This window comes from Tabrizicola sp. (genome assembly GCF_016792905.1).
Classification (GTDB): Bacteria; Pseudomonadota; Alphaproteobacteria; order Rhodobacterales; family Rhodobacteraceae; genus Tabrizicola.
Window position 1 is genome coordinate 1 of record NZ_JAEULP010000056.1, and the last position, 57671, is coordinate 57671.

The following is a 57671-nucleotide window of genomic DNA, read 5'->3' on the forward strand; positions in this document are numbered from 1 at the left end:
CCACATCGCCAAACTCATGAACGACCGCCCCCGCAAAACCCTCGGATGGAAAACCCCCACCCAAGCCCTCGCCGAAGAAATCGCTCTCGCCGCCAAAAGTGTTGCAGTTGGAACTTGAGTTAACCCTTTCTGAACGTCCGCAAGCAACATATTGAAATCGTTGACTCGAATTTTCTGTCCACCGTGGACACCCCTCAGTGCCGCCCCCCGCAAACCTCGCAGTCCACCCGTTTCTTCACCCCGATCACCCGGGTTTCCATGTAGAGCCCGTCGTGGATCAGGAGCCGCCCCGCGAGCGTCTCCCCCGCCCCGGTGATCCACTTCACCGCCTCCATCGCCATGATCCCGCCGATCACCCCCGGCAGCGGTGCCGCCACCCCCGCCTCGGCGCAGGTCGGCACCAGACCGGGGGCGGGTCTCACCGGAAAGACGCAGGCATAGCAGGGGCCACCCTTCGCCGGATCGAACAGCGACACCTGCCCCTCCCACTGCGTGATCGCCCCGCTGATCAAGGGCACCCCCGCCGCCACGCAGGCTCGGTTCACCAGATAGCGGGTGTCGAAATTGTCCGTCCCGTCCAGAACCAGATCGAACTCGCCGACCAGGTCCAGGGCGATCTCCCCGGTCAGCTTGCGATGATAGGGCCGCACCTCGATGAACGGATTCAGCGCCTTCATCGCGACCTCGGCCGAGAAGACCTTCGGCATCCCGATCCGCCCGTCGGTGTGGATCACCTGCCGCTGCAGGTTCGAGCCCTCCACCACGTCGTCGTCGATCACCCCGATCACCCCCACCCCGGCCGCCGCGAGGTACAGAAGGACCGGAGACCCCAGCCCGCCAGCCCCCACGACCAGCACCTTCGCACCCTTCAGCCGCTTCTGCCCCGGCCCCCCGATCTCGCGCAGGATGATGTGGCGGGCATAGCGGTCCAGTTCGGCCGCGCGGAACGCGCCGGGTTGGGCGACCTCGGCGGGCACCGCCAAACGTCTCCGCTTCAGCCTCCGGACCCCCTCGCCATACAGGATGGCCAGCACCCCGATCAGCCCGACAGCAATCCAGAACCGCACCCAGCCTTCCGCTGCCTCCCCGTCCCGCCGCAGCCATGAGGAAGCGAGACACCCCGCCCATACCGCCGCCAGCCACGCATAGGTCTTCACCCTCGGCCAGTCGCGGGTCCAGCCGATGACGGCGACCACCGCGAGACCGATGAGCCCGAATTGACTGAGCAGGACAAAGAGCCCGGTCGTCACGACCGCCCCGTCCCGAACCCGGTCGAGCCGAACCCGCCCGTCCCGCGCTCCGTGTCGTCCAGCGCCTCGACAACCACGAACCCTGCCTGCACAACCGGGGCGACCACCGCCTGCGCCACCCGGTCGCCATGGCGGATCGTGTAGGGCTCGGGCCCGAGGTTGATCAGCGACACGCCCAGTGGCCCGCGGTAATCGCTGTCGATGGTCCCCGGCGTGTTCGGCAGGGTGATCCCATGCTTGGACGCGAGCCCCGACCGGGGCCGCACCTGCATCTCGTAGCCCGCCGGGATTGCCACCCGGATGCCAGTGGGGCAGATCGCCCGGCTCATCGGCGCCAGCACCAGTCCGGCCTCCCGCGCCTCGGGCGGGAAGTTCGCGCAGAGGTCCGCCCCTGCGGCCCCTGCCGTCTGGTAGGCGGGCAAGGGCAGGCTCCGGTCGGCCCAGTCTTCCCAAAGCACCTGCACCACCGGCCCCATTCGCTGCCCTTTCATACTGGTCCAAATATCCCCGCCGGAGGCACTTCTCTCAGCGCAACGCCTCGGCGATCCGCGCCGCGAGCTTCCGCGCGACCTCGTCCTTGCCCATCCGGGGCCAGACCTCCGCTCCGGTCTCCGAGATCAGCGTCACGGCATTCTCCGCCCCGCCCATGATCCCCGTCGCGGGCGAGACGTCATTCGCCACGATCCAGTCGCAGCCCTTGCGCGCCCGCTTGGCCGTGGCATGGGCGACCACGTCCGTTGTCTCGGCCGCGAACCCCACCACCAGCCGGGGCCGCTTCTGCCCCTTCGACACGGTCGCCAGGATGTCCGGGTTCTCGGCGAACTCCAGCGCCGGGGCGCGGCCCGACCCGTCCTTCTTCAGCTTCTGGCCGGAGGCATTGGCGACCCGCCAGTCCGCCACCGCCGCCGCCATCACCGCCGCATCGGCGGGCAGCGCCGCCTCCACCGCCGAAGCCATCTCGCGCGCGGTTTCCACCGCCACCACCGCCACCCCGGCGGGCGGCGGCACGGTCGCCGGGCCGGTCACGAAAGTCACCCTTGCCCCCAGATCGCGCAGTGCGGCTGCCAGCGCAGACCCTTGCGCGCCCGAGGAGCGGTTGGCGATATAGCGCACCGGGTCAATGGGTTCATGCGTGGGGCCGGACGTCACAAGGACATGCCGCCCCGCCAAAGGCCCACCCCCCAGCGCCACGCCGATCGCCTCGACGATCTCCATCGGTTCGGCCATCCGCCCCTCGCCTGACTCGCCGCTTTCTGCCATCTCGCCGCTGTTGGGACCAATGAACCGCACCCCGTCGGCCAGAAGCTGCGCATGGTTGCGCCGGGTTGCCGGGTGCCCCCACATCCGGGGGTTCATCGCCGGGGCCATCAGCACCGGCTTGTCGGTGGCAAGCAGCACCGCGCTGGCCAGATCGCCGGCCAGCCCTTGCGCCAGCTTCGCCATCAGGTCCGCAGTGGCCGGGGCGACGACAATCAGGTCGGCCTCACGCGAAAGGCGGATATGGCCGACGTCCTGCTCGTCCTGCCGGTCGAAAAGATCGGTGAAGACATGATCCGCCGTCAGGGCGCCGACCGACAGGGGCGTGACAAACTGCTGCGCCGCGCCGGTCATCACCGCTCGGACCGAGGCCCCGCGCTCACGCAGGCGCCGGATCAGGTCCAGCGTCTTGTATGCCGCGATCCCGCCGCCGATGATCAGAAGAATGCGCTTGTCCGCCAACATCGGCAGGTCCCCCCTCGCGGCCCGCCTCAAGGTGTAGGGGGCCGGGCCGCCAAACTCAAGGCAGAGGTCTGGGGGCGATCCGGTCGATTTCCTTTGCCACCAGCGCCTGCAGGCGCCAGAGCCCCGCATCCCGGATGCCGCGCGCGTCAAGTTGCGTGACCGTGTTCAGCAGGTATTCCGCCCCGGTTCCCCAGTGGCCGCAGGCGCGGGCCAGAGTGTGGGCGACCTCCTCGTCCGACAGGCGTCCGGCATAGTAGGGCGAGGCGCGGTTCATCACGAAGCCCAGCGCCTTCTGCGGGCCGTCTGCGGTCTCGACCGTCAGCCAGCGGGGCATGGAGTTGATCGGCTTCACGGTGAATTCGCGCCGGAACAGCCTGTCAAGCTGCGTGGCCGGATCTTCGGGCGGCAGTTCGTGGATCACGCCCCGGCACTGGCCGCCGCGGTCCAGCGCCATCATCAGCCCCGGCTGGTCGAGCGTGCCGCGAAAGCGGTGCATCCGCAGGCAGAAGGCCCGGTGCCAACCCTTCGCCACGGCGGGCTGTTCGGCCAGGTGATCGAACTCCGGTTTCCAGATCAGCGACCCGTAGGCGAAAAGCCGGAGTGGCCGGTCCGGGGCAGGATGATCGCGCAGGATGCGGCCAACCCATTCGGAATAGTCGGCATCGGTCTGTTGCTGCACACCGGCCGCCGGCCCGGAATCCGCGATGTCGCGATGCACACGGGCGATATGGCCGGGTGTCAGGCGTGGCGGCTCTGTGACCTTCATCGTCACCCCATGGTTGCGGCGAGAATTTCACCGGGCAACCGCTTCCGTCAAGGCGTGGCGCCGCGACGCTGCCGGGCCTGCCTAGGCCAGGAAGTGCCAGACTTCCGGAGACTGGCTTTCCAGGCTGCGCCGCATCTTGGCGAAGGCGGTGGCCTCAAGCTGGCGGACCCGCTCCTTCGACAGGCCCAGTTCCACGCCGAGACTCTCCAGCGTCCGGCCCTCGTCCCGCAGCTTGCGCTCGGCCACGATGTAGCGCTCGCGCGCGCTCAGGTCCTGCAGGGCGCGCCAGAGCCAGCCGCGCAGCAATTCGCCATCATGCGCGCCTTCCACCGCCTCGGCGGCCTGTACGCCGTTATCCTCCAGCGCCTCGATCCACTCGCGACCGTCCTCATCGGACTTCTGCATCGCGTTCAGCGAAAAGTCCGAGCCGGACAACCGCCCTTCCATCATCTCGACATCCGCCAACGGCACACCCAGGGCCTCGGCGACGCGCCGACGCAGCGTGACCTGGTCCAGCCCTTCGGCCCGATCGGCGGCCTCGCGCTCCAATTTCGCCTGCACCCGCCGAAGGTTGAAGAACAGCGCCTTCTGGCTTGAGGTCGAGCCGGTGCGCACCATCGACCAGTTGCGCATGACATAGTCCTGGATCGAGGCCTTGATCCACCACACCGCATAGGTGGAAAAGCGCACGCCGCGATCCGGGTCGAACTTGTCGGCGGCCTTCATCAGGCCAAGGCTCCCCTCCTGGATCAGGTCGTTCATCGGCGCGCCGTAGCGGCGGAATCGCGCGGCCATGCTGATCGCCAGCCGCATGTAGGCGGTGATCAGCCGGTGCAGCGCCACCTCGTCCCGCCGGTCGCGCCAGGCGCGGGCCAGGTGCTGTTCGGTCTCGGCATCCAGAAGCTCGGCCTTCATCGCTTGGCGCGACACGTTCTGGTCGGTATATCCGTCAAGTGCCATCCTCACCTCCGGATCTTGTCGCGGCGCTGGGTCCGTCATTCTTCAATACGAGGCATCCGCGTGACCGGATCATTCCCACCTTTCACTTTGCCGCGACTGAGCCTGGTCATCGGCGGCGCGCGGTCGGGCAAATCCGCCTTCGCCGAGAGGCTGGTCGTAGGGTCGGGCCGCCCGCGCCGCTACATCGCGACCGCGGAGGCCTGGGATGACGAGATGCGGGCGCGGATCGCCCGGCATCAGGAGGACCGCGACGGCGAATGGATCACGGTCGAGGCGCCGCTAGACCTGCCCGACGCACTGGACCGGGCGCAGGCGGAAGAGGCAGTCCTTGTCGATTGTGCGACGCTCTGGCTCACCAACCATCTCCTGGCCGATCATGACCTTTCCGTCGAAACCCGGCGCCTGCTCGATGCCCTGGCAGGCTGCGCTGCGCCGGTCGTCATCGTCTCCAACGAGACAGGCTGGGGAATCGTTCCCGAAAATGCGCTGGCTCGCCGCTTCCGGGATGAGCAGGGTCGGCTGAACCAGCGCCTCGCTGCGACCTCGACGCTGGTCGTGACCGTGATCGCCGGATTGCCCATGGTGCTGAAGGGCGCCCTGCCATGACCCGGCTCTGGTGGGTGCGGCATGGCCCGACGCATCAGCGCGCCTTCTGCGGCTGGCGCGACGTTCCGGCCGACCTGTCCGACCACGCGGCGCTGGACCGGCTGTCCGCGTTCCTGCCGCCCGGCGCTCTCGTCACCTCCTCCGACCTGATCCGCGCCACCGCCACCGCCGATGCCATCGCCGGGCTCCGTGCCCGCCTCGCGCCCGATCCCGCCCTGCGCGAGTTTCATTTCGGCGACTGGGACGGGTTGACGTTCGACCAGATCTCCGCCCGCGACCCGGACCTGTCGCGCGCCTATTGGGAGACGCCCGGCGACATCGCCCCCCCCAATGGCGAAAGCTGGAATGCCGCCGCCGACCGCGTGAACCGGGCCGTCGATGCGCTTCTGGCCGCGCATCCGGGCCGCGATCTGGTGATCGTTGCACATCTGGCGGTGATCCTCACGCAGTATGCCCGCGCCCGCAGCCTGTCGCCCGTTCAGGCCATCGGCCAGCAGATCGACAATCTGTCGCTGACGCGGATCGACCTGTCCCCCGCGGGCTGGCAGGTCCATTGCGTCAATTGCGTTCCGTGATCAACGCCCGCACAAATCATCGTTTCCCTCACCTGCATCCGCACGGTTCAATGCCCGCGAAAGGACAACGGACATGACCTATGACCTCGTGATCGGCGACCGCGCCTATTCCAGCTGGTCCTTGCGCGGCTGGCTTCTTTTCGATGCCTGCGGCATTCCGGTGAAGACCCGTTCCGCCCGGCTCTACACCGACGAGTTGCCGAACCTGCTCAAGGACTACTTCCCCGCCCGCACCGCCCCCACCATGCGCACGCCCGAAGGCGCGATCGTCCCCGAAACCATCGCCATCGCCGAGGAACTGGCGACCCGCCACCCCGAGGCCGGGCTCTGGCCGTCGGACCCGCAGGCCCGCGCCACCGCCCGCGTCCTTGCCGCCGAAATGCATGCGGGCTTCACCGCGCTCCGCTCCTACTGCCCAATGAACCTCCGCGTCAGCTACACCGACTGCCAGCCCCCGGCCGAGGTTCTGGCCGATCTGCAACGCCTTGAAACCCTCTGGTCCTGGGCGCGCGAGACGACCGGATCGACCATCCCATGGCTCTGCGGCGCCTATTCCGCAGCCGACGCCTTCTTCGCCCCCGTCGCCACCCGCATCGCCACCTACAACCTGCCGGTCGGGCCGGAGGCGATGCTCTATGTCAACGCCCATCTGGCGCATCCGAGCTTCCGCCGCTGGCGCGCCATGGGCCTTGTCGACGGCGCCGACCAGGAGTTCTACCGCCGCGACTATCCCCGCCGCGACTGGCCCGGCCCCGTGCCACTCCCCGCCACGTCAGCGGACTGCGCCGACACCGTGAACCAGGCCTGTCCCTATTCCGGCAAGCCCGTCACCCATGCCTTGGAGCTTTACGGCCGCCGCTTCGGCTTCTGCAACGCCTTCTGCCGCGACAAGACCCTTGCCGATGCCGAGGCCTGGCCAAAGTTCATGGCGCTTTACCACTCGTAAACCAATTCGCCCTACCCGTTAACCAAGGTGAATCGGGTGGGGCGCATGGGACGGTCCGGAACAAGACGCGACATTCTTCGTCGACAAATATCCCCGCCGGAGGCTCTTGACCCGAGCCGGTTGCGCGCCCTTCGCGCGCAGAGGCGAGACAGAAGGCTTGCGCGGAACGCGCTCAATCTCATAGGCCTTCCGACCCAAGAGTCATCGGCATGACCGCCCGCGCCTATACCGTCGCCTTCGAAGGCGTCGAGGCGCGCCTCGTCGAGGTGCAATGCGCCGTCTCGCCCGGCTCGCCCTCCTTCACCCTGGTCGGCCTGCCCGACAAGGCGGTCACGGAAGCCAAGGAACGCGTCCGCGCAGCCCTTCAGGCGCTGTCCATCGCGCTGCCCGCCAAACGGATCACCGTCAACCTCTCGCCCGCCGACCTGCCGAAGGAGGGCTCGCATTTCGACCTGCCCATCGCCGTCGCCCTGCTTGCGGCCCTGGAAATCATCCCGCGCGAGGATGTCGAGGGAACCGTCGCCCTGGGCGAGCTGTCGCTCGACGGCCGCCTCGTCCCGGTCGTGGGTGCGCTCCCCGCCGCCATGGCCGCAGCCGTCGAAGACCGCGCCCTCCTCTGCCCCAAGGCCTGCGGGGCCGAAGCCGCCTGGGTCGGCGCCACCCAGGTCCTCGCCGCCGCTTCGCTCGACGAGGTGCTGCACCACTACACCGGCCGCAACCCGCTGGTCCCGGCAGAAGCTGGTGAAGTATTGCGCGAGACCTCGCCCCGCGACTTCCGCGAGGTGAAGGGCCAGGAACGGGCCAAGCGCGCGCTGGAAATCGCCGCCGCCGGGCGGCACCACCTGTTCATGGTCGGCACCCCCGGCTCGGGCAAATCCATGCTCGCCGCCCGGCTCCCCGGCATCCTGCCGCCGCTTTCGGCGCCCGAGGCGCTGGAAACCTCGATGATCCACTCGCTCGCGGGCCTTCTCAGCGAAGGCGGCATCTCCCGCGACCGCCCGTTCCGCGAGCCGCATCACACTGCATCCATGGCCGCCATCGTCGGCGGGGGCCGGGGCGCCAAGCCGGGCGAGATCAGCCTCGCCCACAACGGCGTCCTCTTCCTCGACGAATTCCCGGAATTTCCCCGCACCGTCCTCGACACATTGCGCCAGCCGATCGAGACCGGCACGGTCATGGTCGCCCGGGCGAACGCCCATATCCGCTACCCCTGCCGGTTCCTGCTCATCGCAGCCGCCAACCCCTGCAAATGCGGCTACCTCTCGGACCCGAACCGCGCCTGCGGTCGCGCGCCGATTTGCGGCGAGGAATATCTCGGCCGCATTTCCGGGCCGCTGATGGACCGCTTCGACCTCCGCGTCGAAGTCCCGCCCGTCGCCTTCGCCGACCTCGACCTGCCTGCCTCGGGTGAAAGTTCCGCCACCATCGCCGCCCGTGTCGCCGCTGCCCGCGACCGGCAGTCTGCGCGCTTCACTGACGCCCCCGACCTGCGGGTCAACGCCGACCTCGAAGGCGCTGCCTTGGAGGAACACGCGGCTCCCGATGCCGAAGGCAAGGACCTCATCTCCCGCGTTGCCGAGCGCATGGGCCTTTCCGCCCGCGGCTACCACCGCGTGTTGCGCGTGGCGCGCACCATCGCCGACCTTGACCAAAGCCAAAGCGTCCGCAAGCCGCATATCGCCGAGGCTATCAGCTTCCGGCTTTCGTCGGCCATCGGCGGGCTTTAGGCGATCAGCATCTCGATCCCGCGCGCCCGGAAGGCATTGGCGTCGGCTTCGGAAATCCCGGCATCGGTGACGAAGGCGTGGATCATCTCCAGCGAGCCCAGACGGGTGAAGCTCGACTTGTTGATCTTGGTCGAATCCGCAACCAGATACACGCGCGAGGCCGCCTTGATCATCGCTTCCTTCAGCTGAAGGTCGGCAAAGGAGGGGTAGGTCAGCCCGGCATCGAGCGCGACTCCGGCCGTGGCCAGGAACAGTTTCCCGGCAAAAATGTTGCGGAAATATTCCACCGACTTGTCGCCCGACAGGCTCAGCGTCGGCGCCTTGAACTGGCCGCCCGGCATGTGGACGGCATTGCCCGGCACGGCCCCCAGGATGATCGCGATGTTCAGCGCGTTGGTGATCACCGTCAGGTTCCTGCGCGACACCAGCCGCAACGCGATTTCCGTCGTGGTGGTGCCGGCATCGAGGATGATCGTCTCGCCATCCTTCACCAGATCGGCGGCCATCGCCCCGATGCGCCGCTTCTGCTCCATGTTCTCCTGATGATGCAGCGTCATGGTGCCCACCTGCGTCGGCACCGTGTTCAGGAACGCCCCGCCATGTTCGCGGGTGATCTGGCCTTCCTGTTCCAGCCGCTCCAGATCCTGCCGGATCGTGGCCTCGGAAACCTGGAACGCCACCGCAAGCTCGCGGACCCGGGCGCTGCCTTCCTCTTGAATCCAGTCCAGAATCCGGCGGCGGCGGGGTTCGGACAGCAGGCCGGTGATCGGCTCGGCGCGGGAGGTGTCGGGTTTCGGTTTCAACTCTGCCTCGCCGCAAGTGAAAGTGTTCGCACCTGTCTGTGATAGATCGGAACCGCCCTTCCCGCAACCCGAACCGCTTTGGTGCGATCCTCAGCGGCTGGCCGCAGCCTCCTGCGCCAGGGCGACCCGCGCCTGCAACCGGCTTTGCGCCTGGTCGATGACCACGGCCAGCACGATCACCACGCCCTTGATCACCGTCTGCCAGAAGCTTGACACGCCCATCATGATCAGCCCGTCGCCCAGGATGCCGATGACGAAGGCGCCGATGATCGTGCCGAAGATGCGCCCCCGCCCGCCCGACATCGAGGTTCCACCCAGCACGGCGGCGGCGATGGCGTTCAGTTCGAAGGTCTCGCCCGTTGCCGGGTGGGCCGCCTGCAACTGGCTGGCGATGATGATCCCGACCAGCCCGGCGCAGAAGCCCGAGAACATGTAGACGAAAAGCTTCACCCGGTCGACCTTGACCCCCGAGAGCGCCGCGCCACGCTCATTGCCGCCGACGGCATAGATGTGCCGCCCGAGCGGTGTCCGGCGCGAGACGTAATGCGCGCCAAGCGCCACGCCGACCAGCAGCCAGATCATCACCGGCAGGCCCAGAACGCTGCCCGATCCGATGAAGGGAAAGCTTGCGGTGCCGAATTCCTCGGTGCCGCCCAGGTTCGGGAAGGTCCGCCCGTCCGACGACAGAAGCGCCGCCCCCCGCGCGATGTAGAGCGTGCCGAGCGTGGCAATGAACGGTGCCACGTTCAATCGGGTGATCAGGAGGCCGTTGATGAAGCCGACCGCAATCCCGACCAGCAGGGTGATCCCCACGATCTCCCAGGTGTTGAACCAGACCGTCCAGCCCAGCCCGGTATCCACCCCATTCAGCACCAGCCACCCCGCGACCATCGCGCAAAGCCCGACGATCGAGCCGACCGACAGGTCGATCCCGCCGGTGATGATGACGAAGGTCATCCCGATGGCCAGGAAGGCATTCAGCGCGACGTGCTTCGACACGATCACCGCGTTTGCCGCCGTCAGGAAGTTCGGCGCCATAACGCTGAAATAGGCCAGCACCAGGATCAGCGCGACGAAAGTCCGCAGGCGCAGGACCAGAAGCAGCCAGCTCTGCGAGGGATGGGTGGTGGCAATGGCGGTCGTCATGCGGCTTGGTCCTTCCGGATATGCGGGGTCGCGGCGGCGATCACGGTCGCGGCGTCGGTCCCCGACGGGTATTCGCCGCTGATCCGGCCGTTCGCCATGACAAGGATGCGGTCCGACAGCGCCATGACCTCGTCAAGGTCGGAGGTCACGAAGAGGATGCCCAGCCCCTGCGCCGCAAGCTCGCGCATGGTGCGGAACACTTCGGCCTTGGCACCGATGTCGATCCCGCGCGAGGGTTCGTCCATGAGCAGGATCTTCGGCGAGGTCATCAGCGCCTTGCCGATCACCACCTTCTGCTGGTTCCCGCCTGACAGGCTGGAAACCGGGTTCTCCGGGCTGGCGATCTTGATGGTCAGCCGCTTGACGAACTCCATCGCCTTGGCCGCCTCGGCCTTCAGGTCCAGGTGCATCGCCCGGGTGAACAGCCCCAGCGAGGACAGGGTCAGGTTCTCGCGGATCGCCATGATCTGCACGAGGCCGTCGCGCTTCCTGTCCTCCGGGATCAGCGCGATGCCCCTTGCGATGCGGCCCGCCACGTCGCGCTCGGTCAGCGGGGTGCCGTCCACGACCATCCGCCCGCCCGACCCGGGATGCTGCGCCATCACGCATTCCAGGAACTCGGTCCGGCCCGCGCCCATCAGGCCGTAAAGCCCGACGATCTCGCCTTTGCGGACCGACAGGCTGACATGATCAACGGCATAGCCGCCGCCCGCGCGCGGCAAAGTCACATCCTCGGCCCGGAATACCTCGTCGCCGAAGGCCGCAGCCTGGGTGCGGGGAAATTCCTTGGTCTTGCCGCCGATCATCGCCCGCACGATCCAGGGAATGTCCACGCCCGCCATCGGCCGCGAGCCGGTGATCTCGCCATCGCGCAGGACGGTGATGTAGTCGCCGACGCGGATCAGCTCCTCCAGCCGGTGACTGATGTAGACGATCCCCACGCCCTGCGACTTCAGTTCCGCGATGACGCGGAACAGCACCTCGACCTCGGCCGCCGACAGGGCGCTCGTCGGTTCGTCCAGGATCAGGATGCGGGCGTCCTGGCTCAGCGCCTTGGCGATCTCGACGATCTGCTGCTGCCCGACGCGCAGGTGGTCCAGAGGCGTTTCGGGCGCGATGTCCTGCTCCAGCCGCGCCATCAGCGCCGCCGTTGCGCGGGCCTGCGCCGTCTGGTCGATGTCCACTCCGCCGCGCACGGGTTCATGCCCGATGAAGATGTTCTCGGCCACCGTCAGGTTCGGGAACAGGTTCAACTCCTGGAAGACGATGCCGATCCCCGCCTTGACCGCGTCGGCCTTGGACCGGAAATGGACCTCGCGGCCCGCCATCTCGATGCGACCTTCGGTCAGGCTTTCGACCCCGGCGATGACCTTCATCAGCGTCGACTTGCCCGCCCCGTTCTCGCCCACCAGCACGTTGACCGCGCCCATGCGCAGGTCGAAATCCACGCCCTTCAGCGCGCGGGTGCCGGGATAGACCTTGACGCCCCCCCGGATCGACAACCCGATCGGATGGCCCCCCGCTTCGGCCGTCATGGCGCGACTGCCAGGGTGACGACGGTCACAAGCCACGGGTCGCCCGCCGCCTTGAGGTCCACCGTCCCCGAAAAGCTGACGGTCTTGCCCGCAAGGTCGCCCTCGGGCACCGCCAGCCCGGCCGAGGCGCGGTCGTTCAGCGCGCGGGCAAGCTTGGCGAACTCGATCTGGTCGCGGAAATCGCCGAACTTGTAGAACGGCGCCACGTCGCGCAGGCTGCTGCCCTTGATCACCGGGCCAAGCTGCAAGGTCAGGTCGGCCTTGCCATCGCCGTCGGTGTCCAGCATCGCCTTCCGCGCGCGACTGGTCAGGTTGGCCTCGACCACCTTCCCCTCGCCCTTCACCGCGAAATTCCAGGCCGCGCCTTCGCCCGACCCCTTGTTGCCATGCGCCGCCCCCGCAGTGTCCAGCCCGGCGGCAATGGCGACGCGCAGATCGGCCAAATGCAGCGCTGTGCCGGCGATCAGCGGCAGAAGCTCGGCGTCATAGGTCTTGTCCAGAAGTGCCTTGATGCGCGCATCGTCCCCGGCCTCACCGGCCTCGGCAGCGGCGGTTTCGCTTCCGGCCACGGTCTTGACGATCTTGCAGCCCGGCAGGGCCAGCGCGGCCAGAAGGCACAGCGCGATGGAGACGGATTTCATGGCGGTCTTCCAAAGGAAACCCCGGCGCGACAGGGAGCGCGCGCCGGGTCGTCGGCCAGTCGGGATCAGGCGCTCAGCGCGAAGGTTTCCAGCTTCGCCGCGTTGTCGGCATTGACCAGCACGCAGTCCATCAGCTGCTTCTCTTCCACGCCGGTGGACCCGGAAGCGATGAACTTGTCGGCCTGCTCCACCGCCATCTGCGCCTGGGCATAGGCCGGTTGCAGCACCGTCGCCTTGATCCCGCCCTTCAGGATGGAATCGCGCACGTCGTTCGACCCGTCGAAGCCCACCACGATCACATCGGTCCGCCCCGCAGCCTCTAGTGCGGCATAGGCGCCCATCGCCATCGTGTCATTGCCCGAGATCACGCCCTTGATGCCCGGATTCGCCTGAAGCATCGATTCCATCACCGAATAGGCCTCGGTCTGCGACCAGTTGGCGGTCTGCGACGCCACCATCTTCAGGTCCGGATACTGGTCGATCACGTCGTGATAGCCCTTCGACCGGATGCCCGCGTTGGTGTCGGATTCCTTGCCGATCAGTTCGGCATAGTCGCCCGCTTCGCCCATCAGCTTGACGAACTCTTCGGCCCCCAATTGCGCGCCCTGGTAGTTGTTCGACACGATCTGGCTGACGGCAACGCCGGTCGCGGTGATCTCGCGGTCGATCAGGAAGGAGGGAATCCCCGCGTCCTTGGCTTTCTGGACGGCGGCCACGCTGGCATCGGCGCCCGCGTTGTCCAGGATGATCGCCTTCACGCCCGCAGCAATGGCGCTGTCGAACAGCTCGTTCTGCTTGTTGGCGTCGTCGTCATGGACCAGCACCATCACTTCATAGCCAAGCTCGGTCGCTTTCGCGGCTGCCCCGTCGGCCTCGGCCTTGAAGAACGGGTTGTCGTGGCTGGGGGTGATGATGGCAATGGTGCCCTTGCCTTGCGCGAAGCTCAGCGTCGGCAGGATGCCCGCGACAGCAGCAGTCAGGCTGCCTACGAAGAGGCGGCGGTTCAGAATCATGATGTCCTCCCTTTCAGACGATGTCGATACGATTCGACTCGTTGCGTAATATGCATCCTTCCCCTGCATGTTATTGTCAAATTCTTTCTATTGGTTTCGAATTTTGCGCTTGCAGCATGGCGTCCCTTACCGGAACATCTGCGAAGTAGCGGCTCTGGCACCACGGATCGCCATTGCCCCTTGCGTCATCACACGACTCGCGATAAAACGCTATCAATCGAAAGTATTCGAAACCAACCCGCGAGTCCTCAGATCGGCGCGCAGGCAGGGGAGGAACCCATGAGCACCATCTTCCGGCGCAAGATCAGCCTGGGCGTCGTCATCGGCAGCCGGGCCTTCTTCAGCCCCGCCCCCTGCAAGGCCGCGCGGGACGACGTGCTGGCGCAACTTGCGAAGCTCAACATCGACGCCGTGATCCTGCCCTTCGAGGCGACCGCCAACGGCGCGGTCCAATCCATAGCCGACGCCGACCTCTATGCCGCGCACTTCCGCGCCAACGCCGACCGGATCGACGGCATGGTGATCTGCCTGCCGAACTTCGGCGACGAGATCGCGGTCGCCGAACTGGTGAACCGCGCAAGGCTGAACGTCCCGATCCTGCTGCAAGCCTCGAACGACGAGGTCGCGAAGGTCAGCGTCAAGGACCGCCGCGACGCCTTCTGCGGCAAGATCAGCGTCACCAACAACTTCTGGCAATACGGCGTCCCCTTCACCGAAACCACCAGCCACACCAGCGACACCTGGGGCGAGGAATTCGGGGCCGACCTCGACCGCTTCGCCCGCATTTGCCGCACGGTGAAGGGATTGCGCAACGCCCGCCTCGGCTCCATCGGCGCCCGCACCGGGGCCTTCCAGACCATGCGCTATTCGGAAAAGCTCCTTCAGGCCGCGGGCGTGACCGTCATCACCGTCGACCTCTCCGAGATGATGGGTGCGGCCTCGGCCATCCAGCCCGACGACCCTGCCCTGCAAGCCACCCTCGCCAAGGTCAAGGGCTACGGCACCATCCCCGCCCATATCCAGCCCGCCCAGATCGAGAAGCAGGCCCGCTGGACCCTCGCCGTCAACCGCTGGATCGAGGAGAACGGCTGCGACGCCTCCGCCATCCAGTGCTGGCGGAGCCTCCAGGACAACTTCGGCTGTGCCACCTGCCTGACGATGAGCATGATGGGTGAGGAGCTGATGCCCTCAGCCTGCGAGGTCGACATCATGGGCGCGCTTTCGATGTACGCCCTGGCCCTCGCCTCCGGTGCCCCGCCCGCGATCCTCGACTGGAACAACAACTACGCCTACGAGGAAGACCTCTGCGTCTGCACCCATTGTGGCAACTACCCCAAGAGTTTCATCGGCGACACGCCCGAAGTGGGCGAGCTTGACGTGCTGGGCGAAACCATCGGCCGGTCGAAATGCTTCGGCGCGGTCAAGGGCAAGGTCAAACCCGGCCCGATGACCTTTTTCCGCCTCTCCACCGACGACCGCCGCGGCACCGTGAAATGCTACCTTGGGCAGGGTGAGTTCACCGACCACCCCTTTGCCATGGACGGAGGCATTGCCACCACCCGCGTCAGGGACCTGCGAAAGCTTCTCCGCTTCGTGACCCAGAACGGGTTCGAGCATCACGTCGCCATGGTCCGCGGCCATCACGCCGATGTGGTGAACGAGGCGATGACCCGCTACCTCGGCTGGCCGATGTATCACCACGGGGCCGAACCCGAGCCGCAACTGATCTTCCCGAACAGGTTCTGAGACCATGCTGACGAACGACAAGCTTCCGCTGATCCGGGACAAGGCGCTGTGGATGCGCCGCACCGCCTTCACCATGGTCCACCGCGCGCAACTCGGCCACCCCGGCGGCGACTTCTCCGCCATGGACATCCTCGCGACGCTCTATTTCGGCGTCCTGAACTACGACCCGAAACGCCCTGACTGGGCCGACCGTGACCGCTTCGTCATGTCCAAGGGCCACGCCACCGGCGCACTCTATTCCGCCCTCTGCGCCGCCGGTTACTTCCCGGAAGACTGGCTTCCGACCTACATGCAGCCGAAATCGCTGCTGAACGGCCACCCGAACCGCAACTACCTCCCGGGCATCGAGACCAACACCGGTCCCCTTGGCCATGGCTTCCCGGTCGCCACCGGCATTGCCATCGCCGGCCAGATCACCGGCGCGCCCTACCGCACCTATGTCCTCACCGGCGACGGCGAGCAGCAGGAAGGCTCGAACTGGGAAGCCGCCATGGTCTGCGGCCACCGCAAGCTTGCAAACCTGACCCTGATCATCGACCGCAACCGCCTGCAACAGGGCGCGGGCACCGAAGAGACCTCCGGCCTCGACCCGCTGGACGACAAATACCGCGCTTTCGGGTTTGAGGTGCATGAGGTGAACGGCCACGATCACGCTGCCCTTCTCGCCACCCTTTCTGCCCCTCCCGGCGACAAACCTCGCTGCGTCATCGCCAACACCACCAAGGGCAAGGGCGTCTCCTTCATGGAAAATGTAGCCTCCTGGCACCACGGCGTCCCGAACGACGCGCAATTCGAACAAGCGATGAAGGAACTGGTCTGATGGCCCACGCCGCCCCCTCCGCCGCAGGCTTCCAGGATTGCCGCAACATCTGGGTGTCCACGCTGGAGCAGCTTGCCGAATCCGACCTCCGCATCGTCGCCGTGGTCAACGATTCCATCGGTTCCTCCAAGCTGAACAGCTTCCAGAAGAAATTCCCCGACCGCATCATCAACGTCGGTATCGCCGAGCAGGTGCTGGTCGGCGTCGGCGCGGGCCTCGCGAACGGCGGACGCATCCCCTTCGTCTCCGCCGCCTCCTGCTTCCTCACCGGCCGGGCGCTGGAGCAGGTCAAGGCCGACATCGCCTATGCCGGTTTCAACGTGAAGCTCGTCGGCCAGTCCTCCGGCATCGCCTATGGAGAGCTTGGCGCCACCCACCATTCCATCGAGGATTTCGCCTGGCTTCGGCCCCTGACGAACCTCACCGTGATCGTCCCCGCCGACGCCTGGGAAACAGCGGAAGCGGTGAAATGGGCGGCGGGCCACGATGGCCCGGTCTATCTGCGCCTGTCGCGGATGCCCGTCCCCGACCTGATCATCCCGAACCGCCAGTTCCGCCCCGGTCACGCTGAAACCGTGCGGCAGGGCGATGACCTGACGATCATCGCCTGCGGCACCACCGTCCACCTTGCCGCTGCCGCTGCCGACGCGCTCGCCGCCGACGGCATCGCCGCCCGCGTCCTCAACTTCTCCACCATCAACCCGCTGGACGAGACGGCCCTGCACGAAGCCGCTGCGACCGGCGCCATCGTCACGGTCGAGGAAGCCAGCATCCGCGGCGGCCTTGGCGGCGCCGTCGCCGAGTTCACCGCAGCGCACAAGCCGGTCCCGGTGGAGCGGGTCGGCTTCCCCGGCTTCCTGCCGACCGGCTCGGTCGAGTGGCTGTTCCGCGAATACGGGCTGACCCCGGAAGGCATCGAGGCCGCCGCCCGTCGCGCGCTGGCGCGCAAGGCCTGACCGCTGATGCGCGTCCTTGCCATCGACCAGGGCACGACCAACACCAAGGCCGTGGTCTTCGATGACCGGGGCAGCGTCCTCGCCCGAGCCTCGGCGCCCCTGACCACCGACTACCCGCATCCGGGCTGGGCTGAGCAGTCGGCCAAGGCCATCTGGGGCTCGGTCCAGGCGGTGATCGTCGATGTCGTGGCTCAGGTGGGTGTGCCGGACGCCATCGGCATTGCCAACCAGCGCGAAACGCTGGTGGCCTGGGACAGCAAGACCAGCCAGCCGATCTGCCCCGCCCCGATCTGGCAGTGTCGCCGCACTGCCGACGCCTCGGCCCGCCTGATCGCGGAAGGCCATGATCCCTTCGTCATCGCCCGCACCGGGCTTGGCATCAACCCGCTTTTCCCGGCAGGCAAGGCCGCCTGGGTGCTGGAGCATATTCCCGCAGCGCGCGATCTACTGGCGCAGGGCCGCCTGCGGATGGGGACGGTCGACAGCTGGCTTCTGTGGAACCTGACCGGCGGTGCGGTCTTCGCCACCGACCATTCCAACGCCTCGCGCACCCAGCTGTTCGACACCGAACGACTGGTCTTCACCACGGACCTCGCGCGCCTCTTCGGCGCCGAGATTGCCTGCCTGCCGACCCCCCTCCCGTCAGACAGCTTGTTCGGCACCACGGCGGCAGGGAGCACCGCCCTTCCCGCAGGTATCCCGATCCATGCCATTATGGGCGACAGCCATGCCGCGCTCTACGGCCACGGTATCCGAACCCCCGGCGCCGTGAAGGCGACCTATGGCACCGGCTCCTCGCTGATGACCCTGACACCCGCCCGGACCGCCTCGCAGCACGGACTTTCCGGCACCATCGCCTGGACCGACCGGCACGGCACCGCCCATGCGCTGGAGGGCAACATCACCGTCTCGGCCCAGGCGGCCGCCTTCATGGCCGGGCTTCTGGGGCTGCCGAATGCCGCCGCGTTGTCTGATCTTGCCCAGAGCGTGCCCGACAGCGGCGGCGTGACCTTTGTTCCCGCTTTGGCCGGCCTTGGTGCCCCGCACTGGAACGACGCCGCCCGTGGCACCGTCGCGGGCATGACCCATGCCACGACACCCGCGCATCTTGCCCGCGCCACCTTCGAGGCCATCGCCCATCAGATCGCGGACGTTCTGGAGGCGATGGAGGCCGACATCGGCCAGCCCCTCGTGGCGCTCAGCGCCGATGGCGGGGCGTCCGGCAATGGGTTCCTGATGCAGTTGCAGGCCGACCTGACCGGCCGCGCGGTTCTGGCGTCCAGCGTCGAGGAAATCGGCGCCCTCGGCGTGGCGGGCATGGCAATGGCGGCCCTGGGGCGCGCGCTTCCCCCCGGGCCTGACGCCCGTCGCTTCACCCCGCGGCTTGAACCCGACGCCCGGGCACAAGCCCGCGCGCGCTGGTCCGCGGCCGTCGCCAAGGCAAAGGCCTAGGGGTCTTCGCGCCCGCCCCTCGGGGCCGGGATGGGATGCGGCATTCGGCGATCTGCGGCGCCGTGCCGGGGCATGGCGAACCGGCGCCGTGGGGGCCAGATCGCAGACCTTTCCAAATTCCTAACGACCACGACCAAGCTATTGATATGAATTGCGTTACCAGATTTGTCCACCGTGGACACCTGCGCGGATTCCGCCCAGGGAGGGACAGAATCGGTTGACTCGGCGGGGCAGGTCGAACCTTGTGGCGGCGGATGGAAAGAGGCCCCGGGTCGGACGACAGCGGCGCGCTCGCGGGAGGAATGAACCGCAGATGACCCTGGGAGTGATCGGCGTCGGCACCATCGCGGCAGCCCTGGTCGAAGGCCTTGGCGGCGGCGACATCCTGTTGTCGCCACGCGGAGCCACGACCGCCGCAAGGCTCGCCCGGCGCCTGCCGGGGGTGCGTGTCGCCGCCAGCAATCAGGCAGTCGTCGACGGCTCAGGCACCATCATCCTTGCCGTTCGTCCGCAAGTGGTGGAGGCGGTGGTCCGCGACCTGCGGTTCCGCCCCGACCAGAAGGTGATCAGCCTGGTCGCCGCCACCGGCATCGACACCCTGCGCGGCTGGATCGGCCTGGACCTGCCGGTCGTCCGTGCCGTCCCCCTGCCCTTTGTCGCCGGTCGGAGCGGCGTCACTCCGGTCTTCCCGCCTGACCCCGAAGCCGAAACGCTGTTCAACCGGCTGGGCACGGCCATCCCCTGCCAGAGCCAGCAGGAGTTCGATCTCATCGCCGTCGCCTCGGCCTTGATGGGCAGCTATTTCGGGATACTTGAAACGGCGCAGGCCTGGCTTGCCACGCAGGGCCTGCCCGAGGTCTCGGCGCGCACCTACCTGGCGGGGCTGTTCGCGAACCTGGGGCGGGTGGCGACGGACAGCCAGCAGGACTTTGCGGTGCTGCGCGGGGAATACTCGACGCGGGGCGGGCTGAACGAGCAGCTTTTCCGGGACTTCTTGGCAGGAGGCGGCGTTGCAGCGCTGACTCTGGGCCTGGATGGCCTCCTGGCGCGGGTGCGGGGACAGTAGATGGGTTTCTTCGCCGAACAAGGGCTGCCGCATGGCCGGGACCTGCTGGCGGAAGGACGGGCGCTGGCGCGAGACTGGCGGCTTGGCCCCTCGGCCTTCCTGCGCCACGTCGCTGCGACCAGCGAACATGAGTTCAAGCTGGCGCGAATGGCCGACCGCCGGGTCATGCAGCATGCCCAGATCGGCTACCGTGACGTCGCCAAAAGCACGCGCGCCTACGCCGAGATATGGGAGGCCTGCGCAGCAAAAGGCGTGACGGTGGATCGCTACGGCCTCTGCCTCGACTGGTCGATGGCGGTGCCGCGGGCGCGACGCAAGGGGGCGCAGCAGGGCACCGGGATGATCCTGCCGGGGGTCGAGGATTTCGTCCGTCTTGCCAATGCCGCCCCGGTAGCCGCCCATTTCGGCGACTTCGTGCTGGGCTTCCCGGCCGCGGTCGAGAACACGCAGGCCGCCCTTGCGGCAGGCAGCACCGCGATCGGCAACCTCGGCCAGTATTTCACCTTCCGCATTCCCGGCCATGACGACGACATCGCCGCCACGACGCAGACCGTGCGCGCGCTTGGCCTGATTGCCGCGCAGCCGGTCAAGGTCATGGTGCAGTCGAACCTGGATGACGGCTTTGCGGCGCAGTTCACCGATCTTGCCTCTTGCCTTGGCATGGTGCTGGTCGAGCGGCACATCGTGACTGGCATGATCGGGGCCGAGATAGGGCATTGCTATGGCCACCACTTCTCGGATCCGCTCGCTCGGCTTGCCTTCCAGCGCGCGCTGGCACAGCTGGATGCAGCGCCCGGAACGATGATCTATGGCAATACCACGGCCTACCGCGGCAGTCCGCCAGCCAACTTCGCGAGTCTTGCCAACTACCTTCTCGTCGATGCCGCCGGGCAGGCGAGCCAGCCCACCGGCCATGCGATCAACGCCGTGCCCGTAACCGAGAACGAGCGCATCCCCGAGATCGAGGAGGTCATCGAGGCCCAGCTTTTCGCCGGGCGGATGGCCGAACTTGCGCCGGGCTGGCTGGCGATGATCGACCCCGGGCCGGTCGACGCGCTGGCAGCGCGGATCGTCGACGGGGGACGCGCGTTTGCCGCCGCCACCCTGCGCGGGCTGGAGGAGGCCGGGGTGGACATGACCTGCGCCTTCCAGATGCTGCTTGCCCTGCGCAGGATGGGCGCACGGCGGCTGGAGGCGGCCTTCGGGGCCGGTGTGACCGACCCGGCCGCGCCGGGCGGGCGGCGGCCCGTGGCGCCAGCAACGATCCTGTCGGAGCTGGCGGAAATGGCGGACCATGCCCTGAGAGGTGCACCGGCCGATCTGTCGGGCCTTCGGGTGATGGTTGCGACAAGCGATGTGCATGAACACGGCAAGATGCTGGTCGAGGAAATCCTGCGTCGGCTGGGCGTGACGGTTCTGGACGGCGGGGTTTCGACCGATCCGGCCATTCTGGCGCTCCGCGTGCAGGAGGCGAAGCCCGATGCCGTGGCGATAAGCACCTACAACGGCATCGCGCTGGACTATTTCAAGGCGCTTCGCAGGCATGGCGTTGCGGTGCCGATCCTGATCGGGGGGCGGTTGAACCAGATCCCCGACGGATCGAATAGCAGCCTGCCGGTCGATGTCGGCACGCGCCTGGCCGAGGCGGGTGCGCTGGTCTGCCGCGAGGCGGCTGATCTTGCGCCGACGCTAGCGGCGCTGCGCGGGGCCCGGCGCAAGGGGTAGCCCTCTTCCCGCAGGACCGACGACCCGACGTCCTACCTGCCCTCAAATTCCCACGCATAGTCGCGCTTGGCGCCCTCGGGCGGTGGCGGGAAGGGGGCGGAGCGGCGGATATGCTCGAGCGCCATCTTGTCGAGCCGCGCATTGCCTGACCCCTGCAACACCTGGACCCCGGTCAAGCTGCCATCCTTGCCGATCGAGAAGCCCACGACGACAAGGCCCTTTCCAGCGCCCGACTTCCGCTTGGTCGAGCGGACCTTCTTCATCACTGCCTTGGCATAGGCGGCCGGAGACATGCCGCCACCGCTCTTGGCCTTCGTCCCGGCTTTTGGCGCGCTTGCGACTGCATCTTCAGCCGCCTTTGCCTTTTTGGCGGCCTTGGGCTGATCCTCGGCAGGCTCGGTCTTCTTGGCGGCTTTTTCCTTTGCCCTGGGTTTGTCTTCCGTCTTCGCGGGTTTCTTTTTCGGCTTCGGTTCGGGTTTCTTGTCGGGTTCCGGTTCAGCCGTCGCGATCTTCTTGTCGTCAGGCTTTTCCACCGGCTTCTCGGGCGGTGGCGGCAAGGCCAGGTCGGCTGTGACCGGCACTTCCGCCTTGGGTATGCTTACTGCGGAGGCAGTTGCGAGGTCGGGCGCGACGTCAGGGTGAGGCAGGTCCGGGGCGGGTTCGGCGGCTGCGGGATCCTCGGGGGCGGGCGGGGCCTTGTCCACGACCTGCGGTACGGCTTCGGCCACGGCGGCGACCGCGGGGGCGGAGGGGGGCAATTCGGCAAGGTCGAGGACCAGGACCGGCGCCTGCCGCTCGGACGCAAGGGCAATGGCCGCCGCACTCCAGAGGAGGGATCCCGCGACCGTGGCCGACAGGGCCCAGCCCCCGAGCCGCGACCTGGGCTCCCGCGCGGTCATGGCGCCGCCTCCAGCCCCACCAGCGCCACCTTCAGATAACCGGCACTGCGCAGCGCATCGAGCACCTGCATCAGGGCGCCGTAGTCGATGGTCCGGTCGGCGCGCAGGAAGACCGGCGTCTCGCGCTTGCCGCCGGTTTGCGCATCAAGCGCTGCTGCGAGCGCATCGCGCGCGACGGGGCTGTCATCGAGGAGAAGGCTCTGTTCGGCGGTCAGCGTCAGCCAGAGCGGCTCTTCCGGCCGGTCGCTGGCGGGGGCGGACGAGCCCGGCAGGTTCACCGGCACATCGACGGTCGACAAGGGGGCCGCCACCATGAACACGATCAGCAGGACAAGGATGACGTCGATGAAGGGCGTGACGTTGATCTCGCTCAGTTCCGCGTCGCCCTCGTCCAGCCGCAGCGCCATGGCTCAGCCCCCCAGCCCGGCGGTGGCCAGCATGCGGCGGTCAAGCTCGCGGCTGAACCGTGCCATGAGTTCGGCGCGCCCGTCGGCCAGCCCATGCCGGAAGGCCGCGACCCGGCGCATGATGGCATTGTAGAGAAGGACGGCCGGAATGGCCGCCACCAGGCCGATCCCGGTCGCGAGGAGCGCCTCGGCGATGCCGGGGGCGACGACGGCAAGGTTCGTGGTCTTCGTCGCCGCGATGGCGAGGAAGCTGTTCATGATGCCGAAAACCGTGCCGAACAGGCCGACGAAGGGCCCGACCGCCCCGATCGAGGCGAGAAGCCCCGTGCCCGACCGGAGCTGCATCACCGCGCGCGCCTCGATCCGGTCGAGCGCGAGGTCAAGCCGCTCGCGGGCCGAAGCGCGCAGGTCGGAGGTCAGATGGCCGGGCAGCGCCGCGACCTCGGCCTCGGCGGCCTTGGTGCCTTCGGCGAGGGGGCAGGCGCCCGGCAGGCTTGCCAGCCCTTCCGCGCGGGCGAGATCGGCGTGTGCCCGCCGCAGACGCGCGAAGGCCAGGGTGAATTCCACCGCCTTGAACAGGAACACCGTCAGCACGGCGGCGACTGCGAGCGCCAGCAGACCCATCACCGCCTGCACCACCGGATGCGCCTTGCGGACGAGGGTGACGAGGTCTGTGTCGACCTTTGCCTCCGGGGCAGGCAGAACGGCATCGGCGGCACCAGGCAACGTCGGCAAGGCCTCGGTCGCCGCCGCGCCTCCAGGCAGGACCGGTGTCTCATCCATGACGACAGGAGGGCTTGCGCCCTCCTGTGCCATGGCCATCCCGGCCAAGAGGAAAATGAAAGCCGTGACAGCGCATCTTACCATGTGAAGTTCTTGCCGATGGACAGTTTCGCGTTCATCCCCTGCGCCCGGTCGAGCGACAGGTTGTTCTTGTAGTCCGCGTCGAAGACGTTCTCCACGGTCAGCGTGACATCCATTCCGGCCAGAGCACCGTCCTCGGGCTTCCAGGTCACGAAGAGATCATGCGTGGCGTAGGCGGGGGTATAGGTCGGCGTGATGACGCCGGTGGAGGTCGATACCGAATTGGTCGTGATCGCATCGTAGTAGTAGGCCGTCCAGCCCACGACGACGCCCCGATCCGGGAACTTCGCCCCGACGGTCAGCGAGACGTTTTCGCCGGGGGTGTCGGCCAAGGTCAGGCCGTCTGCCGAGGGCTGGCCCGCGAAGACCGGCATCCTGCGATAGGCGGAATTGGTGTTGCTGTAGCCAAGCGATGCAAACCAGCGTTCGGCATCGTAGGCCGCATCCAGCTCGGTTCCCCAGATTTCGGAAGACCGCACGTTCAGATAGCGTGGCACCGCCCCGGTCGCGCTGTTGGTGACGATCAGGTTCGACAGGTTGCTGTGGAAGGCCGTGGCCTTGACGTTGAGCGAGTCGCCTTCAGCGAACAGCCCTTCGCGCTGGAAGGTGACGCCAAGCTCGATCGAGTTGGCCGCTTCCTTCTTCAGGTCGAGACTGGGCTGGCGTCCGCCGTCGGTGGAGTAATGTTCGTCCAGCGTCGGCATCCGTTCGGTACGGGCGATGGTGCCGAAGACGCCCCAGCTGTCGTTCAGCTTGTAAAGTGCCGAGAGCTTGGGCGAGACAGCCGTATCCTCGACCGCAGTCCCGCCGAGGGCCGCGGTGGCGGCGGACGGGGTCCGGTCGCCGAAGTCCACCCGCAACCCGGGGATCAGGGTCAGCCGCTCGTTCCAGACGAATTCCCCCTGCGCGTAGACGCCCACCTTCTTGTCGGTGCCTTCGGGGTGGAAGCCCAGCGGCCCGAGCGAGGAGGTCGCGGTGCGCTTCTGTTCAGAGAGTTGAACGCCGAAGGTCAGGAAGTTCTGCCAGTCGCCGGCCGAGAGATCGGCGGTGTTCTCGATCTTCAGCGCGGTCGTCGCATAGCCGAAGTCGCCGGGGCACAGCACCTGGAACGTCCCCGGCGCGCAGCTGATCGGGCTGCCGGTGAAATTGTCCTTCGACACGTCGGTTTCGGTGTAGGAGAGCTGCACGGTCAGGTCGAGCAGGTCGTTGGCGGAGAATTCGTTCCGCCAGGTCAGCGTTGCGGTATCGTCGATGGCGTGGATGTCGGCAAAGCCGAAGGTCGGGATGTTGGTGGCCCCGCCGGTCTGGGCGACAGCGGCGTCGTCCAGGTTGGTGTCAGTGCGCGACAGGGCGAGCGTGAGGGTCTGGTCGCCATCGTTGCCGAAGGTGAGAGTCCCCTTCGCAAGGCCTGATACAGCCTCATGCGCCGTGCCTGCGATCACGTCCCCTGCCCCGTCCGTCTTGTCGCCGCCATGGCTCTGGTTCAGCGCGAGAAGGAAGTCGGCATTGCCGACGCGATGGGCGTAGATCACTCCCAGCTTGGTCACATCGCCGTTGCTTTCGTAGCCACCCTTGAAGCGCAGCGCAGAGGTCTCGCCCTCGCCCAGATAGTCGGCCGCATCCTTGGTGGTGAAGGCCACCACGCCGCCGATCGTGCCCGAGCCATAGAGCGTCGAGGATGCCGGGCCGCGCAGGATTTCCACCCGCTTGAACAGCTCCAGATCGCCGAAGAAGCTGCCCATCCTGTATTGCTCGAAGAACTTCGGCGCGCCGTCGACGACCACCTTGATCCGCTCTTCCGAGGCGGTCTGTTCGCTGTTGCCGATGCCCCGGATGTTGAACGCCATGCCCATGGGCCGGGCCGAGGCGCCTGCAGCCTGCACCCCCGGCACGCCTTTCAGCATCTCACCGATGTTGTCGGCCTGCTTGCGGTCAAGGTCGTCCTGTTCCAGCGCGGTCACGGCCTGGGGCGTGTCGATGGCGACCTTGGCCGTGCCGGTGCCGAAGATGATCCGACCGAGCATCTGGAACACGTTCTCCTTTGCTTCCTGCGCGACAGCCGGGGCGGCGCACAGGGCAAGGGCGGTTGCGGTGGAAAGAAGGCAGGCGCGGACGCCGGGCAGGCAGCGGGTGGTCATGGTGTCCCTTCGGTTTTTTGTCTGCTGAAGGGCTGGCCATGGCCAAGGCGGCGGGCTGGCTGCAGAAGATTCTGACTTGATCTGTCAGGATTTGGCTTCTAGATAACTCCGAGTATTATTGTCAAGTATCTGCCGCTCGTTTCGGGCGACCAGAGAAGATCAGCGCCGCGCCCCCAGCTTTTCGCCAGAGAAGCGCGTCCCCCCGAACCGACAGGATGGATGCCCATGGCCAAGCTCGGCCCCGACCAGATTCGCGCGCTTCGCGCAGTAAACCCCAAGGCGCGCGCACGCGACTTTGCTACCCAGAACGGCCTTGCCGAGGCTGACCTCGTCGCAGCCTTCGTCGGCCATGGCACCATCGCCATCGTGGCCGACCCGGACCGGATGCTGCCCTGGGCCGGGCGCCTGGGCGAGGTGCTGGCGCTGACCCGCAACGAATCCTGCGTGCATGAACGGGTGGGCAACTACCTTGACTATCGCACCGGCGCCTTCGCCTCGATGGTGCTTGGCCCCGAGATCGACCTGCGCGTCTTCGGCAAGCACTGGGTCCATGCCTTCGCGATCGAGGAAACCACCGATGAGGGCCCGAAGCGCAGCCTGCAGGTCTTCGATGCGGCCGGGGATGCGGTCCACAAGATCCATCTCAAGCCGCAGTCGAACCATGCGCTATGGTCCGATCTTCTGGCCAACATGCGGCTGGCCGAGCAGCACGCGGCGCTGCAGCTTGCCGACCGTCGCCCGGTGGAAGCGGCAAAGGGTGATGCAAACGGGGCCGTCGACCTGCGCGCGGCCTGGGACCGGATGACCGACACCCACCAGTTCCTTGGCATGGTGAAGGACCAGGGCATGAACCGCCTTGGCGCCTATCGCGCCGCGGGTGCGCCTTATGCGCAGCGGCTGGAACCGGAATCCGTCACGCTGACCCTGACCCGGGCTGCCGAAGCCGCGATCCCGGTGATGATCTTCGTCGGCAACCCGGGCTGCATCCAGATTCACGGCGGGCCGATCGAGAAGATCGTGCCGATGGGTCCGTGGATCAACGTAATGGACCCGCGCTTCAACCTGCATCTGCGCGCCGACAGGATTGCCGAGGTCTATGGCGTCTGGAAACCCACCAGGACCGGTGATGTGCTGAGCGTCGAGGGTTTCGCCGCGGATGGCGAGCTGATCCTGCAAGTCTTCGGCTACCGCAAGGATACCCCGGCGGAACCGTGGAACGCGCTCGTGTGGGCGCTGCCGCGCCTGCAAGAGGTGGCGGCATGATCCGGGCGCTTTGCCTTGCCTTGGCCGCCTCCGGTCCGGCCTTCGCCGATGATCCGGCTCGCGTCATCACCCTGGGCGGGTCCGTCACCGAGATTGCGGTTGCCCTTGGCGCCGAGGGGCGCCTTGTTGCCCGCGACACCACGTCGAACTGGCCGGAAAGCGTGGGGGCACTGCCCGATGTCGGCTATATCCGCGCGCTGTCGCCGGAGAATGTGCTGGCGCTGGACCCCGACCTGATCGTGGCCGAAGGCGACGCAGGCCCGCCCGAGGCGGTGGACGTCCTGAAGGCGGCCGGAATCCCCTTCGTACTGGTGCCGGAAGCGACGGACCCGGCCGGGATCGTCGCCAAGGTCGAAGCGGTCGGTCAGGCCCTGTCCCTGCCCGCAGAGGGCGATGCGCTGGCGGCCGAGTTGCAGGGCAAGCTCGACGCCGCCGAAGCCCGCGCGTCCGCCGTCACGGCGCCGAAGCGGGTGCTGTTCGTCCTGTCGCTGGAAGGCGGCGGCGTGATGGCCGGTGGTGAGGGCACCGAGGCCGAGGGGATCATCCGCCTGGCCGGGGGCGTCAACGCCGCGACAGGCTTCCAGGGCTACAAGCCGATGACGGACGAGGCGGTGCTGGCCGCGCAGCCCGACGCGATCCTGATGATGGACCGCGAGAGCGACCTCTCCATCGCCGACGCGGATGTGCTGGCGCAACCGGCCCTGTCTCAGACTCCGGCGGCACAGTCCGCGACGCTTATCCGGATGGACGGGATGCTGCTGCTGGGCTTCGGCCCCCGCACTCCGGAAGCGGCGGACCGGCTGTATGCGGCACTTTATGGCAACGGGGGATGAGGGGATGCTCTCGCTTACCGGCCCCGCGGTGAGCAGCCGACGGCTGCCCCGGCTGACCCTGACCATCGCGCTTGCGACACTGGTCCTTGTTGCCTCGGTCGCCTCGCTGACCTCTGGCGCAGCGGGTCTCGGGGTCGGGGATCTTGCTGGGGCGCTGCTGGGCGAGGGCCTTTCCCCGCGCGACCGGATCGTGCTGTTCGACATCCGCCTGCCGCGCCTTGCGCTTGGTCTTGCCGTCGGCGCGTCGCTTGCCGTCTCGGGTGTCATCCTGCAGGGGCTGTTCCGCAACCCGCTGGCCGATCCCGGCATCGTCGGGGTCAGTTCGGGCGCGGGGCTTGGGGCGGTGCTGGCCATCGTGCTGGGCGGACTGCTTCCGTCTACCCTGACCGTGACGATCGGCCCCGCCTTGGTGCCCGTCGCGGCGGGCCTCGGGGGCTGGGTCACCACCCTGATCCTCTATCGCGTCGCCACCAGCGGTCGCCGCACCGATGTTGCGATGATGCTGTTGGCCGGGATCGCGCTGTCGGCGCTGGCGGGGGCGGCGACCGGCGTCCTGACCTATCTGGCCGACGACCGGCAGCTTCGCGACCTGACCTTCTGGAGCATGGGCTCGCTGGCCGGGGCGACCTGGGCCAAGTTTGGCGCCGCCCTGCCGCTGATGGCCCTTGCGCTGTCGCTTGCCCCGCGCCTTGCCCGCGGGATGAACGCGCTGGCCCTCGGCGAGGCGCAGGCGGCCCACATGGGCGTGGACGTTGAGTGGCTGAAGCGGCTGGCGGTCCTGTCCGCCGCCGCGGCGACCGGGGCCGCCGTTGCAGTGTCGGGCGGCATCGGCTTTGTGGGCATCGTCGTCCCGCATTTGCTGCGTCAGGCACAGGGGCCGGACCACCGCCGCCTGATCCCCCATGCTGCCCTTCTGGGTGCCGCCCTTCTGGTGCTGGCCGACCTCGTGTCGCGCACCATCGTCGCGCCGGCGGAGCTGCCGATCGGCATCCTTACCGCACTGTTCGGGGCGCCGGTGTTCCTGTGGATGCTCTTGCGCTCGAACCAGTTCCGCAGGCGGCAGAATGCTTGATCTGCGCGACCTGTCGGTCCGCTTCGGGCAAAGGATCGTGCTGCGGGACATCACGCTGCAGGCCCGGGCGGGCGAGCTTCTCGCGATCTGCGGCGCGAACGGGGCCGGAAAGAGCACGCTTCTGAAGGCCGCGCTCGGCGAGGTCCCGTCGCAGGGGACGATCCGGCTGAACGGCCATGACACAGCGCTTAGCCGCCCGGCGACGCTTGCGCCACTGCGCGCCGTGCTGCCGCAGGATACCGAGGTCGCTTTCGCCTTCACCCTGGGCGAGATCGTCGCCATGGGCCGCGAGGCCGGTGCCTTCGCGGCAGAACCGGAGGTCGACGCGCTGGCCCTTGCGGCAGTCGGTCTGCAGGGACGTACCGACGATGACATCCGCACCCTTTCGGGCGGCGAGCGCCAGCGGGGTCATCTTGCCCGCGCCCTGGCGCAGGTCTGGGAGCCGGTCGCGCCGTCCGGTCCGCGCTGGCTTCTTCTGGACGAGCCGGTGGCGAGCCTCGATCTTGGCCAGCAGCTGCAGGTCATGCGCATGGCCCGGAGCTTCGCCGATGCCGGTGGTGGGGTGATCGCGGTCATGCACGACCTGAACCTTTCGGCCATGTTCGCCGACCGGATGGCCTTCCTGATCGAGGGTCGGCTCGCCGAGGTCGGATCGCCCGCGCAGGTGATGCAGGCGCCGCTTCTGGAGCGCGCCTATGGCTGCCGGATCGCACTGAACCGGGGGCCGGTGACGGGGCCATGGCTGGTGCCGCAGGCCTGCGTGCCGTTTCCCCTGGCATGAGCAGACGGGGCCGACCGGGCCGCTTAGGTTGGCTCGGACTCGACAAGGCGGTCGGCGCGGGCCGCGCCGCGGAGCTCTGCCTCAAGCAGCTGGGTTTCGGCCATCCTCGGCCGCGCGAGACCGGCCAGAAGCAGATAGGCGACGGGGGTAATGAAAAGCGTCGCCACCGTTGCCATGCCGAGGCCGCCGACGATGATCCAGCCCAGCACCTCGCGCGCTTCTGCCCCTGCGCCCTGTGCCAGAACCAGCGGCACCCCGCCAACCACCGTGGCGATCATCGTCATCATGACCGGGCGCAGCCGGACCACCGCGGCCTCTTCGATCGCGACCCGGACCGTTTCGCCCCGTTCGCGCAACTGGTCGGCAAATTCGACGATCAGGATGCCGTTCTTGGCCATGATGCCAACCAGAAGCACGAGACCGATCTGCGAATAGACGTTTAGGCTGCCGCCGGTCAGCAACAGCGCATAGACCGCGCAGGCCAGCCCGAGGGGCACTGTCGCCATGACGATGACGGCCGAGACGAAGCTTTCGAACTGGGCGGCAAGGACCAGGAACACGACGGCCAGCGCGATGCCGAAGGTCACGAAGAGACCCGAGGAGGTTTCCCCAAGTGTCGCGGCCTCGGCCAGCGGGACGAGGCGCATGTCCTCGGTCAGAACCTCGCCCGCCATCCCCTGCAACTCGTCCAACGCGTCCCCGAGTGCGAAGTCAGGCCGGAGGCTGGCACTGATCGGAACCGAGCGGCGCTGCGATTCACGGCCAAGTTCCGGGGCAACGGGCCGTTCGGTCAGCGTCGCGAACGAGGACACCGGCACCATCTGCCCGTCGCGGGCATTCACGAAGATCCGCTCCAGATCGCCGGGATCGTTGACCGGGTCCGAGGTCGAGACCAGCCGGATGTCGTAGCTGTCGTCGTCGAGAAACAGCGTTCCCACAGTGCGGCCGTCAAGCACCGCCTGGAAGGCTTCGCCCAGGCCCTCGATCTCGACGCCCAGTTCGTCAGCGCGGCTGCGGTCGATCTCGACGAAAAGCTGCGGCTGGGTCGTATCGTAGCCAAGGCGCACCTGTCCGAAGCGCGGGTCCTGTTCCATCCGGTCGACCAGCCCGCGCGCGACTTCGGCCAGGTCGCCGTAGTCGTCGCCCACAAGCGCCACCGAAAGCCCCTGCCCGGCCCCCCGGATACCCAGGGAATTCGGCTGCTGTGCAAAGATCCGGATGCCGATGACGCTGCGCAGCCGGTCGGTCAGGTCGGCGGCGATCTCCTGCTGGCTGCGAGATCGTTCGGCCCAGTCGGCCAGCGTCAGCGCAATAAAGCCACGGTTGTCAGTGCCGCCCATGCCGGAAATCGAGAAGACGCTGCGCACCTCGCCCGACGCTCGCAGGGGTTCCACCAGCGTCTCGATCTCGCGCATCTTGCCGTCGGTGAAGTCGAGGGACACCCCCTGAGGTGCCTGGACCGACAACATGATCACGCCACGATCCTCGGCCGGGGTCAGTTCCTGCCGCAGCGAGGCGGCTGTTGCCAAGGCGAGGGCGGCGAAGAGCAACGCCACGGCAACCGAGACGAGGGGGGCTGCGAGGCAGAGCCGCAACGTGGCGCGGTAAGCCCTGGCCAGCGCATTGCCGACCGCGGTCATGGTGCCACGGCGTTCGCTGTGCGGGCGCAGCATCCGCGCCGCCAGGACCGGACAAAGCGTCAGCGAGGTGAGTGACGACAACAGGACGGCGATGGCAAGGGTGAAGCCGAATTCCCGGAACAGACCTCCGGTCTGGCCGGGCAGGAACGAAAGCGGGATGAACACGGCAGCCAGGGTGGTGGTCGTAGCTATGACCGCGAAGAAGACCTGCTGCGTCCCGAGGACGGCTGCGGCGCGCGCGCCCATGCCCTCCGACCTGCGCCGGACGATGTTTTCAAGCACCACGATGGCATCGTCGACGACAAGGCCGGTCGCCAGAACCAGCGCTAGCAAGGTCATGATGTTGACGGAAAAGCCGACCAGCCAGATCGCCGCCAGGGTGCCGATCAGCGAAACCGGCATTGCGATGACCGGGATCAGCGTCGCGCGGGCATCGCGCAGGAAGATGTAGATAACTGCGGTCACGATCAGCATGGAAAGCCCGAGCGCAACTTCAACCTCATGGATGGCGCCCTCGATGAAGTCGGCACTGTCCGAGGTGACGTACATCTCGACATCATCGGGCAGAAGCGGCTGGAGCTCGGCGACCACCTGTCGCACCGCCCTGGAGATGGCGAGAGTGTTGCCGTTGGCCTGACGGATGATGCCAAGCCCGATGCCGGTCTTGCCGTTTGCCCGCAGGATCGAGGCGCCGGGCTCCGGCCCCAGTGTCACCTGCGCGACGTCTCCCAGCCGGACGTCGCCCGCGATGGCCAGTGCCTCGATCTGCTCGGCGGTCCGGATTGCCGCGGTCGTTCGCACCTGAAGGCTCTGCCGCTCGGAACTCAGCGCGCCAGCAGGGCTGTCGAAGGCGGCATTGGCGAGGGTGGTGCGCAGATCGGCCAGGGTCAGGCCCCGTGCCGCAAGTTGCATCAGGTTCACATCGACGCGGAACGCCAGCTCCCGGTCGCCGAAGATCTGCAGGTCGGCCACGCCCGGGGCAGAAAGCAGACGGCTTTCGGCGAGGTCGCGCACCAGCGAGGTCAATTCGTCAGCAGTGCGCCGCGAGGATGTGACCGCGATCCGCAGGATGGCATCGGAATCGGCATCCGATTTTACCACGCGCGGCGCCTCGGCCGCATCCGGCAGGGAGTTGGTGACTCGCGCCACCGCATCGCGCAGGTCGGTCGCGGCGACGTCAAGGTCGACATCGTCGCGGAATTCGATCGTCACCCGGCTGGATCCGAAGCGCGAAGAGGAGGTGATCGACTTCACCCCGGCAATCCGGCTCACCGCGCCCTCGATCACCGCCGTCACCTCGCGATCGATGGTTTCCGGCGCCGCCCCGGGGTAGGAGGTCGAGACCGAAATCACCGGGCGGTCCACGCTGGGCAGTTCGCGGACATCGGCGCCCAGAAGCCCCGCCAGCCCGGCGATGACGATCAGCGCGTTCAGAACGAAAGCGAGTATGGGGCGCCGCACGAAGAGCGCCGTACCATGGCGCTTCGAGGCGGAGTCGGCTGACGGGGCGCGGTCTTGATCCATGCCTCAGGTCCTTGGCGCGGCGACCGAAACCTCGACGCCAGGTCGCACTGCCTGGACGCCTTCGGTCACGACCAGGTCTTCGGGTTGGAAGGCGGCCTCGACCAGCACCGTCTCGGCATTGCGTTGCAGAATGCGGATCGGCAGGCGCGCCGCCTTGCCCGCACGGACCACCCAGACATAGGCTCCGTCGGCGCCCCATTGGATCGCCAGCGGATCGACCGCAGGATAATCCGTCCCGATGAACACGAGATCGACCTGAAAGGCCATCCCGGCCCGCAGCCCGTCGTCGGCGTTGCTGATCATCGCCTCGACCCGCAGGGTGCGGCTTGCCTCGTCCACCCGGTTGTCGACGGCCACGACCTTGCCTTCGATGGCCTGGCCCGGCGTGGAGATCGGCTTCGCCGCGACCGCATCGCCAACCCTGACGAGCGATGCCAGACGCTCCGGCACACGGAACTCGATGATCAGGCTTGAACGATCCTCGATCTGGGCGATGGGCGTGGTCGGCGAGACCAGGTCACCCACCTGCGGCTCGATCAGTCCGACATAGCCAGCTACCGGAGCGAGAAGCCGGTGGTTCGCCAGATCCCGGCGGGCCGATTGCAGGCCAAGCTCGGCCGTCCGCAGGGCAAGCTCGGCTTCCTGCAACTGCGTGGCGGTCGTGGTGCCCGATTGCGAAAGTTGCGCCAGCCTGTCGACCGTCCGCTGCGCGTCCTCCTGCATCAGGCGCGCGCGGTCCACCGCCAATTCCGCAGCTTCGGCGTCAAGGGAGGCAATTAGGTCGCCTGCCGCGACACGGCTGCCCGGCGCCACCTTGATTTCCTGCAGGCGCCCGGTCACTTCGAAGGACAGCTCCACCGACTGCACGCCGCGCGCCGAACCGATCGCAGACACCACGTCGCGCAGGGCCTCGGTCCGCACCGCCTCGGCGAAGACTGCAACGCCGCCCGACCCGCCGGACCCAGCCCCCGGGGCGCCCGCAGCCTGCGCGCTGTCCTCGGGTACCAACCCGGCAGACGCGAAAGGTTCGAGGAGACCGACCCGATCCAGCCAGGGCCGGGTTCCGGGAATGAAGCGGGCCGACAGGGGAACGGCCACCGCGACTATCACTGCCACGACAGCAAGTTGAAAAGACGCCCGCATCAGCTTGACCAGTCTTCATGCATCCGAGAAACCCCACCCCGCCCACGGGGTCGGGACCAGACTGCGGTATCTGACCGGAATGGCAAGCCAACAAGTTGGTGAATGCCCCTCCAGACCGGGTCATTTCGCCCACGATCCGGCAACTGATCGGCTTTGGTGCTATTCGGTCGAGATTTCGGGACCAGCGATGTGAACCGCGAGCAGGCAGCCGTCGGGGGTATAGCTGTGGTGCTCCGTGCCGTCACGATAGAATACCATGTCGCCGACGCGAAGGACCGTGCCGTCGTCCTCAATCAGTTCTCCCTCCAGGATCAGAAACTGCTCGTGTCCGTTGTGGATGTGGCGGCGCGTCTTCATCCCGGCGGGCATCCGGTAGACGTGGAACCCGACCCCCAACTCGCGGTCGGTGTCGAGTTGCAAGACGCTGTCGCCAAGCGAGACGCCATCCGGGTAGACGAACGACTGATAGTTGGCATCGTGGATATTTGCGATGCGGCGCTGGTTTGCGGAAAAGCTCATGGCGGGTCCTTTCGATCAGAAATCCGGGGCGCGATGGACATCGCGGCCCTTGAAGAGGGTACAGAGGACGCGGGTCTCGGAAATCTCGGCAGCCGGGCTGGCAAAGATGTCGCGATCCAGGATGATGGCATCGGCAGAATACCCGGGACGCAGCATCCCGGTAAAGGCGTCCCGCCAGCAGGCGCGCGCAGCATGGGTGGTGTAGCCCAGCACACATTCCTCGACGGTCAACGCCTGGGAGGGGAAGAACGCAGGTTCGGGCCTGTCGGTTGCGCGCTTCTGGCGGGTGATGGCAGTTTCGATGATCTCGAACGGATTGAGCGTGCTGACGGGCCAGTCCGACGAAAGGCACCAGTCGGCCCCGGCGTCCAGCATTCGACGGAAGGCATAGACGTCGGCCCATCGTGCCTGTCCGATCATCGACAGCGAGGGGTCGGAATAGGGCGGCTCCAGCCGTGCCCAGAGCGGCTGGATGTTCGCGGTCGCCAGACCCTGCAGCCGGGAGAAATCTTCCCGGGCCAGCAGTTGCAGATGCGCAAGCTGGTGCTGTGCGGGCCAGGGGCCGTTCGCGGCGCGGGCGGCTTCCAGCCCCTCGATCGCGCGGCGCGCTGCGGCGTCGCCGATGACATGGACATGGATTGCGAAGCGTGCGGCATCGAGCGCAGTGAAAAGGGCTTTCGTCTGATCCGAACCGAACATGCACGGCGCGTTTCCGCCCCGGTCGTCAGCATAGGGATGCAGGTTCGCGGCAGTGCGGTTTTCGTAGACCCCGTCCATGAAAAACTTGGCCGATTGCACATGGAAATCAGGCCCCGGATGGGCGGCGCGCAAAGCAGACAGCCGCGCGACCGCGGTGTCGGGCGTGTCGGCCTCGGTGACGAGTGCCGCGCCCGCGACGCGCAAGGTCAGTGCATGCTCGGCCACGGCGCGGGCATAGATGCGGGTCTCGACTTCGGCCACGCGGGGGTCGAGAACCCCGGTGATCCCGTGAGCATTCGCGTGGGCCTGTCCGGCACGAAGCCCCGCCATCCAGTCGTCGTCGGTGAGACCGGGGAGCCGCGCCGCAACCAGTGGGATCACCTCTTCGTGCAGCATCCCGATCGCGCGCCCCGAGGCATCGCGCAGGATGTGGCCGTTCGGCGGATCCGTCATGTCCTGTACACCCGCCATCTCCAGCGCGCGGCTGTTCAGACAGGCATTGTGGAACGAGCTGTCATAGACAAGGACCGGACGATCGCTGACGGCGCGGTCCAGCACGGCGGCGGACAGGTTGTCGTCGCCGAAGACGCCGGCTTGCCAGCCCGAGCCGAGGACCAGTGGCATGTCCGCCTTGGCGCGGGCGTGGGCCGCGAGGGTAGCAAGCAGCTCGGCCTCGGACATTGCATCATACAAGTATGCGGCAGTCGCGAGATCGATGCCGCCCGACAAGAGGTGGATATGGGCATCCTGGAACCCCGGCAGCACTAGCCGCCCACCCGCATCGATGACCCTGGCCGCCGCGGGCGCCGGGCCGGTGCCAAGCGCAAGGATGCGCCCCTCGCGCGCGAGCAGCCAGTCCGCATGCGGACGGGCCGGGTCCATGGTGCGGATGCGGGCATTCCGGATCACGAGATCAGCCAAGCCTCAGCGCCTCCAGCTTTGCCCAGTCGGCGGCCGGAAGGACCATGGCGGGTTCGTTCACATCCGCAGTCCAGGCGAAGAGACACAGGAGGGGCAGCGGCCCGACCTTGGTCAGATGAGGGCGCTGCGGAGGGTTCCAGACCGGCACATGCGCGGGCCAGACCACAAGCGGACGATCCGGGCCAAAGCGCCAGCCATGGGGACCGGTCAGGGGCGCGTAAAGCTCGGGCGCGGGATGGGCGTGGTCGCGATACAGGACGTGGGGCGCGATCAGGAACAGGCCGAAATCGAACTCCTGCGCCGGAAACGGTGCGCCCTCGCCCACCAGCGAGCAAAAGGCATGGCCGTCGGCAAAGGCCGCACCGATACGGTCGCGCGGATAGCTGTCGTAGCTGGTCCAGGTCAGGTGCGGCGCCGCCGCCGCAATGGCGGAGGCCAGGGACAGGTGCCCGTCCCCTGCCAGTGCAGCCAAGGCCTGCGCCAGATGAAGATCGACAACCGACTGGGCCAGTGGCGCGGAGGCGGGTGATCCCGGCAGCGGCGTCACCCCGCCGACCCGTGCCAGACCGGCACGCACTTCGGCGATGCCGGGGCCGGGCAGAGCGGACAGGTAGCGGTCGGCCTCGTCCAGCAACCCCGCAAGGAGGGCCTCACGCTCTGGGGCCAAATCCGGAGGCACTGGCAGGTGGCGATCGGTCAACACCTCTGACGGCGGTCGGCAATCATCGACCGAAGCGACGCGGTAGGCTTCAAGTTGGGCAAGGCTGATCCGGCCGTCACCCCAGAGCCGCATCGCATGGCCGTAGCGCGCCCTGGCAGACCCGCGCGCGTGCAGGGGGATGCCCAGAAGCCCGTTCATCCATTCGTCCGGTAGGCCAGGCGCTCGTCGGCCAGCCGCCGACGGTCGGCGCGGTTCATGATGATGCCCGCCACCAGCACACCGGCACCGACGAACAGCACCATCAATGTCGCGAGCGCGTTGATGTCGGGAGTGACGCCCAGCTTCACTTTGGACCAGATCAGCAGGGGCAGCGTCGTCGAGCCGGGGCCGGTCGTGAACTGGGTAATGACCACGTCGTCGAGCGAAATGGTGAAGGCCAGCAGCCAGCCCGACAGGATCGCCGGAGAGATGACCGGCAGTGTGATGTCGAACAGCACCTGCCAGGGACGCGAGCCAAGGTCCATCGCCGCCTCTTCGATCGCGCGGTCGGACTGCTGCATCCTGGCCTGCACGATTGTCGTCACGAAGACCATGGAAAAGGTGATATGCGCCAGCGTGATGGTGGCAAATCCGCGACTGCCGGGCCAGCCGACCCAATCGGCAAGCAGGATGAAGAAGATCAGCGAGGAGATCCCGGTGATCACCTCGGGCATCACCAGGGGAGCGATGACCAGGCCGGAGAACAGGATGCGGCCCCGGAACCGGGAAAACCGCGCCAAGGCGATCCCCGCCATGGTGCCAAGGATCGTGGCGACGGTTGCCGAAACCAGAGCGATCTTGAGGGAAAGGAGCAGCGCCTCGATCACGTTCTGGTTCGAGAGCAGTGAAACATACCATTTCGTCGAGAACCCGCCCCAGACCGTTGCAAGACGGGAGGCATTGAAACTGTAGACGATCATCGACAGGATCGGGATGTAGAAGAACGCAAAGCCGAAGCAGAGCACTGTGATCAGAAAGGTCGGGCGACGTTTCATTTCGTCCCCTCCGCCCTGGCCTGGTAGTGGCTGTAGATCATCGTCGGCACGACCATCAGGACCAGAAGCGCGACGGCAATCGCGGCAGCCATCGGCCAGTCACGCGCCTGCGAGAATTCGTCCGAGATCAGCCGCCCGATCATCGGCTGCGAAGCATTGCCGACCAGTGTCGGGATCACCAGCTCTCCCGCAGCCGGGATGAAGACCAGCATTCCGCCCGCGATGATCCCGGGAATCGACTGCGGAAGGGTCACGTCCCGGAAGACCTGCGAGGGACGGCTGCCGAGATCCATCGCCGCCTCGTCCAGCGTAGGGTCGAGCCGTTCGAGGCTCGCATAGAGCGGCAGGATCATGAAGGGCAGGTAGGTATAGACCATGACCAGCACGACCGCGAAGTTGGTATTCATCATCGGCACCGACTTCACTGCCCAGTCGATCGGCACGAGCAGATTCCAGGTGTCGGTCAGGAGGCCGTTGAACCAGGAACTCTTCCCCATGAGCCCCATCCAGGCATAGACGCGAAGCAGGAACGAGGTCCAGAACGGGAGGATCACCAGCATCAGCAGGATGTTGCGCCAGCTCTTGGATACCCGTGTCAGGCCCAGCGCCATCGGATAGCCGACGAGCAGGCACAGGATTGCAGCGACCAGGGCGTTGAAGACCGAGGTCAGGAAAGCCCGCAAATACAGGGAATCGGTCAGCACCCGACCAAACGAGCCCAGGTTGATCCACGGATGCTCGCCCCCGATGGAATACGGGGGTGCGGTCGGAGTCTTCGTTGCGACGCTCATTGCGATGACGATCAGGAACGGCAGCAGGAAGAACACGACGAGCCACAGGTAGGGCGCGCCGACCAGAAGCGCCGCCCAGCCCTTGCGGTCGAACCAGCGCGAGAGGCCCCGGGATGACATCTCAATCCACCAGCACGATGGCGGAGCCCGGGTCGAAGGACAGCCAGACCGCATCGTACCAGTCTGCCACGCGCAGGCCTTCATCGCCTCGACGGGCGTTCACTGCGTGGACCTGCAGCAGAGCGCCCGGCAGTTCCACCCGGTAAAGGCTGTCCTTCCCGAAATAGGCAAGGTCCTTCACATGGCCCTGCACGGTATTCGCCGCCTCCGGGCGCTCCTTCGACAACGTGATCTTTTCCGGCCGGACGGCCAGGGTCACGGACTGTCCCTCGACCACCCCGGCGACGTCGCGGGCGACCACCTCGCCGCCAAGACCCGGCACAGAGAGCCGCAGAAATCCGCCGGTGCGCTCGATCACCCGGGCCTCGAAGCTGTTCACCGAGCCGATGAAACTGGCCACGAAACGGCTGTTCGGGTACTCGTAGATCTCGGTCGGAGTGCCGACCTGCTTGACTTGCCCCTTGTCCATTACCGCGATGCGATCGGACAGGGTCATGGCCTCTTCCTGATCATGCGTCACGACGATGAAGGTGACACCCGTGCGTTCCTGGATCGACATCAGCTCGAACTGGGTATGTTCGCGCAGTTTCTTGTCCAGTGCGGCCAGCGGCTCGTCCAAGAGCAGAAGCTTGGGCTGCCGTGCCAAAGCGCGGGCCAGCGCGACCCGCTGCCGCTGCCCGCCGGAGATCTGGTGCGGCTTTCTGTGGGCGAAGGGAGTCAGTTGAACGAGGTCCAGCATCTCGGCGACGCGGGCGGCCCTTTGCTGCTTTGTCAGCCCCTCCTCATGTTTCAGGCCGTATCCCACGTTCGCCGCCACCGTCATGTGCGGGAAGATGGCGTAGGACTGGAACATCATATGCACGGGCCGTTCCCAGGGGGGCACCCCTGCGATATCGCGACCGTCCAGGAAGATGCTGCCAGAGGTCGGTTCCTCGAACCCCGCCAGCATCCGCAACAGGGTGGTCTTGCCGCAGCCGGACCCACCGAGCAGCGAGAATATCTCGCCCTTGCCGACGGTGAGGCTCACGTTGCTGACTGCCTGGAAGGCGCCGAAGACCTTCGACACCCCCTCTATCCGCAGGAATGGCTCTTCCACGTCAGCCGCCCGTCTTGATCTCGGTCCAGGCGCGGGTCATGTCGGATTCCTGCTCGGGCGTCTGCGGCAGCGGGGTGTAGAGCCGTGAAATGGCTTCGGCGTCCGGATAAACCGCCGGATCTGCGGCAATGGCCGGATCGACGAAGGGCAATGCTGCCTTGTTCACGCTCGCATAGCCGGTGAAGTTGGTGCAGGCGGCGATGACCTCGGGGCGCAGCAGAAAGTCGATGAACTTGTGCGCATTGTCGACATTCGGGGCATCGGACGGAAGCGTCCAGAGGTCGAACCAGACCGGGGCGCCAGTCTTTGGGATAAAGTAGCCAAGGTTCATGTCGATCCCGGCCTCCGCGGCCCTGGCCTTGGCCACGCCGTAGTCCCCCGACCAGTTGTTGATCGCACATAGTTCGCCGTTCGGGATCGCCGTGAGGTAGTTGGCATTGTCGAAGGTCGAGATGTACTGGCGCACAGGCTTCACCGCCTCGACCATTTTCGCCCAGTCTGCGGGACCGGCCTTGTTCGGGTCGACGCCGAGATAGCTCAGGATCATGAAGCCGATGTCGGTCGGGCTATCCAGAAGCGAGATGCCGCAGTCGGCAAGGGCTGCGGCATTCTCTGGTTTCAGGATCGTGTCCAGCGACGAGAGGTCGGCGTTCGGCAAGCGTTCCTTCACCATGTCAAGGTTGTAGGTCATCCCGACCGAACCCCACATGTAAGGCACGGAATATTCGTAGCCGGGATCATAGGTTTCGCCGGCCTTCAGGATATCGGGATCCAGATTGCCCCAGCCGGTGAGCTTCGACTTGTCGATCTTCTGGAGCACGCCTGCCTGGATCGAGCGCGGCAGGCCCTGGCCAGCATGCAGCACGACATCGTAGCCGGTGGAACCTGCGAGCAGCTTGGCCTGCATTTCCTCCGAACTGGCATAAAGATCGTACACCACGTCGATTCCCGTCGCGGCCGTGAAATCGGCAAGGGTCGTCTCGCCGATGTAGTCGGACCAGTTGTAGACGTTCACCGATCCTCCCTGCGCCCAGGAGGGCCGGACCCAGGGCATGGCAAGCCCACCTGTCAGAGTTGCGAGTGTCGAGCGACGGGTCAATTTCATGGTCTTCCTCCGCAGTTGGGTCGCGCCTCTGACGGGCGCCGCTAAATCATCGTTCCCCGGTTTCCGGGCGTGTGCCAAGCATTTCCGCATTCAGCCTGACCATTTCGGCTTCGGACGGGGCCGTGAGCAGGCCCATCACCGGAACCTGGGCCCGCAGACGATCATGATGGCGACGCAGGCCCCATTCGTGGTCCGACAAATGAAACCCGTCGAAGGCCTGTGACTTCATCGATTCGTTCGACCAGATGGTAAGCTGCTGGTCCTCGGCCGAGGTGTCGCGGTCGATCCGCATCGCCAAGTAGCGCGCCAGCATCTGCGCCCGCGTCTCGTTTGCAGGGCGATAACTGCGGCCAGTCAACAGCGTGCGGGCCGGACCGCGCGGCAGGTCATGGTAGTACTGCGCGCCCTCTGGCGTGAAGGCAAAGACAGTGTTCGGCCAGAGGCCATAATAGGTCCAGCTCTTGCGCAGGTGCGTCGGCAGGTCGGCATGTTCGGGGGCGTATTTCACATAGTGACGCACGGACCATCGCCGCCCCGGCCGGTCGCCGAAGACGCCGAACGACATATGCAGCCCGTGATCCAGGTAGATGTCGCGATAGTCCCGACCGTACAGCTCCTGCAGCGACGGATGGGCGAGCGGCACATGATAGCCTTCGTTGTCGACGTCGCGCACCGATTTCCAGTTCACCGGCAGTTCGGTTTCCCAGCTTGCCGTGGCGGCAGGCAGCATCGCGGTGCTGCCATAGGCCGCAAAGTCGGCGGCATAGGGGGACAGAAGATCAGCGACCGCGGGCTGCGGGCCGGGGTGGAAACGCAGGAAGACAAAGCCGTGGAAGACCTCCAGCTCGATTGGTTTGAGGCCGAACTTGGCCTTGTCCAGGCCGCCAAAGCTGTCGGGCTGCGCCGCGCCGCGCAGGCTGCCGTCGAGGTTGTAGACCCAGCCATGGAACGGGCAGACCACCGACCCACGGCAATGGCCCTGGCGACCGTCCACCACCCGGGCGCCACGGTGGCGGCAAAGATTGTGAAAGGCGCGAACCTGCCCATCCTGCCCGCGCATCACCACGGCACGTTCTCCCAGAAGGTCGAAGGTCAGCCAGTCACCGGGTGCGGGGAGGTCTGAAATGTGCCCGGCCACCTGCCAATGGTTCAGGAAGACGTGGTCCCGCTCAAGCGTCAGAAGCGCGTCGGAATGGTAGGTCCAGGGAGGCAGGCCCGATCGATCCCAGTCATTCGGCACCGGCAGGGATTTCAGCGGCATTTCCATCATGACTTCCCCTCCATCTGGTCCAGAACCCAGTTGTGAAAGCGGTGTATCTCGTATTCCTCGGGCATCAGCCGCGCGGCAACGAAGGCAGGAGAGCGCATGCCGCGCTGGTTCATTTCCGAGGCCGCACCATCCTGTTCCATCACCAGCGTGGCGAATGCGGCGACCGTCGCCGCATCGAACCCCGGCCGCACCAGCGTTTCCGCCGGGAAGTGCCATTCGGCAATCAGCCGTGTCCGCTCCGGCCCAAGCGGCACGATCCGGACCGAGCGCACATAGTCGACATGGGCGACGACATAGACCGAGGGCCAGAGCGTCACGAAGGAATAGCCTGCCTGTCGTTCGGCTTCGGTGAGGCCGGGGAATACCGGGCCGCAGGGGGTGCCGTCTGCCGTCCAGGTCTGCGCACCGGGGCGCAGGTTCGGTGCGACCGGATCGGCGGGTGTCCAGTCGGGCGCTTCGGTCGCGCCCATGATCCCACGGCCGTAGACCGGAACCATATCGCAAAGCTCGGGGTGGATGCCCGGGCAGTGCAGGCATTCCGAGTAGTTCTCCCAGAAGGCCTTCCAGTTGCAGGCGATCTCGGTCTCCCAGCGGTGGCCAGTGACCAGGCTGTCCATCGGCCAATTGTCCAGAGTGCGCAGGCCCACATCGGCATGAATCTCTCCGGGATCTTCGGCGAGATTCAGAAACAGGAAGCCGTACCAGACCCGGCACGACACCGGGCGCAAACCATGCGCCGACCGGTCGAAGTCCGGCGTCGGCACCGCATGGGCGGTTGAGACCAGCCGTCCGTCAGAGGAAGCGAAGGAAAAGGCGTGATACGGGCAGCGGATCAGCTTGCCCAGCGCCTGTTCCTCATCCACGCACAGTTCCGATCCCCGGTGCGGACAGGAGTTGTGCCAGGCCCTGATGCTGCCATCGCCATCACAGACGATCACCGGCGCCGCCCCGACCGTCACGCGCCGCATCGTACCGGGACGGAAGCTGTCCGTGCGCCCGACACAGACCCATTGGCGCGCGAAAACGGTTGCCATTTCCGCGTCGAACCACTCTGGCGTGACATAGGCTGCGCGGGGCAGCCCCTCGGGGCAATGGTCAAGGCGCGGCGAGTCGGGATGCGGTGTCTGGAAGCGGGGCTGGTCCATCATGTGCGCTCTGGCGGCATGGCCCGTTTGCGGGCAGGGTTGAAGAAGGGCCGCTCCACCACCCGGACCGGCAGCATCAGTTTGGCATATTGCAGCTCGCGCAGGGCATAGATTTCGACCCAGAGGTCATTCGCCTTCAGGTATTTCGACTGGACCTGCGCGATGGCGACGCTTGCCTTCAGCGCAGGCGACCAGGCAGCGGCGGTCACGAAGCCGGCCTCCTGCCGCTTGTTGTGATAAAGGATCGAACCCTCTGCGCTGACGTTGCCGGGGACGTCCAGTCCCACCATTTGCCACTCCGGCCCACGCTCGCGCTCGGCCAGAAGGGCGCGGCGGCCGGTGAAATGACCCTTGTCCCAGTCGATCATCCAGCCCAGACCCAGCTCCAACGGGCTGCGCGGACGATCTTCCCGTACCGCCTGGTGAGCGGGCACGAAGTCCATGTTGGTGATGATGAACCCAGCCTCGATCCGGGCGAGGTTCAGCGCATCGGTGCCGATCGGTCGGATGCCCCAGGGCGCGCCAGCCTGCATCAGATGGTCCCAAAGCGGCAGTGCCTGTCCGGGCGTCATCCAGAGCTCGTAGCCCAGATCCCCGGTAAATCCGGTGCGCGAGATGGTGATCTGGCCCTTGCCGAAAGGGAAGGTCGCCATGCGGAAGGGCTTCAGGGTCGAGACATCGAAGCCCGCCGCTGCCAGAACGGTGGCCGAACAGGGCCCTTGCAGCGACAAGGCTGCGATGTCTTCGGTCACTTCCGCCACCGAGACATCAAACCCTTCGGCCGAAGCGAGAAACCAGGGCAGGTGACGCTCCTGGCAACAGATCAGATACTCCTCCGGCCCGTGCCGGAAAAGCGTGCCATCGTCCAGGAGCTTTCCGGCATCGTCAGTCCAGCCGGTATAATGCACGGCTCCGACCGGCAGCTTCCCCGCATCACGCAGGGTAAGCCGGTTGAGATAGCCGACTGCGTCCTTGCCCGTGATGCGGTATTTCACCATCGGGCATAGATCGTAAACCGAAGCCGCGTTTCGGATGGCGGTATACTCCATGTCCGCGTCGCCGAAACAGAGCGCCGTCATGTAGCCGCCCCAGGGCCCCCAGCGATTCAGGACGTTTGCCGCCGACGTTCGGGCATGGAACGGGGTTTGCAATAGCGGTGTGCGGAAATGGGTAAGCACGGTCATGCCTTCGCCTCCAGGATCGCCCCCGCCGCGTTCCATCCTGCCGCGCCGTTGATGCCGCCGCCCGGATGGCTGCCCGCCCCCGCAAGCCACAAGCCCGGCAGAGGCGTGGAATATTGCGCTGCGGCAAATGTCGGGCGGTTGAACAGCATCTGTTCCACCGCGAGTTCCCCATGATGCCAGTTGCCGCCGACCATGCCGAAGCGCGCCTCGATGTCCTGCGGCATCAGGAGTTCGGCCTGAACGACCAGCGACCGCAGCCCGGGTGAGTGCTGCTCCAGGACGTTCAGCGTATTCTCCAGCATCTCGGCCCGCGCCGCCTCCAGCCCGGCTTTCGGGGCGTGAGGTGCGTATTGGACGATGGCAGTAAGGACATGGTGCCCCGCCGGGGCCAGCCCGGGGTCATGCGCCGAGGGCAGGATAACCTCCATCACCGGCAGCTCGGGCACTTCGCCGTATTTCACCGGGTTGAAGGCGCGCTCCACCGCCTCGGAGGAGGGGGCGATGACGATGCGGGACTTAAGATCGGCACCGCGGAAATCGGGGGTGCCGCGGAGGGCAAGATGCAGCTTTGCCGCTGCCCCGCGCATCCGGACATGGCCTGTCGCCTTGAAGAACCCGGCATCAAGGGCTGCCGCACCCACAAGTTGATGAAGGGTCGTGCGCGGATTCATTGCCGAGACCACCAGGCCGACCCGCACCACCTCGCCACCCTCGAGCCGCACGCCGACGGCGCGGTCGCCCTCGACCACGATCTTCTCCACTGCAGACCCGGTGCGGACCTCGACGCCCGCTGCCGCAGCCGCCTTGCCCATGGCCACGGCCAGCGCACCCATGCCGCCCTTGGGCAAGAGCGGGTCGGCCCCGCGCGCCAGTCGATCAAGATAGAGGATCAGCGAATTGGGCGAGCGCGGGCCAAGCCAGGCCCCGAGCGTGGCGTCGAAGGCCAGAAGACCCTTGAGCCTGTCATCGCTCAACTCGTCCTCGGCCACGTCGTGGACATTGATCAGGACCATCCGCAGCAGTTCGCGGAAGTCGTCCTTGCCGAGGGCACGGATACCAAGACCCTGCCGCGCCAGCCCGAACAGCCGGTTCTCACCAGCCAGACGCACGGGCCGCATCTGCCGTAACGGCGCCAGAACCCGGGCAAAAGCCGAAAGCTTCCGGTGCAATGCCTCCCAGGCCGCAGCGTCGACACCAGAGGTCTTGCCACCCCTGACCGTCAGCGATTCTGCTTCGCCGGACAGCACCGTGGTCGCCAGCGCAGGGTGGAAGGCAAGGCCGTGGCGGTCGAGAGCCATCGCCTCGACAACCCGCGTATCCAGCCCTTGCGTCAGGTGCGCCAGTGCGGGGGCATGGTAGCCCGGGGCAAATTCCCGCTCTCCCGCTCCGCCGCCGACAACCTCGGACGCTTCCAGCAGCGTGACCTTGCGGCCCTTCGCGGCCAGCCGGGCGGCACAGGCCAGCCCGTTGACGCCCCCCCCGATGACCAGAACCTCAGAGGACGGCGTAGGCATCGCGCATCCCCCCCTTCGCACCGGCCTCGCGCAGCATCTCGGCCGCGGCATTGCGCCCCGGTGCCCCCATCACCCCGCCGCCCGGATGGGTGGAGGAGCCGCAGATCCACAGATCCCTGATCGGGCTGCGGTACTGCGCGTATCCAGGCACCGGGCGGTTGAAGAGAAGCTGGTCGAAGGTCAGTTCGCCCTGGAAGATATTGCCCTCGGTCAGGCCAACCTCCGCCTCCAGCTCGCGCGGCGTGCGGACCTCGACATGCAAGACGCGATCCTTGAAGCCGGGGCTGTAGGTCTCGATCTGGTTCAGGCAGGTGTCGCGGAATGCGTCGCGGTCGGCGTCGGTCCAGTCGCGACCCTCGATCTTGGGGGGAGCATATTGCACGAAGGAGGACATGAAATGCTTGCCCGGCGGGGTCATCGTCGGGTCGATCATGGTCGGGATCATCACGTCCTGGAACGGATCGCGACTGAAACGGCCATTCTTCCAGTCGTCATAGCCGCGCTCCATCTTCTCGATGGAATCGGTGAAATGCAGGTCGCCGCGAATATTGGGCGCACCTTCCGGCAAGGCCGGGAAGACCGGGGTGCTATCAAGCGCAATGTTCAGCTTGCCCGAGGAGCCGCGGATCTTGAACGCCTTGACGCGCTTCACGAAATCGTCCGGCAGTTCGGCTTCATCGACATGTTTCAGGAACGTGCGCTTCACGTCCATGTTGGAGATCACGCGCTTGCCCCGCACTTCATCGCCATTGGCCAGCACGACACCGACCGCGCGACCGCTCTGGACCAGGATCTTCTCGACCCCCTGCCCCGTCCGCACCTCGCCCCCCGCAGCCTTCAGACTGGCCGTCAGCGCCCGCGTGATCGACCCCATGCCGCCACGCGCAAAGCCCCAGGCGCCGACGTTGCCATCCACATCACCCATGTAGTGGTGCAACAGGACGTAGGCCGATCCCGGCGACATCGGTCCAAGCGCGGTGCCGATGATCGCCGAGACGGCGAGATACCCCTTGATCACCGGGCTTTCGAAATACTGGTCCAGGAAATCGGCGATGCTCATGGTCCAGAACTGCACCATCCGCGCGCGCATCTCCTCGGACAGCGCGCCCATCTGGCGACCGAGCCACATCAGTTCCGCAAGGTCGCGCGGGCGGAAGCTTGACGGATCAGGCGGCGTGCGCAGCAGCATCGGCCGGATGAAGCGGCAAAAGCGCAAAACGTCGCGGGCGTAGATGTCATAGGCCTCGGCGTCGCGCTTCGAGTGGCGTGCGAACTCACGGCGGTTGGCGTCGTGGTCGCGGAACATGCCAAGGTAGCCTCCACCCTCCTGGAACACCGCGCCGCCCTCGTAGGGCAGGATCTGCAGGCCATGCTTCGGCAATTCCAGGTCGCGCATTATTTCGGGTCGAAACAGCGAGGAGACGTAGGAACAGTTGGAATAGGTGAAGCCCGGATAGAGCTCGCGGCTGACCGCGGCGCCGCCGATCCAGTCGTTCTTTTCGACCACGCAGACCTTCATTCCGGCGCGTGCCAGATAGCTGGCGGTCACCAGTCCATTGTGGCCCGCGCCGACGATCACTGCGTCATAGGTCATTCAGCCGCATCCAGCCGTCCGTCGGCCTGATCCTGCAGGGTCAGGTCCACCGCAGTTTCCACGGCCCTCAGCGTGTCGGTCAGGCAGGTGTCATCCAGACCATGCGCCTCGCACATGAACCAGGGCTCGCGGCTGTCCGGCTCAACGATGATACCGAGGTCATGCAGGTAGTGCGCCATCCGGTCGTAGAAGCTGTAATCGCTGGTCTTCCAGGCGCGGTAGTTGTCGGGCGGTTCGGCGGCGAAGAAGATGCCGAACATGGACGGATGGCCCGAGAAGCTGTGAGTGACCCCGCGCGCGGTCAGGATTTCGGAGATACCGGCCTTCAGCCGCTCGCCGTAACCAGCCAGAGTGTCCAGCGCTGGGGTCTCGTCAAGGATGCGCAAACATTCCTCGGCTGCGGCCAGGCTGACGGAATGGGCCGTATAGGTGCCGCCATGGCTGGCGCCGCCATAGCGGAAAGTCCGCATCACATCCTCGCGTCCCGCAACCAGGCTTATCGGATAGCCGTTGGCGATGGCCTTGGCGAAGGTGGTGATGTCGGGACGGATGCCTAGGATGCCCTGTATCCCGCCCTTGCCAACGCGGAAGCCGGTCTTCACCTCGTCGATGATCAAGAGAACGCCGTAGCGGTCGCACAGATCGCGGGCGAGCTGCACATAGTCGCGACGCGCGGAAATCCCGCAGCAGTTGCCCTGGATCGGCTCGATCAGCATCGCCGCCAGTCGGTCGCCCTGTGTCTTGAACGTGTCTTCCAGCCGCTGCAGGTCGTTCATAGGTACAAGATGAGCAAGCTTTTTTACCGTCGGCGGGATGCCCTTGCCATAGGGCACGACCTCGGGGTCGGCATTGCCGCCCGGCGACCAGTGGTCCATATCCGCCATCCACATCGCCGCGTCAAAGAGACCGTGATAGCCGCCTTCGACCAGGAGGTACTCCTCGCGGCCCGTGTAGGCCCGGGCGAGCCGGAGCGCGGCCATCACCGCCTCGGTGCCAGAATTGGAGAACCGGACAAGTTCCGCCGCCGGGACCATCTTCGAGATTCGGTCGGCGACCGTCAGTTCCTTCTCGGTCGATAGCGCGAAGACGCCGCCCACCTCCATTCCCTTGCGCGCTGCGGCATCTACCCGGTCGTCGGCATAGCCGAGGATCGCCGGGCCATACCCCAGGCGGTAGTCCACATAGCCGTTGCCGTCGATGTCCCAGGTCCGCCCGCCCTTGCCGCGGTGGACATAGATCGTTCGGTCGTCGCCCCAGTAGCGGAAGGTCGAGGACACGCCCAGCGGCAGCCGCTGTACCGCACGCTGGAACTGCGCGTTGGACTTTGTCAGGTCGCGGTGCGGATAGGCGGTCGTCGCGACGGGCATGAAACCTCCAGCGGATGCTTGTGCCACGACAGCTTGGCACGCGACTGACTGAACTGTCAATCATATTGACGCCTCTCCTCACCAGCCTCCTGGTTCATGACGAGCGCCTCGCACCCGCGAAGAAGATGCTCTCGGCGGTTGGCGCGTGTTCACGCCCCTTGAAGGTCGGTCGGACCGCATGACCGGTCACAGGCGCGCGACTTCATCTATCTTGCAGGCCTTGTTTCTGGATCAGCAGCCTTCGGGTCCCAGGAAGTCAAAATCGCAGCCCTCGGTCGCCGAGGTGACGTGCTCATGGTAAAGCCGTGTATAGCCGCGCTTCGGTTGATGTGTTGGCACCGTTCTTTCCGCAGTGCGTCGCGCCAGCGTCGCATCATCAACGAGCAGGTCGATCCGCTTGTCAGCGGCAGAGAGACGGATCCTGTCGCCAGTGCGCACGAGAGAAAGCGGTCCGCCGATTGCTGCCTCGGGCGAGACATGAAGAACGATGGTGCCGAAGGCAGTGCCGGACATGCGGGCATCCGAAATGCGCACCATGTCCTTGACACCCGCCTGCGCCAGTTTCTTCGGGATCGGCAGGTATCCGGCCTCGGGCATGCCGCTGGGGCTTTTCGGACCGGCGTTCTGGAGGACCAGGATGTCGTCGGCGGCCACGTCCAGACCGGGGTCGTCAATCCGTTCCGCGAGGTCTTCCAGCGAGGCGAAGACCACTGCCCGACCTTCGTGTTCCAGAAGCGCGTCGGTCGCAGCGGCTCGTTTCAGGATGGCACCTTCCGGCGCAAGACTGCCCCGGAGTGCGATCAGCCCGCCCACGGGAGAGATCGGATCAGTTGCCTCGCGGATCACGGCACGATCGATCGGATCGGGCAACGGGTGGGCCAAGCGATCGGCAAGCGTCTCGCCAGTGACACTGACGGTTTCTGTTTCCAACTGCGGCGCGATTTCGCGCAGTACGCCTTCCAGACCTCCGGCATAGTGGAAATCCTCCATGTAGCCCGCACCGACGGGCTTCAGATCGACCAGAACCGGCGTTTCGTCCGAAAGCCGATTGAAAGCGTCGAGGTCCAGCTTGATGCCGATGCGGCGGGCGACCGCAGCCAGGTGGATGACGGCATTGGTCGAGCCCGACACCGCCAGCAGAACGCGCTGCGCATTGCGGACAGCGGCGGGGACAACAACTTCAGTCGGTCTCGGCCCTCCGGTCAGCGCCATCCCGGCGGCCAGCGCCCCGGTTTCCTCGCAATTGCGCAGCCGGTCGGCGTGGACCGCCGGGATCGCGGCCGATCCGGGCAGCAGCATCCCCAGCGTCTCGGCCAACAGCGCCATGGTCGAGGCGGTGCCCATCACGGCGCAGGTGCCAGCGGTCACCGCAAGGCGCCCCTCAACCTGGTCAATCTCGTCCGCAGAGACCTTTCCTGCACGAAAGCTGCCCCAGAAACGACGGCAATCGGTGCAGGCGCCCAGCCGCTCGCCTCGATGGCGACCCGTCATCATCGGCCCGGCAACGACCATTACGGCAGGCTTGTCGGCGGAAATCGCGCCCATCAGCATGGCGGGCACGGTCTTGTCGCAGCCGCCCATCAGCACCACGGCATCCATCGGCTGGGCGCGGATCATTTCTTCCACCGCCATCGCCATCAGGTTGCGATAGACCATCGACGTGGGCGACAGGAAGACCTCACCCAGCGAGATCACCGGGAAGGTAATCGGCAAGGCACCGGCGGCAAGGACACCGCGCGTCACTGCCTCGATCATCTCGGGGAAGTGGCGGTGGCAGTTGTTGAAGCCGCTTTCACTGGTGCAGATGCCGACGATGGGTTTATCCAGTGCCGCACCGGTATAGCCCATCGATTTGGCGAAAGAGCGGCGCAGATAGCGCGCGAAGTCCCGGTCGCCATAGTTGGTCAGTCCGTTGTCAAGGCCCTGCGGCTTGGTCATGGCTCGGTCCTTTCAGGCAAGACTCAGGCGGTGTCGGGTGTATTTCGGGCTGAGGTAGTCGAGGATGCCAAGGCTGCCGCCCTCGCGACCGAAACCGGACTGTTTCGAGCCACCAAAGGGGGCTTCGGCGGTGGCGAGCAGCGTTTCGTTGATACCTACCATACCTGCCTCCAATCTGTCGGCGGTGCGCGCGGCAAGCGCGGCGTTCTCTGTGAAGACATAGGCGGAAAGGCCGAAGTCAGTGGAATTGGCGCAAGCGATCACTTCGTCGAAATCCTCCCAGGCGGCGATCGGGGCGACCGGTGCAAAGGGTTCCTCGTGCATGATGCGGGCGTGGTCCGGCACATCGGACAAGACGGTGGGTTCCAGGAAATGCCCGTGGTTCAGATGGGCCGGTCTGTTGCCTCCGGCCAACAGGCGCGCGCCGTTGTCGCGGGCGTCGGCAATGAGGGCAAGGGCTGTCTCGACCGCGCCGGCGCGGATCATCGGGCCCATCGTCGTGGATGGATCCAGCCCGTCTCCCAGGCGAAGGTCGCCGGCGACTTCAGCGAAGGCCGTCTCGAAGGCTGGCAGGATCGAACGGTGGACATAGAAGCGCGACGGCGAGATGCAGACCTGGCCGCAGTTACGGAACTTGGTCGCGGCAAGCTTGCGCGCGGCCGCCACGGGATCGGTGTCGGCATGGACGATAACTGGTGCATGGCCGCCAAGCTCCATCGTCACCTTCTTCACGTCATTTGCGGCAATGCGAAGCACCTGCCGTCCGACCGACACCGACCCGGTCAGCGAGACCTTGCGGATCACCGGAGCGCGGATCAGCCGCTCGACCATCGGCATCGCGGGACCCGTGAGGATCGATAGAATGCCGCCGGGCAGTCCCGCTGCGACAAGCGCATCGGCCAGCGCGAAGCAACTCCCAGGCGCTTCGCTGGCGGGGCGGGCGACGATGCTGCATCCGGCGGCCAGCGCGGCGGCGATCTTGCGGGCCGGGAGCAGCATCGGGAAGTTCCAGGCCGTCAGGGACAGGCAGGGGCCGATGGGCTGGTAGCTGACGGAAAGTCGTTCGTGCGGGTTCCGGCCCGGGATCGTCTGCCCATAGATGCGCTTGGCCTCTTCACCCTGCCATTCGAACTGGTCCGCGCTGGCGTTGACCTCGGCACGCGCCTCGGCCAGGGGCTTGCCGGTTTCGGCCGACATCACCCGGGCGAGCGGGTCGGCGTTGGCCCGCAGGTAGTCAGCCGTGCGTCTCAAGACCTTTGAGCGATCCCATGCCGAAGTGGCCGCCCAGCCGGGAAAGCTGCGGCCGGCGGCGGATAGGGCGGCGTCTTGATCGGCTTCGGTCGCGACGGGGATGGTGCCGATCATGGCCTCGGTCACGGGACTGTGGACGGGCATAGTCGCGCCATCGGCAGCGGCACGCCACTGGCCGTCGAGAAAGAGCCCTTGGGAGGAATACATCGGCTTGTCCTTCAGATCAGGGTTTCGGCGTAGCGGGCCTGAACCGCAGTGCACCAGTTGCCGACGTTCCACTGACCAAAGGACCCCATGCCACCCGCCGGATCGGGCCCGAAATAGACGGGAACATGCACCAGGCTGAGGCCCGGATGGGCCTGCGCCCGAGACAGCGCTTTGATCAGGTCTTCCGGGGAGGCGCCGCCGCCGAAGGCTGCGACGCCCTTCACCGCCCGCCCAAGGGCAAGGTAGTCGACCTCAACCCCGTCGTGGGTCCGCCAGTTCACGCCATACTGCGCTTCCTGCAAGCTGGAAATCGCGGCCATGCGGCGGTTGTCGAACAGAAGGATCGTGCCATGTACTCCGTGCGCCACGGCATCGATCAGGACCTGCGGGTTCATCATAAAGGATCCGTCGCCGGTGAACGCCACACCATATCTCCCCCTCTCTGCCAGCGCCTGCGAGAGGAGGGCCGAGACGGCAAAACCCATGTAGGAGGCGCCACTTTCAGTGAAGGTCTGGAAGGGTGTGTCGTCCTGGATGATCTGGAAGCCGTTGGCCTGCACGTCGCCAGCGTCGAAGAACTTCAAAGCGCCCGCCGTCCGGCACCACGCATCCGCCGCGGCAATGGCTTGCGGCTGCGTCATCACTGGCCGCGGCCAGAACGGATCGGTCAGGGCCGGACCCGCAGCGCGGGCCGCGCGGAAAGCCTGCCAATCGGCCTTCTTCGCCGCTGCCGCGCTCAGCCATTCGGCCTTGGCCGGGGCCTGGCTCACTCCCTCCAGCAGGCGGACCAGCCGGTCTGCTACCGTCGCCGCATCACCCGTCAGGGCGATCGTCGCATTGTAGTGCTGCACGTCGACCGGATCGGCGTTCAGGTTGATGACCTGGCGCACGTTCGGCCAACCAATTCCGGAGCAATCCGCCTGGCACACCGCGCGGCTGCCGATGACCACCAGAAGCTCGGCTTCCTCCATCACCCAGTTGCCGCTGATCGACCCCTTCGAGCCGCCGACATGCAGATTCTGCGGATGGTCGTCGGGCATCACCCCAACCGACCCGGGCGACAGGACGACCGCCGCCCCCGCGGCTTCCGCCAAGCGCCGGACGGACGCGGCCGCCGTGCGTGCGCCGCCCCCGGCCTTGATCGCCACCCGTGCAGTTCCGGCAATCGCCTGCGCCGCTTCGGCCAGCGGGTCGTCGGCAGCGGGGGCCATTGCCGGAAAGGACGGGCGCTCTGGCAGGGCGTCCAGCCGCAGCGTTACTGGCGCTTCCTGCGTGTTGATCGGCAGATTGAGGTAGAAGGGCCCGGGCTTCCAGGGATGGAAGACGGAAGACGCACCTTTCCGTAGTCCGTCACGCAGAGAGCCCGGGCTATGCAGCGTGTAGGAGGCCCCCATCAGGGAGGAGATCTGGGAAAAGACCCCCTGTGCCGGTTTCGGCACCTGCTGCATGTTGTAACCTTCGCCATGGGTCGTCTCATCACCATAAAGGTGATAGACGCCGATACTGTTGGAGCTGGCTGCCAAAGAAGCTGCCATGGCCTGCAGGGCGCCTGGACCGATGGAGGTCACGACCGCCGGTACCTCGCCGTAGACCCAAGACAACGCAGTTGCCGCATGGGCCATTTCCACCTCGTTCCGGAACTGCCAGCAGCGCACCAGGCCGGCGGCCTCATAGACCCGCAGAACATCGGCGAGAGCGGTCGAGCCATGGCCGAAGATCGCCAGATACTTGGTCACGCGCTGGCGCATCAGTCCGAGGATCAGTCCTTCGGCCAACGGAAGGGTCACGGTCGGACCTGCGCCGTCGGCCGCAAGCAGGGCCGATAGCCCACCCGCTCTGGCCAGGAAACGCGCGCGCTCTTCCGAGGTGGTGAGATCGGCGAAACGAAAAGACGGTGCGTTCATGGCCGCTTCCCCTGTCAGCCGTCCAGCCGGATGGTCCGGCCTTCACGGGCCGACTGTTCGGCGGCGAGCGCAAAGCGCAGGACCTGGCGGCCTTCGGAGGCTGTAAGGACAGGTGGCGCCCCGGTCCTAAGGGCGTTGATGTAATGGCGGGTCGACTGGATGAAACTGTGCTCCCACCCCGTCGGGATGTCGTAGGTGGTCAGCGTCCCGTCCCGGTAGAGCGTGACCGGAGGCGTGGCCCCCAGCCGCCCATGCCCACCGTTGATAAAGATCACTCCGGCAGTGCCGGTGATCTCTACCCGGTCATCCTGGGCATAGTGCCGGGTCATAAGCTCCATATCGGGCGAATAGACGATCTCCAGGTTTCCGACGCGGTTTCCGGGGAAGCGAAAGGATACCATCGACTGGGCGTCGAACCGGATGCCGCCCGGGCCTTCGCAGTCGCCGATGAAGGCATGGACTTCCTGAGGGTTGCCCATGAAATGCCAGGCGAGCGCAAACTTGTGGTGCCCGTCGTCGAAAACCAGCGGCCCGCCACCCGCATGCCCCTTCTCCTGCCGCCACGCATTCGCAGCCGCGGGCACGTCCCAAGAGGTAGCGCTGCGGGCAGGGTTCGACTTGATCCGAATCGACTGAGGCGTGCCGATGGCGCCCTGGTCGATCAATTCGCGCGCCTTCATTACCGGCGGGTAAAATATGAAGTTCTCGAAAATCTTCACCGGGCGGTCATGTGCCTCGGCGGCGGCGACCAGCTGGTCGGCTTCGGCCAGGTTCAGACACATCGGCTTTTGCAGCGAGATGATCTTGCCCCCCGCGATGGCTTTCAGCGCCACCGGCAGATGCAGGTGGTGTGGCAGAAGGATCTCGACCAGATCAAGGTCGGGGCGGGCAAGGAATGCATCAATATCGTCGTCAACCGCCACGTCCGGGATACCCCAGGCGGCGGCCTTCGCCTTGGCCTGCGCGACATCGCGGTCACACAGCGCCACAATCCGCGCGTCCGGGTTCTGCAGATATTCGATGGCGTGCAGGTCCGAAATCCGTCCCGTGCCGATCAGTCCGACACGCAGGGGCGCCAAGGTCATCGTTGAGGCTCCTTCTGTCGTCCGCCCTGTCCCGCGGCGGCCACGATGCGGCCAAGTTCGTGCAGGCGGGCATCGGTGACTCGAACCGAGGGGCCAGAAATCCCAACAGCCGCAATCATCACTCCTGCCCCGTCGTAGATCGGCCGGGCAACGCAGCGGATGCCCGGGGCAAACTCCTCGTCGTCGATCGAATAGCCCCGGGCGCGGGTGCGCTCGATCTCTTCCGCCAGCGCGCGGCGGGTGGTGAGGGTGCGGGGCGTGAAGACGGGCTGGTCGTCCGGCAATTGTGCGCGGCCGAAGCTGAGGAAGGCCTTACCAAGCGCGGTACAATGCAGCGGCGAAAGCGCGCCGATCGGATGATCGACCTTCAGCGGCAGCGGCGAATCCACCTTGTCGATGTACCAGACCCGCGAACCAACCAGCACTGCGAGATGCGCGCATTCACCGGTTTCGGCAACCAGCGTCTCCAGAGTGCCGCGCCAGGCTTCCTTGACCGCGACGATCTCTTCCAGCGTGTGTTCGGTCCGCGGGGTGCCGACCAGCCTGGCACTTGGCCGATAGCGGCGATTGTCGTCCTGCACCGCGTAGTCCTTGGCGACCAGAGTCTTCAGCAGATGCGCTGCGTTGGACTTGTCGATACCGAGCGCCTCGGCCACGTCGGTCAGGCGAACGGGATCGGACTGGGCGGTCATGTAGCTGAGGGCCTCCAGACCACGGGACAGGGATTGCAGCAGGCGCATGGGGCGGGCTCCGATCGCGTTTCGTTGAATTTGCGCTATGCTAAACAGATAGTTTTACATAGCGCAACTTTTCCATCCTCATGCTTCCATATCAGGACTTTTCTCGCATTGTCAGGCGATATGCAATACTTTTCGTTGACATGGTGGCAATTCTTGGCAATCAAGGACAGGACGGCAGGAAGAAGTGCCGCATGTTTAAACTTCTTGGGAGGATGAGATGAAGCAGATCAGTCGGCGCGGCGTGTTGCTGGGGTCGCTTGCCGTCCCGCTCCTGAGCATGGGCCGGATGGCCCGGGCGCAAGCGGGCGAAGTGACGATCAGCCACTACTTCACCGGAGAACTGGGGCTCAAGGCCTTCAACGAGCAGATCGCCAAGTTCACCGAGGCCACCGGCATCGCGATGAAGGAAAGCCCGGTCGGGCACGAGGATTTCAAGACCGACATCCTCGTTCGGGCTGCGGGCAACAGCCTGCCGGACGTGTTCAGCTACTGGGCCGGAGCGCGGGTGCAGTTCATCGTCGATTCGAATTCGCTGCATCCGATAGACGAAATGTGGGGGGCCAACGGCCTTGACGGGATCATCGCCAAGCCAGTCGCCGACAGCGCCACGCTATACAATGGCAAGCGCTATCTGGTGCCGATGAACTACCACTACGCCGGCATGTTCTACAACGTGAAGGTGCTTGCAGACGCCGGAATGACGGCCCCTCCCGCAAGCTGGGATGATTTCCTGGCGCTGTGCGAAACGCTGAAGGGCAAGGGCGTGGCCCCCGTCGCGCTTGGGTCGAAAAACCGCTGGCCGGCACAATTCTGGTTCGACTACCTGCTGCTGCGCACCGCAGGACCGGACTATCGTGCGCGCCTGATGACGGGCGATGCCAAGTACTCCGACCCAGAGGTCGCCGCTGCCCTGGCAATGTGGAAAGAACTGTTCGACAAGGGCTACTTTGTTGAAAACGCAAACGCCGACGACTGGACCGATGCCTCGGACAAGGTGGCGCGCGGAGAGGCGGCGATGACGCTGATGGGAACCTGGATCACCGGCTACTGGAACGGCAACGGGCTTGTTCCGGGACAGGATTACGACTTCTTCGAGTTCCCCAAGATCAAGGACGGCGTGCCCAACGCCGCGGTCGGCCCGGTCGACGGGCTGGTGATCGCCGCGAATGCCGCGAATGTCGAGGGCGCCGAGAAGTTCCTGGCCTTCATGGTCTCGGACGCCGGGGTGCAGGCGGCCTGGGCCAACGCGCAGGGCGCGCTGTCGGCGAACGTGAACGTCGACCCGGCAAGCTACAATGCGGTGATGCAGAAGGCGGCCGCGAGAGTGGCGGCGGCCGAGGCCTTCGCCTTCAACTACGACCTCGCCACGCCGCCTCCGGTGGCCGAGGTGGGACTTTCGATGTTCACCCGCTTCATCGACGACCCTTCGCAGGCCGAGGCCATTCTCGCACAAGTCGCAACTGACGCCGAAGCCGCGTTCAACGAATGACCGGAAGACCCCGGGCCA

The 57671-nt window shown here is 66.4% G+C and carries 49 protein-coding genes; 15 read left to right on the plus strand and 34 right to left on the minus strand.

What is annotated here, in order from left to right; genetic code table 11:
- Positions 1 to 194 precede the first annotated feature (194 nt).
- The 5 genes from moeB to JNL31_RS11565 form a co-directional block, all read right to left on the minus strand.
- The gene (gene moeB / locus JNL31_RS11545) at positions 195 to 1250 is read right to left on the minus strand and encodes a molybdopterin-synthase adenylyltransferase MoeB (protein ID WP_294973378.1); all 1056 of its coding nucleotides are present in this window, start codon (positions 1248 to 1250) and stop codon (positions 195 to 197) included.
- Positions 1247 to 1726, minus strand: a complete 480-nt coding sequence (dut, locus tag JNL31_RS11550) for a dUTP diphosphatase (protein WP_294973523.1) — start codon at positions 1724 to 1726, stop codon at positions 1247 to 1249. Before dut ends, moeB begins: the two co-directional genes overlap by 4 nt.
- Positions 1727 to 1775: 49 nt before the next feature.
- The gene (gene coaBC, locus JNL31_RS11555; protein WP_294973380.1) at positions 1776 to 2972 is read right to left on the minus strand and encodes a bifunctional phosphopantothenoylcysteine decarboxylase/phosphopantothenate--cysteine ligase CoaBC; all 1197 of its coding nucleotides are present in this window, start codon (positions 2970 to 2972) and stop codon (positions 1776 to 1778) included.
- Between the two features lie 55 nt (positions 2973 to 3027).
- On the minus strand, positions 3028 to 3738 hold the full coding sequence (locus JNL31_RS11560; protein ID WP_294973382.1) for a gamma-glutamylcyclotransferase: 711 nt from the start codon (positions 3736 to 3738) through the stop codon (positions 3028 to 3030).
- A gap of 81 nt (positions 3739 to 3819) precedes the next feature.
- Positions 3820 to 4698, minus strand: a complete 879-nt coding sequence (locus JNL31_RS11565) for an RNA polymerase factor sigma-32 (protein WP_294973383.1) — start codon at positions 4696 to 4698, stop codon at positions 3820 to 3822.
- A 60-nt stretch (positions 4699 to 4758) separates the two neighbouring features.
- Here JNL31_RS11565 and cobU point away from each other — a divergent pair, with 60 nt between their 5' ends.
- From cobU to JNL31_RS11585, 4 genes are all read left to right on the plus strand, one after another.
- Complete coding sequence (gene cobU / locus JNL31_RS11570) at positions 4759 to 5304, plus strand: bifunctional adenosylcobinamide kinase/adenosylcobinamide-phosphate guanylyltransferase (protein ID WP_294973384.1); 546 nt, start codon at positions 4759 to 4761, stop codon at positions 5302 to 5304.
- The gene (locus JNL31_RS11575; RefSeq protein WP_294973386.1) at positions 5301 to 5879 is read left to right on the plus strand and encodes a histidine phosphatase family protein; all 579 of its coding nucleotides are present in this window, start codon (positions 5301 to 5303) and stop codon (positions 5877 to 5879) included. The genes cobU and JNL31_RS11575 overlap by 4 nt, the downstream gene beginning before the upstream one ends.
- A gap of 73 nt (positions 5880 to 5952) precedes the next feature.
- Positions 5953 to 6825 (plus strand): glutathione S-transferase, encoded by an 873-nt coding sequence (locus tag JNL31_RS11580; RefSeq protein ID WP_294973388.1) that lies wholly within the window; start codon positions 5953 to 5955, stop codon positions 6823 to 6825.
- A 209-nt stretch (positions 6826 to 7034) separates the two neighbouring features.
- On the plus strand, positions 7035 to 8552 hold the full coding sequence (locus JNL31_RS11585) for a YifB family Mg chelatase-like AAA ATPase (RefSeq protein WP_294973389.1): 1518 nt from the start codon (positions 7035 to 7037) through the stop codon (positions 8550 to 8552).
- On the opposite strand, the gene JNL31_RS11590 is transcribed toward JNL31_RS11585, so the two are convergent.
- The 5 genes from JNL31_RS11590 to JNL31_RS11610 form a co-directional block, all read right to left on the minus strand.
- Positions 8549 to 9355 (minus strand): DeoR/GlpR family DNA-binding transcription regulator, encoded by an 807-nt coding sequence (locus JNL31_RS11590; RefSeq protein ID WP_294973391.1) that lies wholly within the window; start codon positions 9353 to 9355, stop codon positions 8549 to 8551. The genes JNL31_RS11585 and JNL31_RS11590 overlap by 4 nt on opposite strands.
- A 90-nt stretch (positions 9356 to 9445) precedes the next feature.
- The gene (locus JNL31_RS11595; RefSeq protein WP_294973392.1) at positions 9446 to 10501 is read right to left on the minus strand and encodes an ABC transporter permease; all 1056 of its coding nucleotides are present in this window, start codon (positions 10499 to 10501) and stop codon (positions 9446 to 9448) included.
- Positions 10498 to 12036: a sugar ABC transporter ATP-binding protein gene (locus JNL31_RS11600; RefSeq protein WP_294973394.1), complete on the minus strand. Its 1539-nt coding sequence runs from the start codon at positions 12034 to 12036 to the stop codon at positions 10498 to 10500. Before JNL31_RS11600 ends, JNL31_RS11595 begins: the two co-directional genes overlap by 4 nt.
- The gene (locus tag JNL31_RS11605; protein ID WP_294973396.1) at positions 12033 to 12677 is read right to left on the minus strand and encodes a DUF2291 family protein; all 645 of its coding nucleotides are present in this window, start codon (positions 12675 to 12677) and stop codon (positions 12033 to 12035) included. Before JNL31_RS11605 ends, JNL31_RS11600 begins: the two co-directional genes overlap by 4 nt.
- Positions 12678 to 12742: 65 nt before the next feature.
- Positions 12743 to 13690, minus strand: coding sequence for a D-ribose ABC transporter substrate-binding protein (locus JNL31_RS11610; RefSeq protein ID WP_294973398.1), 948 nt, complete (start codon positions 13688 to 13690; stop codon positions 12743 to 12745).
- 279 nt (positions 13691 to 13969) lie between these two features.
- Here JNL31_RS11610 and JNL31_RS11615 point away from each other — a divergent pair, with 279 nt between their 5' ends.
- The 6 genes from JNL31_RS11615 to JNL31_RS11640 all read left to right on the plus strand — a co-directional run bounded on the left by JNL31_RS11615 (position 13970) and on the right by JNL31_RS11640 (position 21455).
- Positions 13970 to 15436 carry a fucose isomerase gene (locus JNL31_RS11615; protein ID WP_294973400.1) on the plus strand — a complete coding sequence of 489 codons (1467 nt, stop codon included), beginning with the start codon at positions 13970 to 13972 and terminating at the stop codon, positions 15434 to 15436.
- Between the two features lie 4 nt (positions 15437 to 15440).
- Positions 15441 to 16256, plus strand: a complete 816-nt coding sequence (locus JNL31_RS11620; RefSeq protein WP_294973401.1) for a transketolase — start codon at positions 15441 to 15443, stop codon at positions 16254 to 16256.
- Complete coding sequence (locus JNL31_RS11625; RefSeq protein ID WP_294973403.1) at positions 16256 to 17212, plus strand: transketolase C-terminal domain-containing protein; 957 nt, start codon at positions 16256 to 16258, stop codon at positions 17210 to 17212. The genes JNL31_RS11620 and JNL31_RS11625 overlap by 1 nt, the downstream gene beginning before the upstream one ends.
- 6 nt (positions 17213 to 17218) lie before the next feature.
- Positions 17219 to 18664, plus strand: coding sequence for an FGGY family carbohydrate kinase (locus JNL31_RS11630; protein WP_294973405.1), 1446 nt, complete (start codon positions 17219 to 17221; stop codon positions 18662 to 18664).
- Between the two features lie 313 nt (positions 18665 to 18977).
- The gene (locus JNL31_RS11635; protein ID WP_294973406.1) at positions 18978 to 19730 is read left to right on the plus strand and encodes a pyrroline-5-carboxylate reductase; all 753 of its coding nucleotides are present in this window, start codon (positions 18978 to 18980) and stop codon (positions 19728 to 19730) included.
- Positions 19731 to 21455, plus strand: coding sequence for a hypothetical protein (locus tag JNL31_RS11640; protein ID WP_294973407.1), 1725 nt, complete (start codon positions 19731 to 19733; stop codon positions 21453 to 21455).
- Between the two features lie 32 nt (positions 21456 to 21487).
- Here the strand turns inward: JNL31_RS11640 and JNL31_RS11645 are convergent, their stop codons facing one another.
- From JNL31_RS11645 to JNL31_RS11660, 4 genes are all read right to left on the minus strand, one after another.
- Positions 21488 to 22354, minus strand: coding sequence for an energy transducer TonB (locus tag JNL31_RS11645; protein WP_294973409.1), 867 nt, complete (start codon positions 22352 to 22354; stop codon positions 21488 to 21490).
- Positions 22351 to 22761, minus strand: a complete 411-nt coding sequence (gene exbD / locus JNL31_RS11650; RefSeq protein WP_294973411.1) for a TonB system transport protein ExbD — start codon at positions 22759 to 22761, stop codon at positions 22351 to 22353. Before exbD ends, JNL31_RS11645 begins: the two co-directional genes overlap by 4 nt.
- Before the next feature lie 3 nt (positions 22762 to 22764).
- Positions 22765 to 23544, minus strand: coding sequence for a MotA/TolQ/ExbB proton channel family protein (locus tag JNL31_RS11655; RefSeq protein ID WP_294973413.1), 780 nt, complete (start codon positions 23542 to 23544; stop codon positions 22765 to 22767).
- Between the two features lie 77 nt (positions 23545 to 23621).
- Positions 23622 to 25763, minus strand: coding sequence for a TonB-dependent receptor (locus JNL31_RS11660; RefSeq protein WP_294973415.1), 2142 nt, complete (start codon positions 25761 to 25763; stop codon positions 23622 to 23624).
- Between the two features lie 225 nt (positions 25764 to 25988).
- On the opposite strand from JNL31_RS11660, the gene JNL31_RS11665 reads away from it, so the two are divergent.
- The 4 genes from JNL31_RS11665 to JNL31_RS11680 are packed head-to-tail and all read left to right on the plus strand — an operon-like array spanning position 25989 to position 29712.
- Positions 25989 to 27026: a ChuX/HutX family heme-like substrate-binding protein gene (locus tag JNL31_RS11665; RefSeq protein ID WP_294973417.1), complete on the plus strand. Its 1038-nt coding sequence runs from the start codon at positions 25989 to 25991 to the stop codon at positions 27024 to 27026.
- The gene (locus tag JNL31_RS11670) at positions 27023 to 27859 is read left to right on the plus strand and encodes an ABC transporter substrate-binding protein (protein WP_294973419.1); all 837 of its coding nucleotides are present in this window, start codon (positions 27023 to 27025) and stop codon (positions 27857 to 27859) included. Before JNL31_RS11665 ends, JNL31_RS11670 begins: the two co-directional genes overlap by 4 nt.
- A 4-nt stretch (positions 27860 to 27863) precedes the next feature.
- Positions 27864 to 28931, plus strand: coding sequence for an iron ABC transporter permease (locus tag JNL31_RS11675; protein WP_294973422.1), 1068 nt, complete (start codon positions 27864 to 27866; stop codon positions 28929 to 28931).
- Positions 28924 to 29712, plus strand: coding sequence for a heme ABC transporter ATP-binding protein (locus JNL31_RS11680; RefSeq protein ID WP_294973424.1), 789 nt, complete (start codon positions 28924 to 28926; stop codon positions 29710 to 29712). The genes JNL31_RS11675 and JNL31_RS11680 overlap by 8 nt, the downstream gene beginning before the upstream one ends.
- A 23-nt stretch (positions 29713 to 29735) precedes the next feature.
- Here the strand turns inward: JNL31_RS11680 and JNL31_RS11685 are convergent, their stop codons facing one another.
- From JNL31_RS11685 to JNL31_RS11780, 20 genes are all read right to left on the minus strand, one after another.
- Positions 29736 to 32876: an efflux RND transporter permease subunit gene (locus tag JNL31_RS11685; protein WP_294973426.1), complete on the minus strand. Its 3141-nt coding sequence runs from the start codon at positions 32874 to 32876 to the stop codon at positions 29736 to 29738.
- A gap of 3 nt (positions 32877 to 32879) precedes the next feature.
- The gene (locus JNL31_RS11690) at positions 32880 to 33992 is read right to left on the minus strand and encodes an efflux RND transporter periplasmic adaptor subunit (RefSeq protein ID WP_294973428.1); all 1113 of its coding nucleotides are present in this window, start codon (positions 33990 to 33992) and stop codon (positions 32880 to 32882) included.
- A gap of 186 nt (positions 33993 to 34178) precedes the next feature.
- On the minus strand, positions 34179 to 34538 hold the full coding sequence (locus JNL31_RS11695) for a cupin domain-containing protein (protein WP_294973430.1): 360 nt from the start codon (positions 34536 to 34538) through the stop codon (positions 34179 to 34181).
- A gap of 15 nt (positions 34539 to 34553) precedes the next feature.
- A complete protein-coding gene (locus tag JNL31_RS11700; protein ID WP_294973432.1) occupies positions 34554 to 36158 on the minus strand; it encodes an amidohydrolase in 1605 nt (534 codons plus the stop codon).
- A complete protein-coding gene (locus tag JNL31_RS11705; RefSeq protein ID WP_294973434.1) occupies positions 36151 to 37017 on the minus strand; it encodes a dimethylsulfonioproprionate lyase family protein in 867 nt (288 codons plus the stop codon). Before JNL31_RS11705 ends, JNL31_RS11700 begins: the two co-directional genes overlap by 8 nt.
- Entirely contained in the window at positions 37014 to 37853 is an 840-nt protein-coding gene (locus tag JNL31_RS11710; RefSeq protein ID WP_294973436.1) for an ABC transporter permease subunit, read from the minus strand. Before JNL31_RS11710 ends, JNL31_RS11705 begins: the two co-directional genes overlap by 4 nt.
- Entirely contained in the window at positions 37850 to 38764 is a 915-nt protein-coding gene (locus JNL31_RS11715; protein WP_294973437.1) for an ABC transporter permease, read from the minus strand. Before JNL31_RS11715 ends, JNL31_RS11710 begins: the two co-directional genes overlap by 4 nt.
- A 1-nt stretch (position 38765) precedes the next feature.
- Entirely contained in the window at positions 38766 to 39860 is a 1095-nt protein-coding gene (locus tag JNL31_RS11720; RefSeq protein WP_294973439.1) for an ABC transporter ATP-binding protein, read from the minus strand.
- Position 39861: 1 nt separating this feature from the next.
- Complete coding sequence (locus tag JNL31_RS11725) at positions 39862 to 40965, minus strand: polyamine ABC transporter substrate-binding protein (RefSeq protein WP_294973440.1); 1104 nt, start codon at positions 40963 to 40965, stop codon at positions 39862 to 39864.
- A gap of 46 nt (positions 40966 to 41011) precedes the next feature.
- Positions 41012 to 42235 (minus strand): aromatic ring-hydroxylating dioxygenase subunit alpha, encoded by a 1224-nt coding sequence (locus JNL31_RS11730; protein ID WP_294973441.1) that lies wholly within the window; start codon positions 42233 to 42235, stop codon positions 41012 to 41014.
- Complete coding sequence (locus JNL31_RS11735) at positions 42232 to 43380, minus strand: aromatic ring-hydroxylating dioxygenase subunit alpha (RefSeq protein ID WP_294973442.1); 1149 nt, start codon at positions 43378 to 43380, stop codon at positions 42232 to 42234. The genes JNL31_RS11730 and JNL31_RS11735 overlap by 4 nt, the downstream gene beginning before the upstream one ends.
- Positions 43380 to 44564: an aminomethyltransferase family protein gene (locus JNL31_RS11740; protein ID WP_294973443.1), complete on the minus strand. Its 1185-nt coding sequence runs from the start codon at positions 44562 to 44564 to the stop codon at positions 43380 to 43382. The genes JNL31_RS11735 and JNL31_RS11740 overlap by 1 nt, the downstream gene beginning before the upstream one ends.
- A complete protein-coding gene (locus JNL31_RS11745; protein WP_294973445.1) occupies positions 44561 to 46078 on the minus strand; it encodes an NAD(P)/FAD-dependent oxidoreductase in 1518 nt (505 codons plus the stop codon). The genes JNL31_RS11740 and JNL31_RS11745 overlap by 4 nt, the downstream gene beginning before the upstream one ends.
- Positions 46059 to 47672 carry an NAD(P)/FAD-dependent oxidoreductase gene (locus JNL31_RS11750; RefSeq protein WP_294973447.1) on the minus strand — a complete coding sequence of 538 codons (1614 nt, stop codon included), beginning with the start codon at positions 47670 to 47672 and terminating at the stop codon, positions 46059 to 46061. Before JNL31_RS11750 ends, JNL31_RS11745 begins: the two co-directional genes overlap by 20 nt.
- Positions 47669 to 49039, minus strand: coding sequence for an aspartate aminotransferase family protein (locus tag JNL31_RS11755; protein ID WP_294973449.1), 1371 nt, complete (start codon positions 49037 to 49039; stop codon positions 47669 to 47671). Before JNL31_RS11755 ends, JNL31_RS11750 begins: the two co-directional genes overlap by 4 nt.
- A gap of 231 nt (positions 49040 to 49270) precedes the next feature.
- Complete coding sequence (locus tag JNL31_RS11760) at positions 49271 to 50977, minus strand: dihydroxy-acid dehydratase (RefSeq protein ID WP_294973451.1); 1707 nt, start codon at positions 50975 to 50977, stop codon at positions 49271 to 49273.
- Between the two features lie 12 nt (positions 50978 to 50989).
- Entirely contained in the window at positions 50990 to 52435 is a 1446-nt protein-coding gene (locus tag JNL31_RS11765) for an NAD-dependent succinate-semialdehyde dehydrogenase (RefSeq protein WP_294973453.1), read from the minus strand.
- 11 nt (positions 52436 to 52446) lie between these two features.
- A complete protein-coding gene (locus JNL31_RS11770) occupies positions 52447 to 54339 on the minus strand; it encodes a thiamine pyrophosphate-dependent enzyme (RefSeq protein WP_294973455.1) in 1893 nt (630 codons plus the stop codon).
- 14 nt (positions 54340 to 54353) lie between these two features.
- Complete coding sequence (locus JNL31_RS11775; RefSeq protein ID WP_294973457.1) at positions 54354 to 55424, minus strand: Gfo/Idh/MocA family oxidoreductase; 1071 nt, start codon at positions 55422 to 55424, stop codon at positions 54354 to 54356.
- Positions 55421 to 56164, minus strand: coding sequence for an IclR family transcriptional regulator (locus JNL31_RS11780; protein WP_294973458.1), 744 nt, complete (start codon positions 56162 to 56164; stop codon positions 55421 to 55423). Before JNL31_RS11780 ends, JNL31_RS11775 begins: the two co-directional genes overlap by 4 nt.
- A 217-nt stretch (positions 56165 to 56381) precedes the next feature.
- On the opposite strand from JNL31_RS11780, the gene JNL31_RS11785 reads away from it, so the two are divergent.
- Positions 56382 to 57653 (plus strand): extracellular solute-binding protein, encoded by a 1272-nt coding sequence (locus tag JNL31_RS11785; RefSeq protein WP_294973460.1) that lies wholly within the window; start codon positions 56382 to 56384, stop codon positions 57651 to 57653.
- Positions 57654 to 57671: the final 18 nt, after the last annotated feature.

Bases quoted from the DNA above. Each gene is read 5' to 3' on its own strand.
- exbD (WP_294973411.1), bottom strand. From the start codon at position 22,761: ATGGCGCTGCGGCTGGACGAGGGCGACGCGGAACTGAGCGAGATCAAC.
- JNL31_RS11635 (WP_294973406.1), top strand. From the start codon at position 18,978: ATGACCCTGGGAGTGATCGGCGTCGGCACCATCGCGGCAGCCCTGGTC.
- coaBC (WP_294973380.1), bottom strand. From the start codon at position 2,972: ATGTTGGCGGACAAGCGCATTCTTCTGATCATCGGCGGCGGGATCGCG.
- JNL31_RS11580 (WP_294973388.1), top strand. From the start codon at position 5,953: ATGACCTATGACCTCGTGATCGGCGACCGCGCCTATTCCAGCTGGTCC.
- JNL31_RS11780 (WP_294973458.1), bottom strand. From the start codon at position 56,164: ATGCGCCTGCTGCAATCCCTGTCCCGTGGTCTGGAGGCCCTCAGCTAC.
- JNL31_RS11655 (WP_294973413.1), bottom strand. From the start codon at position 23,544: ATGGATGAGACACCGGTCCTGCCTGGAGGCGCGGCGGCGACCGAGGCC.
- JNL31_RS11765 (WP_294973453.1), bottom strand. From the start codon at position 52,435: ATGTATTCCTCCCAAGGGCTCTTTCTCGACGGCCAGTGGCGTGCCGCT.
- JNL31_RS11730 (WP_294973441.1), bottom strand. From the start codon at position 42,235: ATGATGGAAATGCCGCTGAAATCCCTGCCGGTGCCGAATGACTGGGAT.
- JNL31_RS11680 (WP_294973424.1), top strand. From the start codon at position 28,924: ATGCTTGATCTGCGCGACCTGTCGGTCCGCTTCGGGCAAAGGATCGTG.
- JNL31_RS11775 (WP_294973457.1), bottom strand. From the start codon at position 55,424: ATGACCTTGGCGCCCCTGCGTGTCGGACTGATCGGCACGGGACGGATT.
- JNL31_RS11715 (WP_294973437.1), bottom strand. From the start codon at position 38,764: ATGTCATCCCGGGGCCTCTCGCGCTGGTTCGACCGCAAGGGCTGGGCG.
- JNL31_RS11615 (WP_294973400.1), top strand. From the start codon at position 13,970: ATGAGCACCATCTTCCGGCGCAAGATCAGCCTGGGCGTCGTCATCGGC.
- dut (WP_294973523.1), bottom strand. From the start codon at position 1,726: ATGGGGCCGGTGGTGCAGGTGCTTTGGGAAGACTGGGCCGACCGGAGC.
- JNL31_RS11745 (WP_294973445.1), bottom strand. From the start codon at position 46,078: ATGCCTACGCCGTCCTCTGAGGTTCTGGTCATCGGGGGGGGCGTCAAC.
- JNL31_RS11675 (WP_294973422.1), top strand. From the start codon at position 27,864: ATGCTCTCGCTTACCGGCCCCGCGGTGAGCAGCCGACGGCTGCCCCGG.
- JNL31_RS11605 (WP_294973396.1), bottom strand. From the start codon at position 12,677: ATGAAATCCGTCTCCATCGCGCTGTGCCTTCTGGCCGCGCTGGCCCTG.
- JNL31_RS11565 (WP_294973383.1), bottom strand. From the start codon at position 4,698: ATGGCACTTGACGGATATACCGACCAGAACGTGTCGCGCCAAGCGATG.
- JNL31_RS11585 (WP_294973389.1), top strand. From the start codon at position 7,035: ATGACCGCCCGCGCCTATACCGTCGCCTTCGAAGGCGTCGAGGCGCGC.
- JNL31_RS11575 (WP_294973386.1), top strand. From the start codon at position 5,301: ATGACCCGGCTCTGGTGGGTGCGGCATGGCCCGACGCATCAGCGCGCC.
- JNL31_RS11600 (WP_294973394.1), bottom strand. From the start codon at position 12,036: ATGACGGCCGAAGCGGGGGGCCATCCGATCGGGTTGTCGATCCGGGGG.
- JNL31_RS11760 (WP_294973451.1), bottom strand. From the start codon at position 50,977: ATGACCAAGCCGCAGGGCCTTGACAACGGACTGACCAACTATGGCGAC.
- JNL31_RS11620 (WP_294973401.1), top strand. From the start codon at position 15,441: ATGCTGACGAACGACAAGCTTCCGCTGATCCGGGACAAGGCGCTGTGG.
- JNL31_RS11725 (WP_294973440.1), bottom strand. From the start codon at position 40,965: ATGAAATTGACCCGTCGCTCGACACTCGCAACTCTGACAGGTGGGCTT.
- JNL31_RS11685 (WP_294973426.1), bottom strand. From the start codon at position 32,876: ATGGATCAAGACCGCGCCCCGTCAGCCGACTCCGCCTCGAAGCGCCAT.
- JNL31_RS11755 (WP_294973449.1), bottom strand. From the start codon at position 49,039: ATGCCCGTCGCGACGACCGCCTATCCGCACCGCGACCTGACAAAGTCC.
- JNL31_RS11735 (WP_294973442.1), bottom strand. From the start codon at position 43,380: ATGGACCAGCCCCGCTTCCAGACACCGCATCCCGACTCGCCGCGCCTT.
- JNL31_RS11695 (WP_294973430.1), bottom strand. From the start codon at position 34,538: ATGAGCTTTTCCGCAAACCAGCGCCGCATCGCAAATATCCACGATGCC.
- JNL31_RS11770 (WP_294973455.1), bottom strand. From the start codon at position 54,339: ATGAACGCACCGTCTTTTCGTTTCGCCGATCTCACCACCTCGGAAGAG.
- JNL31_RS11625 (WP_294973403.1), top strand. From the start codon at position 16,256: ATGGCCCACGCCGCCCCCTCCGCCGCAGGCTTCCAGGATTGCCGCAAC.
- JNL31_RS11560 (WP_294973382.1), bottom strand. From the start codon at position 3,738: ATGAAGGTCACAGAGCCGCCACGCCTGACACCCGGCCATATCGCCCGT.
- JNL31_RS11595 (WP_294973392.1), bottom strand. From the start codon at position 10,501: ATGACGACCGCCATTGCCACCACCCATCCCTCGCAGAGCTGGCTGCTT.
- JNL31_RS11640 (WP_294973407.1), top strand. From the start codon at position 19,731: ATGGGTTTCTTCGCCGAACAAGGGCTGCCGCATGGCCGGGACCTGCTG.
- JNL31_RS11785 (WP_294973460.1), top strand. From the start codon at position 56,382: ATGAAGCAGATCAGTCGGCGCGGCGTGTTGCTGGGGTCGCTTGCCGTC.
- JNL31_RS11630 (WP_294973405.1), top strand. From the start codon at position 17,219: ATGCGCGTCCTTGCCATCGACCAGGGCACGACCAACACCAAGGCCGTG.
- JNL31_RS11740 (WP_294973443.1), bottom strand. From the start codon at position 44,564: ATGACCGTGCTTACCCATTTCCGCACACCGCTATTGCAAACCCCGTTC.
- JNL31_RS11705 (WP_294973434.1), bottom strand. From the start codon at position 37,017: ATGAACGGGCTTCTGGGCATCCCCCTGCACGCGCGCGGGTCTGCCAGG.
- JNL31_RS11750 (WP_294973447.1), bottom strand. From the start codon at position 47,672: ATGACCTATGACGCAGTGATCGTCGGCGCGGGCCACAATGGACTGGTG.
- JNL31_RS11645 (WP_294973409.1), bottom strand. From the start codon at position 22,354: ATGACCGCGCGGGAGCCCAGGTCGCGGCTCGGGGGCTGGGCCCTGTCG.
- JNL31_RS11710 (WP_294973436.1), bottom strand. From the start codon at position 37,853: ATGAAACGTCGCCCGACCTTTCTGATCACAGTGCTCTGCTTCGGCTTT.
- JNL31_RS11610 (WP_294973398.1), bottom strand. From the start codon at position 13,690: ATGATTCTGAACCGCCGCCTCTTCGTAGGCAGCCTGACTGCTGCTGTC.
- JNL31_RS11670 (WP_294973419.1), top strand. From the start codon at position 27,023: ATGATCCGGGCGCTTTGCCTTGCCTTGGCCGCCTCCGGTCCGGCCTTC.
- JNL31_RS11660 (WP_294973415.1), bottom strand. From the start codon at position 25,763: ATGACCACCCGCTGCCTGCCCGGCGTCCGCGCCTGCCTTCTTTCCACC.
- JNL31_RS11665 (WP_294973417.1), top strand. From the start codon at position 25,989: ATGGCCAAGCTCGGCCCCGACCAGATTCGCGCGCTTCGCGCAGTAAAC.